71 protein-coding genes and 3 tRNA genes (2 of these 74 running past the window's edge) are annotated in these 55,609 nt (G+C 37.2%); 53 read left to right on the top strand and 21 right to left on the bottom strand.

The features are described from left to right. On the top strand, window positions 1-852 hold the 3' portion of the coding sequence (locus tag B8780_RS01920) for a 3-phosphoshikimate 1-carboxyvinyltransferase (protein ID WP_084272455.1). 384 nt of this gene lie to the left of the window's left edge; only the last 852 of its 1,236 coding nucleotides appear in the window; its start codon lies off the left edge, out of view; it ends in the stop codon at window positions 850-852. Between the two features lie 34 nt (window positions 853-886). Then, window positions 887-2,515, top strand: a complete 1,629-nt coding sequence (gene argS / locus B8780_RS01915; RefSeq protein WP_084272454.1) for an arginine--tRNA ligase — start codon at window positions 887-889, stop codon at window positions 2,513-2,515. A gap of 11 nt (window positions 2,516-2,526) precedes the next feature. Here the strand turns inward: argS and B8780_RS01910 are convergent, their stop codons facing one another. From B8780_RS01910 to B8780_RS01895, 4 genes are read right to left on the bottom strand one after another with little or no spacing between them, the layout of a single operon-like run. Then, window positions 2,527-4,047 carry a CARDB domain-containing protein gene (locus tag B8780_RS01910; RefSeq protein WP_084272453.1) on the bottom strand — a complete coding sequence of 507 codons (1,521 nt, stop codon included), beginning with the start codon at window positions 4,045-4,047 and terminating at the stop codon, window positions 2,527-2,529. A gap of 38 nt (window positions 4,048-4,085) precedes the next feature. Continuing rightward, on the bottom strand, window positions 4,086-5,498 hold the full coding sequence (locus B8780_RS01905; RefSeq protein WP_084272452.1) for an RtcB family protein: 1,413 nt from the start codon (window positions 5,496-5,498) through the stop codon (window positions 4,086-4,088). Window positions 5,499-5,516: 18 nt separating this feature from the next. Next, the gene (locus tag B8780_RS01900) at window positions 5,517-6,662 is read right to left on the bottom strand and encodes an AMP-binding protein (RefSeq protein WP_011177407.1); all 1,146 of its coding nucleotides are present in this window, start codon (window positions 6,660-6,662) and stop codon (window positions 5,517-5,519) included. A gap of 34 nt (window positions 6,663-6,696) precedes the next feature. Then, a complete protein-coding gene (locus B8780_RS01895) occupies window positions 6,697-8,049 on the bottom strand; it encodes an NAD(P)H-hydrate dehydratase (protein WP_084272451.1) in 1,353 nt (450 codons plus the stop codon). A gap of 72 nt (window positions 8,050-8,121) precedes the next feature. On the opposite strand from B8780_RS01895, the gene B8780_RS01890 reads away from it, so the two are divergent. Then, entirely contained in the window at window positions 8,122-8,331 is a 210-nt protein-coding gene (locus B8780_RS01890; RefSeq protein WP_048059454.1) for a CDGSH iron-sulfur domain-containing protein, read from the top strand. Between the two features lie 60 nt (window positions 8,332-8,391). Here the strand turns inward: B8780_RS01890 and B8780_RS01885 are convergent. The 3 genes from B8780_RS01885 to B8780_RS01875 form a co-directional block, all read right to left on the bottom strand. Beyond that, a tRNA-Pro gene (locus B8780_RS01885) sits at window positions 8,392-8,464 on the bottom strand. 58 nt (window positions 8,465-8,522) lie between these two features. After that, window positions 8,523-9,536, bottom strand: a complete 1,014-nt coding sequence (locus B8780_RS01880; RefSeq protein WP_011177409.1) for a hypothetical protein — start codon at window positions 9,534-9,536, stop codon at window positions 8,523-8,525. A gap of 6 nt (window positions 9,537-9,542) precedes the next feature. After that, complete coding sequence (locus B8780_RS01875) at window positions 9,543-10,991, bottom strand: cytochrome ubiquinol oxidase subunit I (RefSeq protein WP_084272684.1); 1,449 nt, start codon at window positions 10,989-10,991, stop codon at window positions 9,543-9,545. Between the two features lie 303 nt (window positions 10,992-11,294). Here B8780_RS01875 and B8780_RS01870 point away from each other — a divergent pair, with 303 nt between their 5' ends. After that, the gene (locus B8780_RS01870; RefSeq protein WP_084272450.1) at window positions 11,295-12,644 is read left to right on the top strand and encodes an MFS transporter; all 1,350 of its coding nucleotides are present in this window, start codon (window positions 11,295-11,297) and stop codon (window positions 12,642-12,644) included. A 5-nt stretch (window positions 12,645-12,649) separates the two neighbouring features. On the opposite strand, the gene glyA is transcribed toward B8780_RS01870, so the two are convergent. Further along, a complete protein-coding gene (glyA, locus tag B8780_RS01865; protein ID WP_011177412.1) occupies window positions 12,650-13,951 on the bottom strand; it encodes a serine hydroxymethyltransferase in 1,302 nt (433 codons plus the stop codon). Between the two features lie 52 nt (window positions 13,952-14,003). On the opposite strand from glyA, the gene B8780_RS01860 reads away from it, so the two are divergent. Further along, window positions 14,004-14,789 carry a D-aminoacyl-tRNA deacylase gene (locus B8780_RS01860; protein WP_011177413.1) on the top strand — a complete coding sequence of 262 codons (786 nt, stop codon included), beginning with the start codon at window positions 14,004-14,006 and terminating at the stop codon, window positions 14,787-14,789. A 33-nt stretch (window positions 14,790-14,822) separates the two neighbouring features. Beyond that, a complete protein-coding gene (speE, locus tag B8780_RS01855; protein ID WP_084272449.1) occupies window positions 14,823-15,650 on the top strand; it encodes a polyamine aminopropyltransferase in 828 nt (275 codons plus the stop codon). Here speE and B8780_RS01850 read toward each other — a convergent pair. The 3 genes from B8780_RS01850 to B8780_RS01840 are packed head-to-tail and all read right to left on the bottom strand — an operon-like array spanning window position 15,643 to window position 17,361. After that, complete coding sequence (locus B8780_RS01850) at window positions 15,643-16,020, bottom strand: DUF3198 domain-containing protein (protein WP_084272448.1); 378 nt, start codon at window positions 16,018-16,020, stop codon at window positions 15,643-15,645. The two genes, speE and B8780_RS01850, sit on opposite strands and share 8 nt — an antisense overlap. Window positions 16,021-16,055: 35 nt before the next feature. Then, window positions 16,056-16,346: a DUF5611 family protein gene (locus B8780_RS01845; protein WP_084272447.1), complete on the bottom strand. Its 291-nt coding sequence runs from the start codon at window positions 16,344-16,346 to the stop codon at window positions 16,056-16,058. Between the two features lie 4 nt (window positions 16,347-16,350). After that, the gene (locus B8780_RS01840) at window positions 16,351-17,361 is read right to left on the bottom strand and encodes a TIM barrel protein (RefSeq protein WP_084272446.1); all 1,011 of its coding nucleotides are present in this window, start codon (window positions 17,359-17,361) and stop codon (window positions 16,351-16,353) included. 172 nt (window positions 17,362-17,533) lie between these two features. On the opposite strand from B8780_RS01840, the gene dnaG reads away from it, so the two are divergent. The 5 genes from dnaG to B8780_RS01815 all read left to right on the top strand — a co-directional run bounded on the left by dnaG (window position 17,534) and on the right by B8780_RS01815 (window position 21,749). Then, a complete protein-coding gene (dnaG, locus tag B8780_RS01835) occupies window positions 17,534-18,823 on the top strand; it encodes a DNA primase DnaG (protein WP_084272445.1) in 1,290 nt (429 codons plus the stop codon). Then, on the top strand, window positions 18,808-20,286 hold the full coding sequence (locus B8780_RS01830) for an ATP-binding protein (RefSeq protein ID WP_084272444.1): 1,479 nt from the start codon (window positions 18,808-18,810) through the stop codon (window positions 20,284-20,286). Before dnaG ends, B8780_RS01830 begins: the two co-directional genes overlap by 16 nt. Window positions 20,287-20,354: 68 nt before the next feature. Then, on the top strand, window positions 20,355-20,564 hold the full coding sequence (locus B8780_RS01825) for a hypothetical protein (RefSeq protein WP_084272443.1): 210 nt from the start codon (window positions 20,355-20,357) through the stop codon (window positions 20,562-20,564). 8 nt (window positions 20,565-20,572) lie between these two features. Then, a complete protein-coding gene (locus tag B8780_RS01820; protein ID WP_084272442.1) occupies window positions 20,573-20,950 on the top strand; it encodes a hypothetical protein in 378 nt (125 codons plus the stop codon). Window positions 20,951-20,969: 19 nt separating this feature from the next. Next, window positions 20,970-21,749 (top strand): ATP/GTP-binding protein, encoded by a 780-nt coding sequence (locus B8780_RS01815; protein ID WP_084272441.1) that lies wholly within the window; start codon window positions 20,970-20,972, stop codon window positions 21,747-21,749. A gap of 2 nt (window positions 21,750-21,751) precedes the next feature. Here the strand turns inward: B8780_RS01815 and B8780_RS01810 are convergent. Next, window positions 21,752-21,836: transfer RNA gene (locus tag B8780_RS01810), tRNA-Leu, on the bottom strand. A 79-nt stretch (window positions 21,837-21,915) separates the two neighbouring features. Between B8780_RS01810 and B8780_RS01805 the strand changes: the two genes are divergently transcribed. Together B8780_RS01805 and B8780_RS01800 are read left to right on the top strand one after the other, a co-directional pair. Beyond that, on the top strand, window positions 21,916-22,491 hold the full coding sequence (locus B8780_RS01805; protein ID WP_084272440.1) for a cysteine hydrolase family protein: 576 nt from the start codon (window positions 21,916-21,918) through the stop codon (window positions 22,489-22,491). 90 nt (window positions 22,492-22,581) lie between these two features. After that, on the top strand, window positions 22,582-22,848 hold the full coding sequence (locus tag B8780_RS01800) for a hypothetical protein (protein ID WP_048059588.1): 267 nt from the start codon (window positions 22,582-22,584) through the stop codon (window positions 22,846-22,848). Window positions 22,849-22,850: 2 nt separating this feature from the next. On the opposite strand, the gene thpR is transcribed toward B8780_RS01800, so the two are convergent. Next, window positions 22,851-23,333 (bottom strand): RNA 2',3'-cyclic phosphodiesterase, encoded by a 483-nt coding sequence (gene thpR / locus B8780_RS01795; RefSeq protein ID WP_011177424.1) that lies wholly within the window; start codon window positions 23,331-23,333, stop codon window positions 22,851-22,853. Between the two features lie 74 nt (window positions 23,334-23,407). Between thpR and gcvH the strand changes: the two genes are divergently transcribed. Next, entirely contained in the window at window positions 23,408-23,782 is a 375-nt protein-coding gene (gene gcvH / locus B8780_RS01790) for a glycine cleavage system protein GcvH (RefSeq protein ID WP_011177425.1), read from the top strand. A 14-nt stretch (window positions 23,783-23,796) separates the two neighbouring features. Further along, complete coding sequence (locus tag B8780_RS01785; RefSeq protein ID WP_011177426.1) at window positions 23,797-24,381, top strand: SAM-dependent methyltransferase; 585 nt, start codon at window positions 23,797-23,799, stop codon at window positions 24,379-24,381. Here B8780_RS01785 and B8780_RS01780 read toward each other — a convergent pair whose 3' ends face one another. Then, complete coding sequence (locus tag B8780_RS01780; protein WP_011177427.1) at window positions 24,382-25,074, bottom strand: ribosome assembly factor SBDS; 693 nt, start codon at window positions 25,072-25,074, stop codon at window positions 24,382-24,384. A gap of 87 nt (window positions 25,075-25,161) precedes the next feature. Between B8780_RS01780 and B8780_RS01775 the strand changes: the two genes are divergently transcribed. After that, window positions 25,162-25,914: an exodeoxyribonuclease III gene (locus B8780_RS01775; RefSeq protein ID WP_084272439.1), complete on the top strand. Its 753-nt coding sequence runs from the start codon at window positions 25,162-25,164 to the stop codon at window positions 25,912-25,914. Here B8780_RS01775 and B8780_RS01770 read toward each other — a convergent pair. Next, window positions 25,887-26,408 (bottom strand): magnesium-dependent phosphatase-1, encoded by a 522-nt coding sequence (locus B8780_RS01770; protein ID WP_236719348.1) that lies wholly within the window; start codon window positions 26,406-26,408, stop codon window positions 25,887-25,889. The two genes, B8780_RS01775 and B8780_RS01770, sit on opposite strands and share 28 nt — an antisense overlap. A 39-nt stretch (window positions 26,409-26,447) precedes the next feature. Further along, entirely contained in the window at window positions 26,448-27,395 is a 948-nt protein-coding gene (locus tag B8780_RS01765) for an ABC transporter substrate-binding protein (RefSeq protein WP_084272437.1), read from the bottom strand. 74 nt (window positions 27,396-27,469) lie between these two features. Between B8780_RS01765 and B8780_RS01760 the strand changes: the two genes are divergently transcribed. The 4 genes from B8780_RS01760 to B8780_RS01745 are packed head-to-tail and all read left to right on the top strand — an operon-like array spanning window position 27,470 to window position 31,867. Beyond that, entirely contained in the window at window positions 27,470-28,345 is an 876-nt protein-coding gene (locus tag B8780_RS01760; protein WP_084272436.1) for a DMT family transporter, read from the top strand. 33 nt (window positions 28,346-28,378) lie between these two features. Further along, window positions 28,379-30,052, top strand: a complete 1,674-nt coding sequence (locus tag B8780_RS01755) for an AMP-binding protein (RefSeq protein ID WP_084272435.1) — start codon at window positions 28,379-28,381, stop codon at window positions 30,050-30,052. Between the two features lie 17 nt (window positions 30,053-30,069). Further along, a complete protein-coding gene (locus B8780_RS01750) occupies window positions 30,070-30,945 on the top strand; it encodes a CoA transferase (RefSeq protein WP_161939666.1) in 876 nt (291 codons plus the stop codon). A gap of 31 nt (window positions 30,946-30,976) precedes the next feature. Further along, window positions 30,977-31,867: a membrane dipeptidase gene (locus B8780_RS01745; protein ID WP_084272433.1), complete on the top strand. Its 891-nt coding sequence runs from the start codon at window positions 30,977-30,979 to the stop codon at window positions 31,865-31,867. Window positions 31,868-32,162: 295 nt separating this feature from the next. Here B8780_RS01745 and B8780_RS01740 read toward each other — a convergent pair whose 3' ends face one another. Then, entirely contained in the window at window positions 32,163-34,838 is a 2,676-nt protein-coding gene (locus tag B8780_RS01740) for an MMPL family transporter (protein ID WP_084272432.1), read from the bottom strand. A gap of 88 nt (window positions 34,839-34,926) precedes the next feature. Here B8780_RS01740 and B8780_RS01735 point away from each other — a divergent pair, with 88 nt between their 5' ends. Continuing rightward, entirely contained in the window at window positions 34,927-35,301 is a 375-nt protein-coding gene (locus B8780_RS01735) for a DUF2004 domain-containing protein (protein WP_011177436.1), read from the top strand. On the opposite strand, the gene B8780_RS01730 is transcribed toward B8780_RS01735, so the two are convergent. Continuing rightward, the gene (locus tag B8780_RS01730) at window positions 35,284-35,997 is read right to left on the bottom strand and encodes a glycerophosphodiester phosphodiesterase (protein WP_011177437.1); all 714 of its coding nucleotides are present in this window, start codon (window positions 35,995-35,997) and stop codon (window positions 35,284-35,286) included. The two genes, B8780_RS01735 and B8780_RS01730, sit on opposite strands and share 18 nt — an antisense overlap. 30 nt (window positions 35,998-36,027) lie before the next feature. Further along, complete coding sequence (locus tag B8780_RS01725; RefSeq protein ID WP_084272431.1) at window positions 36,028-36,483, bottom strand: peptidylprolyl isomerase; 456 nt, start codon at window positions 36,481-36,483, stop codon at window positions 36,028-36,030. An 86-nt stretch (window positions 36,484-36,569) separates the two neighbouring features. Between B8780_RS01725 and B8780_RS01720 the strand changes: the two genes are divergently transcribed. Beyond that, complete coding sequence (locus B8780_RS01720; protein WP_084272430.1) at window positions 36,570-37,196, top strand: hypothetical protein; 627 nt, start codon at window positions 36,570-36,572, stop codon at window positions 37,194-37,196. Window positions 37,197-37,297: 101 nt separating this feature from the next. Here the strand turns inward: B8780_RS01720 and B8780_RS01715 are convergent. Then, window positions 37,298-37,371: transfer RNA gene (locus B8780_RS01715), tRNA-Lys, on the bottom strand. 87 nt (window positions 37,372-37,458) lie between these two features. Between B8780_RS01715 and B8780_RS01710 the strand changes: the two genes are divergently transcribed. The 31 genes from B8780_RS01710 to B8780_RS08255 all read left to right on the top strand — a co-directional run bounded on the left by B8780_RS01710 (window position 37,459) and on the right by B8780_RS08255 (window position 55,191). Then, a complete protein-coding gene (locus B8780_RS01710) occupies window positions 37,459-38,517 on the top strand; it encodes a glucose 1-dehydrogenase (protein ID WP_084272429.1) in 1,059 nt (352 codons plus the stop codon). Window positions 38,518-38,663: 146 nt separating this feature from the next. After that, a complete protein-coding gene (gene rpl3p / locus B8780_RS01705; protein WP_084272428.1) occupies window positions 38,664-39,653 on the top strand; it encodes a 50S ribosomal protein L3 in 990 nt (329 codons plus the stop codon). Window positions 39,654-39,655: 2 nt separating this feature from the next. Continuing rightward, entirely contained in the window at window positions 39,656-40,420 is a 765-nt protein-coding gene (gene rpl4p, locus B8780_RS01700; protein ID WP_084272427.1) for a 50S ribosomal protein L4, read from the top strand. Further along, window positions 40,420-40,668 carry a 50S ribosomal protein L23 gene (locus B8780_RS01695; protein WP_084272426.1) on the top strand — a complete coding sequence of 83 codons (249 nt, stop codon included), beginning with the start codon at window positions 40,420-40,422 and terminating at the stop codon, window positions 40,666-40,668. The genes rpl4p and B8780_RS01695 overlap by 1 nt, the downstream gene beginning before the upstream one ends. A gap of 9 nt (window positions 40,669-40,677) precedes the next feature. Further along, window positions 40,678-41,379: a 50S ribosomal protein L2 gene (locus B8780_RS01690; protein ID WP_011177444.1), complete on the top strand. Its 702-nt coding sequence runs from the start codon at window positions 40,678-40,680 to the stop codon at window positions 41,377-41,379. Further along, window positions 41,369-41,824, top strand: coding sequence for a 30S ribosomal protein S19 (locus B8780_RS01685; RefSeq protein ID WP_011177445.1), 456 nt, complete (start codon window positions 41,369-41,371; stop codon window positions 41,822-41,824). Before B8780_RS01690 ends, B8780_RS01685 begins: the two co-directional genes overlap by 11 nt. Before the next feature lie 5 nt (window positions 41,825-41,829). Further along, window positions 41,830-42,279, top strand: coding sequence for a 50S ribosomal protein L22 (locus B8780_RS01680; RefSeq protein ID WP_011177446.1), 450 nt, complete (start codon window positions 41,830-41,832; stop codon window positions 42,277-42,279). Next, a complete protein-coding gene (locus B8780_RS01675; protein ID WP_084272425.1) occupies window positions 42,276-42,929 on the top strand; it encodes a 30S ribosomal protein S3 in 654 nt (217 codons plus the stop codon). Before B8780_RS01680 ends, B8780_RS01675 begins: the two co-directional genes overlap by 4 nt. Continuing rightward, the gene (gene rpmC, locus B8780_RS01670; RefSeq protein ID WP_011177448.1) at window positions 42,892-43,089 is read left to right on the top strand and encodes a 50S ribosomal protein L29; all 198 of its coding nucleotides are present in this window, start codon (window positions 42,892-42,894) and stop codon (window positions 43,087-43,089) included. Before B8780_RS01675 ends, rpmC begins: the two co-directional genes overlap by 38 nt. Then, window positions 43,086-43,385 (top strand): translation initiation factor, encoded by a 300-nt coding sequence (gene yciH / locus B8780_RS01665; protein ID WP_011177449.1) that lies wholly within the window; start codon window positions 43,086-43,088, stop codon window positions 43,383-43,385. The genes rpmC and yciH overlap by 4 nt, the downstream gene beginning before the upstream one ends. Further along, window positions 43,386-43,691 carry a ribonuclease P protein component 1 gene (locus B8780_RS01660; RefSeq protein WP_048059457.1) on the top strand — a complete coding sequence of 102 codons (306 nt, stop codon included), beginning with the start codon at window positions 43,386-43,388 and terminating at the stop codon, window positions 43,689-43,691. Next, on the top strand, window positions 43,672-43,992 hold the full coding sequence (locus B8780_RS08205) for a 30S ribosomal protein S17 (RefSeq protein WP_011177450.1): 321 nt from the start codon (window positions 43,672-43,674) through the stop codon (window positions 43,990-43,992). The genes B8780_RS01660 and B8780_RS08205 overlap by 20 nt, the downstream gene beginning before the upstream one ends. Continuing rightward, on the top strand, window positions 43,993-44,391 hold the full coding sequence (gene rpl14p / locus B8780_RS08200; RefSeq protein ID WP_011177451.1) for a 50S ribosomal protein L14: 399 nt from the start codon (window positions 43,993-43,995) through the stop codon (window positions 44,389-44,391). It begins immediately after the preceding gene. Window positions 44,392-44,400: 9 nt separating this feature from the next. After that, the gene (gene rplX / locus B8780_RS01650) at window positions 44,401-44,865 is read left to right on the top strand and encodes a 50S ribosomal protein L24 (RefSeq protein WP_084272424.1); all 465 of its coding nucleotides are present in this window, start codon (window positions 44,401-44,403) and stop codon (window positions 44,863-44,865) included. Further along, complete coding sequence (locus tag B8780_RS01645; protein WP_084272423.1) at window positions 44,822-45,526, top strand: 30S ribosomal protein S4e; 705 nt, start codon at window positions 44,822-44,824, stop codon at window positions 45,524-45,526. The genes rplX and B8780_RS01645 overlap by 44 nt, the downstream gene beginning before the upstream one ends. Next, a complete protein-coding gene (locus tag B8780_RS01640; RefSeq protein WP_084272422.1) occupies window positions 45,523-46,053 on the top strand; it encodes a 50S ribosomal protein L5 in 531 nt (176 codons plus the stop codon). The genes B8780_RS01645 and B8780_RS01640 overlap by 4 nt, the downstream gene beginning before the upstream one ends. Window position 46,054: 1 nt before the next feature. Next, window positions 46,055-46,213: a 30S ribosomal protein S14 gene (locus B8780_RS01635; RefSeq protein ID WP_011177455.1), complete on the top strand. Its 159-nt coding sequence runs from the start codon at window positions 46,055-46,057 to the stop codon at window positions 46,211-46,213. Between the two features lie 9 nt (window positions 46,214-46,222). Continuing rightward, entirely contained in the window at window positions 46,223-46,612 is a 390-nt protein-coding gene (locus tag B8780_RS01630; protein WP_011177456.1) for a 30S ribosomal protein S8, read from the top strand. Between the two features lie 9 nt (window positions 46,613-46,621). Further along, on the top strand, window positions 46,622-47,164 hold the full coding sequence (locus B8780_RS01625; protein ID WP_011177457.1) for a 50S ribosomal protein L6: 543 nt from the start codon (window positions 46,622-46,624) through the stop codon (window positions 47,162-47,164). Further along, a complete protein-coding gene (locus B8780_RS01620) occupies window positions 47,157-47,561 on the top strand; it encodes a 50S ribosomal protein L32e (RefSeq protein ID WP_011177458.1) in 405 nt (134 codons plus the stop codon). Before B8780_RS01625 ends, B8780_RS01620 begins: the two co-directional genes overlap by 8 nt. Then, a complete protein-coding gene (locus B8780_RS01615; protein WP_084272421.1) occupies window positions 47,558-48,034 on the top strand; it encodes a 50S ribosomal protein L19e in 477 nt (158 codons plus the stop codon). The genes B8780_RS01620 and B8780_RS01615 overlap by 4 nt, the downstream gene beginning before the upstream one ends. Further along, on the top strand, window positions 48,012-48,488 hold the full coding sequence (locus tag B8780_RS01610) for a 50S ribosomal protein L18 (RefSeq protein WP_084272420.1): 477 nt from the start codon (window positions 48,012-48,014) through the stop codon (window positions 48,486-48,488). The genes B8780_RS01615 and B8780_RS01610 overlap by 23 nt, the downstream gene beginning before the upstream one ends. Before the next feature lies 1 nt (window position 48,489). Then, on the top strand, window positions 48,490-49,155 hold the full coding sequence (locus B8780_RS01605; protein WP_011177461.1) for a 30S ribosomal protein S5: 666 nt from the start codon (window positions 48,490-48,492) through the stop codon (window positions 49,153-49,155). Continuing rightward, window positions 49,133-49,624, top strand: coding sequence for a 50S ribosomal protein L30 (locus tag B8780_RS01600; RefSeq protein WP_011177462.1), 492 nt, complete (start codon window positions 49,133-49,135; stop codon window positions 49,622-49,624). The genes B8780_RS01605 and B8780_RS01600 overlap by 23 nt, the downstream gene beginning before the upstream one ends. After that, entirely contained in the window at window positions 49,605-50,015 is a 411-nt protein-coding gene (locus B8780_RS01595; protein ID WP_011177463.1) for an uL15m family ribosomal protein, read from the top strand. The genes B8780_RS01600 and B8780_RS01595 overlap by 20 nt, the downstream gene beginning before the upstream one ends. Next, entirely contained in the window at window positions 50,005-51,768 is a 1,764-nt protein-coding gene (secY, locus tag B8780_RS01590; protein ID WP_011177464.1) for a preprotein translocase subunit SecY, read from the top strand. Before B8780_RS01595 ends, secY begins: the two co-directional genes overlap by 11 nt. Continuing rightward, window positions 51,769-52,314, top strand: a complete 546-nt coding sequence (locus B8780_RS01585; protein ID WP_011177465.1) for an adenylate kinase — start codon at window positions 51,769-51,771, stop codon at window positions 52,312-52,314. Continuing rightward, window positions 52,314-53,000 carry a DUF106 domain-containing protein gene (locus B8780_RS01580; protein WP_084272419.1) on the top strand — a complete coding sequence of 229 codons (687 nt, stop codon included), beginning with the start codon at window positions 52,314-52,316 and terminating at the stop codon, window positions 52,998-53,000. Before B8780_RS01585 ends, B8780_RS01580 begins: the two co-directional genes overlap by 1 nt. A 1-nt stretch (window position 53,001) precedes the next feature. Then, window positions 53,002-53,526 (top strand): (d)CMP kinase, encoded by a 525-nt coding sequence (cmk, locus tag B8780_RS01575; RefSeq protein ID WP_011177467.1) that lies wholly within the window; start codon window positions 53,002-53,004, stop codon window positions 53,524-53,526. A 14-nt stretch (window positions 53,527-53,540) separates the two neighbouring features. Continuing rightward, window positions 53,541-54,590 carry an RNA-guided pseudouridylation complex pseudouridine synthase subunit Cbf5 gene (locus B8780_RS01570; protein WP_084272418.1) on the top strand — a complete coding sequence of 350 codons (1,050 nt, stop codon included), beginning with the start codon at window positions 53,541-53,543 and terminating at the stop codon, window positions 54,588-54,590. Continuing rightward, a complete protein-coding gene (locus tag B8780_RS08255; RefSeq protein ID WP_236719365.1) occupies window positions 54,475-55,191 on the top strand; it encodes an NOP5/NOP56 family protein in 717 nt (238 codons plus the stop codon). Before B8780_RS01570 ends, B8780_RS08255 begins: the two co-directional genes overlap by 116 nt. Here the strand turns inward: B8780_RS08255 and purF are convergent. After that, window positions 55,183-55,609, bottom strand: partial view of an amidophosphoribosyltransferase gene (gene purF, locus B8780_RS01560; RefSeq protein ID WP_084272416.1) — the 3' portion only. Its footprint extends 956 nt past the window's final position; the window shows 427 of its 1,383 coding nt (coding positions 957-1,383); its start codon lies off the right edge, out of view; it ends in the stop codon at window positions 55,183-55,185. The two genes, B8780_RS08255 and purF, sit on opposite strands and share 9 nt — an antisense overlap.

Below are 55,609 nucleotides of genomic sequence, written 5' to 3'. Positions count from 1 at the left end.
GTATTTAATAATCTAGGCAACGGAATAATGATCGACGCATCAAATTCCATTCCTTCAGATTCAATTATAGATGGGGGCAGGAGCTCACAGTTTGTCTCATCGATGATGATGTACCATTCATTAACATCAGGCAGTTTAAAAGCATTAAACATCGTTTCAAATGATTACATAAAAATAACCATTAAAACACTGAATGATTTTGGCATCTCTGTTTATAACTCAAATGGATTTTTTGAATTTGGTAAAACATTGATGAAAGGCAATAAAATATGCATAGAGGGTGATTACTCATCTGCGGCATTCTGGATTGTCCTTGGATTGTTCAAGGGCGATATAGAAATAAAAAATTTAAAATCTGATTCATGCCAGCCTGATGCAGCAATTATAAATATAATAAACGGCATTTCAGAGAGGAAGATAGATATATACAATAATAAAATTGTTGTGCATAAAACAGGTTTTCTTGGTGATTTATACATTGATGTGGCTAAAAACCCGGATCTTGCACCACCACTTTCAATAATAGGAATATTCTCTGACATTGCGGTGCATATACTAAATTACAGAAGGCTTGAGATAAAGGAGTCGAACCGTGAGGAAAACATAATTTCCATGGCAAGGTCCTTCGGGGCATTAATAGAAAAAAACGATAATGAAATGGTAATAAGAAGGGGTAAAATATCATTACCTGAAAGGATCTCATTTTCAGATCACAGAATGATCATGTCATCAATAATAGCAGGTTTAATCTCATCTGGCGATATTTTATATGAAAACATAGAGAATATAAGCAAGAGCTACCCCGGGTTTTTAAATGACCTCTCAAATCTTGGATATTATATTCTGAAATAGAAAAAATATAATTATATTAAATGTATCAACCATCATGCTGCTTTTTGACGATTATAAAAGGCAATTAATAACAAAATTAAACAGTGTTTATAAAATTGAGGATAAGGACGCGGAGATAAACACAGAGCATGGCGATATATCAATAAGGCTTTTCAAAATAAAAGATGATCCTGATGTTATAAAAAATAATATTTATAATATATTAAAAAAAGAGGCATACATTGAAAGATTTGAAATAAATGGAAGATATCTTAATATATGGTTAAAGACAAGACTAATGTTTGATATACTTTTAGATGCATTTGACAGGCTTGGTACCTATCCGGATGTATTCCAGGATGCTGAAAAGGCACTGGTTGAGCATACCAGTGCAAATCCTACAGGGCCAATACACATAGGTAGGACGAGAAACTCAATAATAGGAGATTCAATAGCAAGGATCATCGAAAGAATCGGCATGCGCGTCATGACGCAGTATTATGTAAACGACTCTGGCAAGCAGGTATTATACCTTTATATTGGTTATGAAAAATTCCATAAAAATGAGGAACCAACAGTTGAAAACCTGCTTGACGGATATCAAAAGATATACAATAATATTGATGAATCAATAGAAAATGAGGTCTCTGAGCTTTCAAGGCTCTATGAAAAGGGTGATACAGAAACAATAAAGAAAATACAAAATATTGCAGGCATAGTACTTTCATCAATAATGGAATCACTGAAAAAAATTGATGTGAACATAATGAGCTATGTCTGGGAATCGTCATTTATCATAAATGGCAGCACATCAAGGGTCATGTCCATGCTTGAGAACAGCATAAAAAACGATGGCGATGCAAAATACATAGAGTACAACGGCAGAAAGATATATTTAACAAGGAGTGATGGCACATCGCTCTACTTTGTACGTGACATAGCGTACCATCTATACAAGGCCGGCGACTATGATTTTATAATTGATGTGCTTGGCGAGGACCATAAGGAGCATGCAAGGAATCTTGAATACGTGCTTAAAGATCTCCTTGATTTCAATGCAAACTTAAGGTTCGTTTTCTATGATTTTATATCACTGGAATCAGGAAAGATGTCAACAAGGAAGGGAAACATTGTAACCCTTGATGAACTTTACAATAAAACCGTTGATGAATCAATAAAGATTGTAAAGGAAAAGAGGCCTGAATACAGCGAGGAAAAGGCCAGGGAGATTGCCGTTGCGATAGCATCATCATCGATAAGATTTAACATATCAAAGGTTAACCAGAACAAGCCGATGACCTTTAGGTGGAGCGAGGCCCTTAACTTTGAGGGGGATTCAGCGCCATATATTATGTACGCATACGCAAGGGCAAAGAGCATCATCAGGAAGATAAGCGAAAATAATACAGGGGAATTGAATGATTTTAACGATTATGAGAGATCATTAATAAAAGATATGTTCCTGTATCCATACTATTTAAAGTCTGCATTTGAAAATCTAAGGCCTGACATCATTGCAAACTATCTTTTACTACTGGTAAAATCCTTCAACGATTTTTACATGAAATGTCCTGTTATAGGCTCTGATCAAATATACAAGAGATCAAAGATCATTAAAATATTTATAAAAATAATGGAGGATGCTGCACCTCTTGTTGGAATAAAACTCCTTGATGAAATATAAATTTATAAAATTTATCTTCTCTGTTTTGATGATCTTGTTACGCCTCTTGTCGGGCTTTTGTTAACGTTTTTATCGCTCCTTGCAGGCAGCTCAACCCTTGATCTCCTGTCTATTTCATATAAAACTATACCTATTACAAACAAGGCAAGAACAACAGCGCCTGTTGCTATGTATATATAATAAGGATCTGTTTTTACATGTATTCTGGTTGTAAGTGCGCCAAGGCTTTCAAGACTTGCAGGTTCATTCTTGTTTAATGCCTTAAACTGTATTAATGGTGAACCTGCCTGTGGTGGCTTTATCTTAAATGAGACGTTTGCATATGCACCAGGTGCTATTGATAATGAATAGAAATGATAATACGTTTTTCCATCAAGAACAGCCTCAAGAGTAAAAGATGATGCTGTTGAACTGCCCCTGTTTGTTACGTTTACGTATATTGTTCCTGTAACGCCCTCGGCAAGCTCCCTTGGTATGTATATGCTCTGAACAACAAGGTATGGTTCAGATACATATGGCGTATAACTTTCATTATAATAAGAGGATAAATTTAATGGGTTCGTTGTCTTTAAAGATATATTTAATGGAGATAATGTCATGAACTTTACTATAAGATATTGCGATGTTAAATTTCCGGACTTTATATTGTATAGACTTGAGGGCAGCACTGTGCCGTTGCTTTTATAAAGGAATGACCAGCGATACCTTAAATCATGGCCAAAGTATCTATCATATGATTTGTTTCCTGATAATATAATGTATTCATCGTAGGGTAACAGGTTTGTTTTTGTCCCGTTCTGGTAATATATATTAAAGATGGTTCTTGGTGCCGTTGTATCATTTACATAGAACGTTATTGATATGTTTTTATAGTTCCCTGTTTCAGACGTTCCATTTAAATAAACTGTATAGTTCTTAAATGCATTTTTGAATGTGTAATTTAAATACTGTGATATCTTTAATGTACTGTTTACATACCATTTATAAAACACTGGAACATTTATGTTATCATATTTTAGATGGCCTGATGCATTTATATTAACAGGCTCATTCTGTTTAACATAGTATTTACCATTGCTTAATGATATTTCATGTGAATTCTGGTAAACCTTATATGATAGGCTTGGCCTTATATTTGATGGTATTACATATACAATGAATGTTGTATTTGCGCCATTGGCAGATACATTTACAATGTTTTTGCCGGCCATGTTTGAAAAGTTGATGCTTATATTATATGATGTTTCATTTAATTTTACACCGTTAAGGTACCATGCAAAAACCACATCTTTATAATCTGGATAATACGCATTTGAAACGTTAAAATAAACATTTTTTTGAGGCACAACAAGCGTTGCGTTTTCAGGCGTTGAATTTATAATATAATTGTTAAATTCCATACCATGCCAGTACAGATCAACATTTGCTGGCACAAAAGCTGAACCACTGTCTGCCTGTGAAACGAACGCAAATGTGCTTAGAACCATTAAAAGCGTAACTGCTACTATAATGCCTCTACGTGTTTTATTCATTATGACGGTTAAGTAAATTTCTTAATATAAAACTTTCTTTATCCCTTCATAACGCCAAGTGGCACATGTCTTGATATTATATTTGACATACCAAGCTCTGAAACAATCTTTATGACCTCGTCTATGTCCTTGTAGCTTCCAGGTGCCTCCTCTGTTATAACCTTACTTGATGCGGCCCTCACATATATTCCATGATTACCAAGGTTTTTTAAAACATCATCAGGATTGAATGCATCATTGGCCTTTTTCCTGCTTAATGCCCTTCCGGCACCATGACATGAGCTTCCAAAGGACATTTCCATGTTGTTCTTATTGCCTGTTAATACATATGATGCGGTTCCCATATCACCTGGTATTAACACTGGATGTCCAGTATTTTTAAATTTTCCTGTTGAGTATCCTGCAGGGAATGCCCTTGTTGCACCCTTTCTATGAACTATTAGTTTCAATCTTTTATTATCTATATTATGCTCCTCTATCTTTGCCATGTTATGTGCAAGGCTGTAAACAAGATCAAGGCCAAGAGATTCAAAGTCCTTTTTAAAGACGCTCTCAAAGGCCCTTCTTATTTTATATAATATTATCTGCCTGTTCACAAAGCCAAAGTTGGCAGCAGAGTTCATTGCCATTATATAGGATTCGCCGATACCTGATTTTGTATATGCTGATATTAACTGTCTGTCCTTTACCTTTATATCGCTCTTCTCGTTAAGCTCCATTAAATAATCGGTTGCAACCTGGTGCCCGAGTCCTCTGGAACCTGTATGAACCATGATCATTATATTGTCCTTTTCTATTCCAAAATACCTTGCAGTCCTTTCATCAAAGATCCTGTCAACTTTTTGTATCTCCAGAAAATGGTTGCCGCCCCCAAGGCTGCCAACCTCATTTATTCCCCTTGAGATGGCCTTTTCAGAGACTTTATCCGGATTTGAATTCATGCTGCCGTTTTCCTCTGTTGACTCAATATCCCTTTCCGTTCCATAGCCCTTTGAAACAGCCCATTTTATGCCATCAGACAATATATCAGTCATATCATTTTTATTAACCCTAAATGAGGATTTTAAATCTATGCCTGCCGGCACATTTTTAAAGATCTCATCTATTAAATCTTTTATTCTTGATTTTGCATCGTTATAACTTATGTTTGTTTTTATCAATGACACACCACAATTTATATCATAGCCGACACCACCAGGGGATACTATGCCCTCATCGTAATCAAAGGCGGCAACGCCGCCTATTGGAAAACCATATCCAAGGTGTATATCAGGCATTGCGTACGCGGCCTTAACTATACCAGGCAGCGAGGCCACGTTCATGAGCTGCCTTAATGGTTCATCATTCATCTTTGATAGCAATTCATCATTTATGTAAATATAGGCAGGCACCTTCATATCGCCTGTCCTTTCTATTACATATTTATTTTTGTCTATCATTTTTGGTTGCATTGTATGATTATACAATCTTTACTCATAAACGTTAATTTTATCAGGCATTTCAAATTTAGAAAGACGATCCTCGATGCATTTGTAATCGTATTTATTCACAATCATCTCAATCTCATTGCCATTTATTATTATCTCCGGTTTTATATTGCATGGCTCAAGCTTTTTTAATATAAAATCTGGATATATCTCACGGCATGATCTTATAATGTAATTACCCCTTCTAATTTTTAAATCATCATAAAAATAATCATCAAGATCAATGGTGATATCCTTGTAATAAACTGAAAGATGGTTGTTTTCGATATTATAATCAAACATATCAAAAACATTTGAATTTTCCCTGAAAACTGCTAGTGAAGAATCCCTGAAATAATAGTATATATAATTTAATCCATATCTGTATCCATAGAATGGCATGCCATCCATGCATTCAAAGGAGAAATCATATGATCTGTCGCTTTTTCCATTTATTATTGTTGCACCGAATGATATTGGTATCATTATAGAGAACATGAAGCCGGCAGGTATGTACCCTGGAACATTGGATTTAATATACGGCCTGTTTTCCATCTTTGGCATTGAATAATTAATATTAAAAACATTTTCAATTATATACCTCTGATTGAATTTTATCTCATGGCCATTCCTGATAAATTTAATCATTGAATCATCTTCAAAGTTTTCTGATCCTTTTCCAGAGTATATAACATTCGAAAATTTTGTATCCTTGTGTTTTATCCTTCTTATTGAGCCAAGTATCATATCCCTGAATCCGGAAAACTGTGAATCTGAAACTATGAAATATCCAAAATCTGAAAGTTTCTCATAGTCATCATATGATGCAATTGTTATCCTTGAACTCTTTATTTTATCAATTAAAAGATAAGAATCATCAGGATCAATTATTGTAATGCTTAATCCGGCCTTTATCATTGCAAACAGTGATATTATAAATTCCGGCAGCTCCCTTACAATTATTATACCAGGATCGCCTGGATTAATTCCAAGATTATTCGATAAATAATAGGACATGCTGTCTATATAAGAAAGCATCCTGTAATATGCTATGTATCTATTATTGTAAATCAGGACGGGCTGGCTTCTGTTTACATTTGTGTTCCTTAGAAACATTGTGTAAGGACCGATCTCTGGTATTCTTGCCATTTTTTATGTATATATTTAAAATTTTTAAGCTTTTTTAATAAAATGTATTTTTATTAATGAATGATGGTATTTTATCTATCATATCTGTTATTGAATAAAAGTATCCCTTTTCTTTAAAGCACTGCTCGCCAACTCTTTTATTTATATAGGATGCCATGACCGCAGACCTAAAATTCGAAACACCCCTGGAGGCGAATGCAGAAACCATGCCTGATAAAAGATCGCCAGTACCCCCCATGGACATCCTTGCATTACCTCCAGGAACCCTCATGATCCTATTTTCATCTGTAACAATGTCCGTTGTGCCCTTCAACAATACCGTTATCTTATATTTTTCTGAGAAATTAACAGCACTCTCCTCTGATGGTTCCATTGAAGTAAATATTTTAAACTCCATTTTATGTGGCGTTATAATAACATTCCTGCACTTTACATCCTCCTTTTTTATTATTTTAAGCGCATCAGCATCCAGAACAACAGGCTTACCGCTTGAAATTATTCTAATTAAAAGATCGTAATCATCAAAATCCGTGCCGAGTCCCGGGCCTATCAAAAAGGCATTGCTTTTTAGCATCTCATCAACATTTTTTATATTTCTTACAATTAATCCCGGGTAATAGGATGATATTATATCGACGTTTTCCGTGAATATTTTAACAAGATCTATACCACAGCTGTATGCACCCAGGCCGCTTATAACCGCAGAGCCATAATATGCAGAACCACCTATTATTGATAAAACACCATTCATGCCTTTATGGGAATCAAATGCAGGCTTTTTTAAATAAACAAGGTCTCCTGGGCCGGCATACTCGCGTATATTTTTACCTATGCCTATGTCAGCTATAAAGATTTTTCCAGAGTTTGATTCATTCATATTTTCCTTTAAATCCGTGAACGTTACCGTTATATCAGGTTTTACAGATTCATATGGGAACCCTGATGGTACATCTATTGAAATTACCTTTTTCCCGGAGGAATTGATCCTTCTTATTATTGATAATTCAGGCTCCCTTGGATTTCCAGAGATTCCAATACCAAGAATTCCATCCACGATAATCTCGGTCTTTTTAATCAAATCATCTATTTCATCGTATTTGTATGAAATACCATTATATTCATTATATGCCCTTCTTGCTTCCGGTGTCTTTGGGTCCTTTATCATTAAAAGGTAGACATCGTTGTCAATCATTAAATATGATGCCGCGCATATTGCATCACCACCATTGTTTCCAGGACCTGCAATAACAAGCACCTTTCTGTTTTTGCCAAAATTGCTTTTAAAAACATTCGCAACAGCCATGCCGGCATTTTTCATAAGCGGATACGTGCTTCCATAAACATTTCTGTAATTTATATCATCCCTTTTTACATCCAGATAGTCCATGATCTTTTATAAAAAGAAAATACTTAATTATTTCAACGAAAAAGTTTAATAGATAATATTAAATGAATATGCATGGCAAGACTGGTTTTACATGAAAGAAACAGACCCTATGTTGTAAAGATTGGCAATGAGGAACTCTATCTATGCGGTTGCGGCCTTTCAGAGAACAAACCATACTGCGATGGGCATCATACAAAAACCGTCAATGAAGGTGATAAAATCTTTATATACAATCACGACGGCTCAAGGGTTGAGATAAGCTCCTTCTATAATAATCCATAACCGCTCAGCTCGCCTGTCATTAATCATACAATCATAATTTTTATTTTTCATCACTGCGGATGGGGCTGTCCGGATTTGGACCGGAGTCTCAGGCTCCCAAAGCCCGTAGGATACCAAGCTACCCCACAGCCCCTTGGCATGTAATTTTAAAATAATATATAATTCTTTCACTCTTTTAAAAATTAAAAAATTTAATTTTTTGCCTCTGCCATTATCTTTGCCATTCTGTGGTTCGAGACATAGCCATAGTATATCATCATCAGTATTAGCCAGAGTCCGCCGCCTATTGATATGTAAAAGTCCATTGTGAGAACCGCAGAGTTTGTTACAACGGCTGGCACATAAACCTTTCCACCGTAGACGTATGGATATACAATAAGCTCAAGGAATGTCACGGATATTATTGTAAATATAACGTATAATGGCTTGTATGATGCAATGTACGTTGTCTTCTTGAATGTATATAGTATTGGTATTATCAGTGTTAGCACTATTGGTATTATAATTAAGTCTGTATTCACTGAATGGTCTGCCGATATTAAGCTAAGGTATGTAAGGCAGTCTATTATTAATCCTATTACAACAAGAACCAATGGTAAAAATCTTCTTGGAGTATTTATATCAACGGTTCTGTAAAAGACCATTCCCATGCCAGATAATAGTATTAATGTTCCTATTATAAAGCCGTAAAGCTGTATCTTTGATAATAAAACCGCGTAATTCAGGGAGCTTAATGATGGCTTTGATATATTTACAACGGCGCCATAGCCGGATAACATAACTGTTATAACTGAAAGAGCCATCAAGCCCATTATAAATGTTGCTATTGCATAGAATGTGTATAATTTTCTATCATCAAATAGTCTGTTGTCCTTCCATATAAACTCTGCATATATTATCGTTGCATTTCTCACTATTAAAAAGAATATGAATACTGCAAACAACGGGAATAATGTATATGCCATTGGCGGTGCAAAGAATGGCACTATTGTTTCCATATCAACAAGCCAGAGAACAAAGAATGTTCCAACGACCTCCCATGCAGGTATAACGTACTTAAGAATATTATTCCTTATACCATCGTTTTTAAAGCCTGTTATCAATGGAATCGTTGACATAAGCTCTGTTGTGAACATCGTTATCATTGATGCTATAATAACAATAAGAAAAATTACCTCAACAGGAGCAGAAAAAATAGGATTCATTTTAAATCACCTCATGCCTGCCTTTGCTGGAACTCCGCGGTTCTTCCTCTCCTCCTCGATCTTTATATCTTCCTCTGCCATCTTCAGGTCATCATCTATGTTTGATAGCTTCATGACCTTGAAGGCATAGTAGAACGTTAATGGAAGCAATACAATGTAGAAGATTATTATCGCTATTCCAAGTGGAAACACCACAGGTGATGTTGATGCTGCCTGGCCTATGGTCATAACACCGTAAACTCCTGGTATGCCTGTGCCGCCAACAGGTGCCTTTATTATGAATGGTACCCTGCCGACCTCGGCCGTGTACCAGCCATCCTCCATTGTTAATACACCAAGGACTGCTACTGCCATTGTTAGTTTTAGTATTAATGGCCTTGATAGTGGATCCTTCTTCATGAAGTACATTATTACAACGATTAGCCAGAAGAATCCCATTAATACTCCGAAGCCGACCATTAGATCCAGTGTATCATGAACAAATGATGGCGGCCATACGCTTGAAGGATATGATGAAAGTCCGGGTATGTATCCATGTCCAAATGTAAACGGATATGCAAGCAATGACTGTGCCAGTGGCAGATTAACATAGTATGCAGGATGTCCGTTTATTATTATACCAAAGATGTGCTCAGGTGCACCGTATGTAACAGGAACCATGTCCTGCTCCAGGGCTGCATACTTTAATGGCTCTATTACCAGCAGTGTTGAAAGCTCGTTTGAGCCTGTTGCACCAAGATATATTATATCCAGGATTGCGAAGACTGCTGTTATGTTTATACCGCGCCTGTAAACCATCTTCTCTGACATGTTGCTTGTTTTAAGGTACTTGTATGCAAGGTAACCTAATATAACGACGATACCTGCATAGTAAACTGCACCAGACATGTGTAACTCCTCTGCAAATGTTGATGGTGTCCAGAAAGGTGCTAAAGGATTTACATCTATGATCTTGTTATGTAATAGATAGTACTTTACGTTGAATCCATTTGGTGTGTTCATCCATGCATTTATCTCGGTTACAGTAAAGGCTGAAAGGTACGTTCCTATTGTTACTGCCAGTGATAGGGCCCAGTGCTCCCATCTGTTCTTAAAGTCCTTCCAGAAGTAAACATACATTGGTAATGCTATTGCCTCTAAAAGGAACGAGAAGACCTCGACATAGAATGGGCCTATTGAGACCTGACCAACTATCTTCATAAAGTTAGGCCAGAACAGGAACAACTCCATTGCCATTACAGTACCTGATGCTGTACCGACTGCAAAGAATATAACCAGTCCCTTTGATAATTTATACGCCAGTGTATCATAGTACTTGTCCTTCTTTCTCAGGGCAAGGAACTCTGCTATTGTTATTGTTATGGCAAGAGCCATACTTAATGTAACAAAGAGTATATGTGATGATATCGTATATGCAAACATTGCACTATCCCATACAGGATACGAGATTGCCATATCTATCAATTTTTAAATTACTAATTCATATATAAAGTTATTTTTAAACAATTTTTACTATATTTCTTCAAATAATCATAAATGTGAATTAAATTTCATTTCAGTTGCAAAAAGATTGATTTGATCGACGATTATTTTATTCTGATTATAATAATATATTTAATTTTTTCAGATTTTACATAACCTGGTATTAAAATTCATTAATTTAAAAATAAACAAAACGAAATTATACAGATTTTGAAATCAAATTGTTTTATCAATACTATTATATAGCTTTATATAAGATATAATATTATTTATTTAATGGAGAACAATGTTGAGAATATAATTGCTAGAGCCAATAGAATACCTGTATGGTCACTGCCTTATTCCTTTCTTGCTATTATAGGCGTGGGCTACTTCTTTACATTCTATGATATATCAGACATTGGACTGGCAATGCCGGCAATAGATGCCCAGTTCCATCTCGGTTCCTCAACAAGTCTTTTCCTTGCGCTATCCGTTGGATTAATAGGCTATGGGATAGGCTCGTATTTAATAGGCAGCACGGCAGATGTTATAGGAAGGTATAAATCAATGATAATAACAATGGCCTTAACTGCCCTTGGGTCCTTTGGAGATGCAATATCATTAAATGTACCCGAGCTTACAATTTTTAGATTTATAACAGGTCTTGGTCTTGGGGCGGATCTAAACCTTGTATCAACATATATTAGCGAGTTTGCCCCGCCAGGTGTCCGTGGGAAAATCACTGTTTATACATTCCTCGTTGGTATACTTGGCCAGGCCGTAACGCCATTCATAGGTCTTGAACTTGTTCCAGTATATTACGATGGTTGGCGCTGGCTCTTTGGCATAGGAGCTATAATAGCATTTATAGCATTAATATTAAGATTTGAATTACCTGAATCACCAAGATGGCTTGCATTAAAGAAAAAGGACATAAAAAAGGCGGAAAAAATACTTGAAATGATGGAAAGAACCGCTGAAAGGAAGATAGGAAAGCTACCAGAACCTGATGTAACAAGAGTTGATACCGAGAGCGGTAAATTCCCGACATTATATTTATTCAAAAGACCATACTCAACAAGGCTTTCATTGCTTGTAATAGTTTGGTTTTTCTGGTACATAGGCAATTATGCATTTCTTGGCGATTCCGCATCGCTGCTTTCAAGCGCGGGTTTCAGCATATCCAGCTCGATACTATATCTGGCAATTGGCGCCATCGGCTATCCTGTCGGTGCCATTATAATGATAGCCACGGCGGATAAATTTGAAAGAAAATATGTGATATTTATAGACACAGTTGTCTGGTTCATTGGATTAACACTGTTTGCGCTTAAAATGGATATAACGCTGTTCATTGGTTCATTTCTTGCATCAATGGCCCTTGGAATGTACCTTCAGGTTGCATACACATTTACAGCAGAGAATTACCCGACAAGGGCAAGGAGCTCAGGTTTTGCACTAACAGATGGCCTTGGCCATATAGGCGGTGCCTTTGGGGCAATATTTCTTCCAGTGCTTGTTGCATCCTATTCATTCTCATTTGGCTTTGAGTTCATAGCGGTAACAGGTCTAATAGCAGGAATACTGGTGTTAATAGGTGGCACCAGGGCAACTGGAAAACCACTGGAAAATATATCTGCATAAAAAAATTATTCAAAAATTTTTATGTATGAATATGGTTTCATATTTCCATAGCAGTATTCTATATTATTAAACCTTGATTTTAATTCAAGTGCCCTTCTTCTTATTTCATTTACCGGTTTTTCATTTATTACGGCATCCCTTAGTATCTCGGCAAGCTCGGTTACATCATCCTCCATGAAGCCTATCCTTGTTATCTCCTGGACACCTATTCTAATACCGCTTGGATTCTGTGAATTTTTATTGTCATCCCATGGAAGAAGGTTTTTATTTAGTATTATTCCAGATTTCTCAAGATTCTCGGCAACCTTTCTTCCGCCGCCGTTCTTTGAGACATCAACAGCAAGGGTATGAGATCTTGTAAATCCATTTTTCTCTCCAAGGACGTTAAAACCGAATTCATAAAGCTTTTCTCCAAGATGCCTTGCATTTTTTACGATCTGTTTTGCGTAATCCCTTCCAAAATCCAGCTCCTCAGCAAGCGTTACACCAAGGGCGGCCATTGCATTTAAATGATGATTGCTTAACGTACCTGGAAAGACACCGCGCTGCACCTTCTTCCATGTATCATCGTCTGTATTTCCAATAATCATGCCGTGCTGTGGCCCCGGTAAAGTTTTATGTGTGCTTCCAGTGATTATCTCTGCACCCTCCCTTAATGGATCCTGAAATTCACCGCCTGCTATAAGGCCGGCAACATGTGCGCCATCGTAAACAACCCTTGCATTTACCTCATTAAAAGCATCCTGGAGCTCCTTTAGCGGTGTTGGGAAGAGAAATACTGACTGCCCAAACCAGCAGACCTTTGGCCTTTCATTTTTTATTGTTTTTATTGTGCCATCAATATCTATATTCATCTCATTAATATCAAATGGATACTGCACGGTTTTTAAACCTCTAAAGCCAACGGCACCAAATTTTGCCGCACTTATATGACCACCACCTGACAGTGGTGGAACAGATATCTTATCCCCAGGTTCGGTTAAGGCATATAAAACGGCCATGTTTGCGTTTGTACCTGACAGGGGCCTTGGATCAAAAGTCTTTGAATTAAAGAGCCTCTTTCCAAGCTCCGTCGTTTTATCCTCTATAACATCGACATATTCATTTCCCTGGTAATAGCGGTGGTGTGGCAGCCCCTCGGCATATCTAAAACCAAGGTCTGTTAAAAGCATCTCCATTGCAAGCGGGCTCATAATATTCTCGGATGCTATCAACGGTATGCTCTCCCTAAAAAGCTGTTCATGCTGCATGGCCATATCTCTAATAAACATGGCATCCTTTAGATACTCCTTTTTATTATCAAGCATTAAAAAACTATGTGAATATTGTATTTAAATTTTGGTTAATAATTAAAATATCATGATGATATTAAGAACAATGGATCTCATCATAGCTTCAAGAATGGATGAGGCAAGCATGCTAATGGCCGAAAAGATCATCGATCTTTATGATTTTAACAGGTTAAATGAAAATGAATATCAAAAAGATGGATTTAAATTAATGTTCATTGATGATCTTCATATATATCATAATATGGAAAAACTGGATTTTGATACATTGATATTTCTCTCAAGGCACTCATCGTCTGCAGGGGTAAAATCATTGACCGTCCACTCAATAGGCAATTACAGGAAGGCCGAGCTTGGAGGCTATGATAATAAAACTGTTTTATCCGCACCGTACGAGATGTCATCATCATTGAGATCAATAAAAGAATTATACAATGATGATGGCTACAATATTACGTTCGAGGCAACGCACCATGGGCCATACACTAAGAACAGATCCTATTTTATAGAAATAGGCACCTCAGGCGAGGACTGGCATAATGATAAAATACTGGAAATAATGGCAAGATCTGTAATTGAAAAAAATGTGAAAAGGTTTAGATCAGGCATTGGCATAGGCGGCGGCCATTACGCACCAAAGATCTCTGATTATTTTTTTAATAATGATATAAATATAGGGCATATAATACCTAAATACGTCTCTGAAACAATAAAGGACAATCAAATTATTGAAAGCATAGAAAATACTGAGAACTGCTCTTTTATATTAATAGACTGGAAGGGTTCTCCATCAAGGCTGAGGTCTCTTGCACTTGATGCTGCTGATAAATGCTCATTAGAGCTTATAAAGATATAAATAAAATTATATATCTTTTAAAAATGCCATTTCATGAGATTAATAGAAAACTGGTTTTCAGAGAGGTATTCAGATAATCTGCAGCTGTCCTTTAGGGTTCAGGATCAGCTTCTATCGGTTAAGACAGATTATCAGAGAATAGACCTTTTCAATACATACGATTTCGGAAAGCTTCTATCTATAGATGGCACCGTTCAGCTGACGGAAAAGGATGAGTACATTTACCACGAGATGATAACAATGGTTCCGTACTATTGCACCGCAAAATCTGACAGTGCCCTTATAATAGGCGGTGGTGATGGTGGTGCTGCCAAGAGGCTTATAGACCTTGGAATAAAGAGGATTGTAAACGTTGAAATAGACCAGAACGTTGTTGAAATATCAAGGAAGTACTTTCCGGAGCTGGCAGATTCATTTAATAATAAAAACGTTGAGCTTATAATAGGGGATGGAATAAAATATGTAAAGGATACAGACGAATCATTTGATTTAATTATAATAGATTCAACAGATCCGGTTGGTCCAGCAGAGGGTCTTTTCAATAAATCATTCTATGAAAATGCAAGGGCCAGGCTTAGCGATGATGGTATAATAGTAACCCAGTCAGGGTCACCATATTACCAGCCCGAGGCACTTAAAATGGCCACCAAAGGAATGCTTGATGTCTTTAGCAACGTAAGAACCTACATAGCATTTATACCAACGTATCCAAGCGGTCTCTGGTCATTTACCATGGCATCAAAATCTGAAATAATGCAAAGAAAGGAAAAAGTCATTCCTGGAAGATATTTCAATGAGGATGTTTTAAAAGGATCATTTTACCTTCCTGAATTCGTCAAGAATATAATAAAATCTATTTAAGGCTCTTTAATTTCCACTTTTTCTTTGCCTCCTCAAGTCTTTCCTCATATGAGCCGTCAAATCTCTTTGATATCCTCTCAAGCTCGGTTAGATGCTCCATGAACATCTTCTTGCTCTCGCTGCCTATGTACCTGTTAAAATCAATTGTGTCCTTTATGCCTGAATAGGATTCGTAGAGTCCATATATAAGGAATATCAATGAAACGGCAAATAAATAATAATAGTATCTACCTATAACAATATGAACCGAATTTTCAATTGATGTATCTCCAAATATTAAATAATCTGAACTTATTACAAAGAAGAATAATGATGCTATCGCTATGATTATATACAAAGGTATCTGCAATTTCCTTAATGGGCTTGGCATGTAACATTATATAAATGTTACATTTTAATTTATCGCTACTTTGATAATAGCTTCTTTCTCTCCTTTGCAGTGTATCCTGTTAGTTTTTCTATTAGTTCATTGTACGTTTTTATCGTTTCCATTGGATTATTGTAATCCCTGTCAGTCTCGGTCTCTGCATAGAGCTTCTTTCCATCAGTCCAGAGATCCATAGATTTCATGCCAGGATAGCTCGATTTTATGTGATCATTTAAAATCTCTGCATTTCCTGTAACATTTTTCACAGTTTCGTATATAAATTCCTTGCTAATCTTAATATTTTTTTTAACTGGATAATCCCTTACCATTAAATCACCTCTTTAGCGTCTTTTTCTGATATTTTTTCAGCAGGGATCGCATGTACATTAACTGCATATACTGTGCATCATGCTCAAGAAGCGGGGACATTGATATAATTGTCATATCATTATCAAGGACTGAAAGAACCTCCGCAAGGGTTTCGAATTTTAGATCACCATGCTTTATTGCGGTTATTTTTACCTCATTGCCGTTTTCATAATCGACGCCGGCAAATTCTGTATATAGATCACCATGCGCGTAAGGCAGAAACCTTTCAATGAGGTCGCTGAAATTTGATGGCTCTATTAATGATCCATTTGTTATTGAATGTATATGCGGGAAGTTTAGAATGGGCTCTATGCCCTTAACGGCCCTTGCAAGGTATAAAAGCTCCTCAACGGTGCCAAAGATATCGCTTTTACTGGTTGCCTCAACGCCTATGTATGGATATCCCTTATCGGCAGGATACATTTTTAATATATCCGAATATATCGATATGGCCCTTGACATGCTGCTCTCACGGCCCGAGTGATAGAAACCTGTATGTGTTATAACACGCCTGGCACCCATGGCCTTTCCTATTATTATGGCCCATTTTAAATGATTTATTGATTTCTCGGCCATTTCATCATCTGACAGCATGTCCATGTAGTAAGGTGCATGTATCGATACATCAACATCAAGCTCCTTTGCAAGCTCCATGCCCTCTGCAAGCTCGTTGTAGTTTCTTGCCATGTTCCAGAAAAGCTCCTGGACTATATCATCCTCCTCTATCTCGGTTTCAACACCAACACTCTGATAATTTCCATTCTCATCAGGTCTTAGCACATCAACTATTATTGAATCCTCCACATCCTTTGGATACATTCCTGCATACTCGGTAGCAGGCGTATCGTTTACATTTACCCTTAAAAGCTGAACCTCAAGTGAGTTCAAACCAAGATTTAAGACATCTATTATTGAATCTATGTATGTTCTGCCCTTGCTTGTTAATGGAATACCGGCAACACCAAATTTTATCATCTTTTTATAGAATAATTTGAATTATTTTAATCTATCGAAGCATCTTAAATTAAAATATATATAAAAATATAAAAATTAAACGAATAGATTATATATTGTTTTAGCATAACAATTTATTGATAGCTGATGTATTCAGTCTTCATTAATTCATCATGCATAGTGGTGATAAATTATGAATGTCGATCCAAACATAACAAAATATATGATAAAGGCAAAAATAGTAACTGATGGTGTGGTTGAAAAACCTGATGTTGTTGGGGCCATATTCGGCCAGACCGAGGGGCTCCTTGGCGATGAGCTCGATCTAAGGGACCTCCAAAAAAGCGGTAAGATAGGCAGAATAGAGGTTGAAATAGATACAAAGAAGGGCAGAACAGAGGGCTATGTTCTTATACCGTCAGGTCTGGATCAGGTTGAAAGCTCAATACTTGCCGCAGCACTCGAAACAATAGACAGAATAGGACCATGCAAGGCAAAGGTTGAGATAGAATCCATAGAGGACGTAAGGATAAACAAAAGGGATCGTGTAATAAAACGAGCAGAGGAACTGTACAGAAAGATGGGTGAAAACGGCAAGAGCCTGAGCGAGAGCATAGTACAGACGGTTCGTGAGGAGGTTGAGAAAAAGGAGATCATATCATACGGTGAGGAGCATCTGCCTGCAGGGCCTGCAATAGAAGATTCAGATTCAATAATTGTTGTTGAGGGCAGAAACGACGTATTAAACCTCTTAAGGTATGGAATAAAGAACACAATAGCCGTTCAGGGAACAAGCGTGCCAAAGACTGTTAAGGAGCTTTCAAAATCAAGGACTGTCACATTATTCGTTGACGGTGATCATGGCGGTGATTTAATAATAAAGGAAATGCTTCAGGTCGCTGATGTCGATTTCATAGCAAGGGCCCCGCCTGGAACCGAGGTTGAGGAATTAACATACAAGCAGATAATAAAGGCATTAAAATATAAAACACCTGTTGAGCAGTATCTGGAAACACATGGTATGATAGAAGAGCTAAAGGAGTGGAGCAGCAGGAACACAAAGGAACTTGAGGAAAGGCAGGGCAACGAATTAAAAAATGAAAGGCCTGAAAAAATAAACGAAAACGAGGAATCAGAAAAGAACGTTGAGTTAAAGGAGGGCTCTGTCCAGAAGCTTGAAACCGTTCCAGAATTCGATCCCTCCAGCCCGGAATCAATAAAGTTTAAGTTAAAGCAGCTTTACGAGTCCAGGGAGCTTGAGCTTTTCGATGGGCAATCATCAGTTGGAAAGTTCCCGGTTTCGGATGCAATAGAAAAGATAGAAAGCATGCACGGCGATTTATTAATAACAGGTGGCATAATATCACAGAGGCTTCTTGATATAGCATATAATATCGGCGTTAAAGCCATATACGGGTTTAAAATAGGAAACATCACAAAGAAGCCAGATGATATAAAGGTGGTTGCATGGGATCATATATAAACTTTGATGAATATACAGACACATCAATGATTAAGATTCCGGCAAATCCACTGGACCGTGTGATAGGCCAGGATGAGGCAGTTAAGCTTGCACTCATGGCCGCAAGGCAGAGAAGGAACCTGCTGCTTGTCGGTCCTCCTGGTGTTGGCAAATCCATGATAGCACAGGCCATGTCATTCTATCTTCCCAGACCTCAGGAGGAGATTAGGGTTGTTCATAATCCAGTTTATCCTGAGAGGCCGTTTGTCGAGGTAAAAACCAGGGATGAAATAGAACGTGAAAAAATTGAAATGAATTCCATTGAGGGGCAGTTAATAGATCCAAAGGATGCACCGCAGAATGTGGCCGAGCGTCTTGGATACAGATGCCCCCACTGTGGTTTCTACTCATCGCCATCAGAGAATGTATGCCCACAGTGCGGAAATACAAAGATGGTTAATACAGCACAGAGTCCGTTCAGCGACGTTTTTAACGTCATAGGCGCGGCCTTTGGCGTTGGCAGCAATGAAAGGGTTACCCAGACAAGGCGTATTGGGGAGCACGAAGAGGTAATAGTCTATGAACGCCAGGGTGATAAAATAAGGGTCATGGACGAAAAGACCATGGAGAGGAGAAGAAAAATCGAGAAGAAGAGTCCAAGCAAGGTGATAGTTCCAATAGATAGAAATCCCTTCGTGCTTGCAACAGGAGCCAGTGAAACAGAACTTCTCGGAGATGTCAGGCACGATCCATATGGCGGCCATCCACAGCTTGGGACCCTGCCATATGAAAGGGTTGTTGCCGGTGCGGTTCACATGGCGCATGAGGGCGTTTTATTCATAGATGAGATAACGCATTTAGGCAACCTGCAGCGTTTTATATTAACAGCAATGCAGGAAAAAAGCTTTCCAATAATTGGCAGGAACCCACAGAGCGCAGGTGCAAGCGTGCGCGTTGATGATGTGCCATCTGATTTTATACTTGTTGCAGCATGCAACATAGCAGATCTTCAATACATACTAAGCCCGTTAAGATCACGTATAATAGGCAATGGCTATGAGATCCTTATGGAAACTGTTATGGAAGACAATGAAAAGAACCGGCTAAAGTATTTACAGTTCATAGCACAGGAGATAAACATGGATGGCAGGATACCGCACATGACAATAGACGGTGCATATGTAATAATACAGGAGGGACGCCGCAAGGCAAAGGAAATAGATGGAAAGGACAATGCATTATCATTAAGGTTAAGGGAGCTTGGTGGTCTTGTAAGAGCGGCAGGCGACATAGCGGTGGAAAACAATCACAAATTAATAGAAAAGGGCGATGTAATAGAGGCATTAAAACTTTACATACCTGTTGAGGAAAAGATAAAGAAATACTATGGAAGCATGGAAAATGCATTAAGAACCGAGGCCACAGGGTCCCAGAAAGGTGTTTACAATTATTCAAATGGCGTGGATGATGGTATTTATAACTAATTTTGAATATTTTATTGATTATATTAAATTTAATTAAAAGTATTTATAATATTTTAAATTAAAGGTTTATGATTCTTTTGCTGCAGGAATACTTCAAGGATTATCCAGTAAAAAGGGAGATCATCGAAAAGCTCTTTGAAAACGGCATATCTGTAAAAAATGGAAAACTTTACCTAAACGATATAGAAATATCAATAAGCGCAGTTGCAAAGGCCTTAAAAATAAACAGAAAAACAGTATACGAAACAATGGAACTAATAGAAAAAATTTACCTGTAAAATACGCAATGGAAAATATAAAGTCCATGGCCGATATAAAAAATATCTCACTTCTCATGGGCGATGAGATACTAACAATACATATAAGCATCGGGTCATTTCAAAGGGTTTTAATGGAGATACTTGATATAATAAAGAAATATTCTGTTTATCTTAAGGAGATATACTCATACAACGGCGATACAGGCAAGGAATCATACATAAGAATAATCTTCTATGGCCAGATCAGTCCAGGTGTCTTTGAAGAGCTGGACCGTATTTCCGGAATAAAAAAGATAGATATAATATCAAATGAAAATATAGAATTAATATGCAGAAAGTGCGAGGTAAAGATATGCCCGAAGAAGATCTCATCAAAGCTTAGCAAGTCAAGAAAGGATATATAATTATATTTAATATCATACCATGATTGGCTCTCTTTTTATAGCAGGTCCTGCGGGAACTGGCAAATCAACTTTTGCCGGCGCATTTAATGACTGGCTGATCTCACAGGGTTTTGACTCAATAATTGTTAATCTGGATCCAGGATCAGATTTCATGCCATACAATCCGGAAATAGACATTAAGGAAAAGATATCATTAAATGATATAATGAGCAATTACTCACTTGGACCAAACGGTGCACAGATAGTTGCAGCAGACATGATACTTGAAAACATCAATTATATAAAGGAAAAACTTGAAAACTATCCTGATTACTATGTTATATTTGATACACCAGGTCAGATAGAGCTCTTTAGTTTCAGGCCAAGCAGCCCGTATCTTGTTAAGGCATTAACAAACAATAAGGCAATGATAGCATTTGTATCAGATGCCGTTGTATCATCAATGCCCTCAGGATATATATCAGAGAAGATGCTCTATGCATCACTGTACTCAAGATTTTATGTGCCAATGCTCTTCATTTTAAATAAAATAGATCTTATAGGCTCTGAAAAGGTTGATGAAATCATCAAATGGGAGGATGACCCGGACATACTTTTGGATGCCTTCAGGGAAGAAAAGGGAGATATGCTAAAGGATTACTTTGAAAACATAGTCCAGGCACTTTCAAACTCAGGAATAATGAACAAAATATATCCGGTTTCATCAAAGGATTCATTCGGCATGGAGGATGTATACTCCGAGATCTCAAATTTCTTTACCGGTGGCGAGGACACCGATACAATGTACAGGGATGATTAATATGCGGAGAGGGGGATTCGAACCCCCGAATCCCTGCGGAAATGGACCCTAAATCCATCGCCTTTGGCCTGGCTCGGCAATCTCCGCCCGACTCATAATCTTTTTTTCATATTTAAAATTTTTAAGTGCCTGCCAAAATTAATTATAAATCAATTGATAATGATTTATGAGATATCCAGGTGTTGAGAAATCAATAATAATATTTATAAATAATGACATGGAATTCTTTAATAATATATTCAGCAAGATGGAAATTATAATGGCACTTGATTATATAAATCACTTTGTTGAAAAATATAAAATACCTGTTATAAGCACAAGAAGACCGATTAATTATAGTACATCAAATCCTGAACTTATGGAATTTAAAATGGAGGTTGATAAAAGAAGATTAATGGGAAAGGTTCCAGAATCACCAATGGATAAAAAATTTGCGGATGATTTTATGCTGAAAAGATTAACCGGCGATGATTACAGTGTTTTCAAGGAGGATATATTTTATAAAACCAATCTTGATAAAATAATAAAAGAACAAAATAAAATTGATCTTTTATTATGCGGCTTTTTCACAGATACCGATGTCTTTATAAGCGCAGTATCAGCATACATAAAGGAATTCAATGTTTATATAATATCAGATGCCACATCAACATACTCGGAAAGACTTTACTTTCAGTCTCTTGAAATGTTAAGCTATTTTGGCACTGTTATAGATACAAGGGACATGGAAAAGTACTTTTAAGATCATTAATTTTCGAATTTTAAAATAAAATACAAAAACTATTATTATAAAATTAAATAAGTTTTTATGCTGTTTTATATAACAAATACCATGGAAATGATAGAAATTAAAAAGGGTGCAAAGTACACTGTAACATCTGGCAGCGGTGATGAGAAACCGATGATAACAGAGGGAGAATACGTTGGATATGCAATCCTTGGAGAGGAGGGTGCACTGTGCTTTCGCGTCTCTTCAGGAGATAAAAAATTTATAAGGTTGATACCTATAAACGCGATAAATTATATCGATTTTGATGAGGATAACCTTATAAAAAAGGATAAATCAGACGATACTGAAAAGACGAACTATATTGTTTAAATTTAATACATATTTTTACAGCATATCTCCCTGTATATCCTCTTATTTTCAAAGATGCTTTCATATAAGCAGACCTTTGTTATCTCATAGTCATAATCTAATTTAACATCTGGAAGTTTCACAGGCGTTTTTGATCTGTAAAGTGTAATATGCGGTATAAAATCCTTTGATGACAGTGACAAAAGCCTCGAAATCTGCCTTTGCAGCATCATCAATTCATCACTTTTTATTGATAAATATACGATTCTGGCATCCCTCTTTGATGGAAAGGCTCCAAGGCCTGTGATCTTAATTTTAAATCTTTTAAAATCAATTTTCAAAAGATCGCTGCATATTCTTTCTATCTTTGTCTCATTTATATTTCCATAGAAATAGTATGTTATATGCATTATATCAGGTGAAACAGGCTTGCCGTGAAATTCAATATTATTTAATATTTCGTCTCCGATATTCACAGGTGAGGCTATGAAGCATCTCTTCATCATTTTATAATAATATCTTTAATAAAAATTAATTTTTCTATACACTTTATTTTTATATATAAAAATAATATGGATGCATGTCCAGGGTTCCAGACAATCTTTATTATACAAAAAGCCATGAATGGTTTTTAATAGAAAATGGTGTTGCAACGGTTGGAATAACAGATTATGCCCAGCATCAGCTTACAGATATTGTCTATGTGGATTTTCCAAAAAATGGCGAGCACAAAAATAAGGGCGAAACACTTTTAACAATAGAATCTGTTAAATCTGCCGAGGATGTTTATTCTCCTGTAACAGGAGAGATCATTGAAATAAACAGGGATCTGGAATCAAAACCAGAGCTGATAAACGAGGATCCATATAAAAACTGGCTTGTTAAAATAAGGCTTTCAAATGATAACTTTGATGGGATGTCCGGTGAGGAGTACAAAAAGTACATAGGCGAATAAACTTTATAATTATTATGAACAGAAAGGATAAATATTACATAAGGGCCAAGCGTGAAAACTATCGAAGCAGGGCATCATACAAGATCATAGAGATTAATAATAAATACAATATAGTATCAAGGGGTGATAATGTACTTGAGTTTGGATCATCACCCGGTGGCTGGACCCAGGTTATAGAGAACATAACACAATCTGTTATAATAGCAGTTGATATAAACAGGATGGACCCTGTAAAAAACACGGTATTTATAAAAATGAACATCTTCGATGATGATATATTTAAGAGTATAGATCACGCAATGGCTGAAAATAATATTAAAAACTTTGATTCAATTCTTTCAGATGCAATGTCAAGGACCAGCGGCATAGAGGATCGCGATCATTACAATTCATACAAAATATGCGAGCGTGTTATGGACATCTCAATACCAAGGCTTAAGAACGGTGGAAATATAATACTAAAGCAGTTCCAGGGAGATATGACAAACGAGTTTATAAAGAAATGGTCCGGTTACTTTAACTATTATAAAATAACTAAACCAAAGGCATCCAGGCAGCACAGCAGGGAGATCTATATAATATTCTTAAACAGGATCTAATCATTTTAATATTTTTACCTCGGCATTTCCCCTGGATCTTTTGTTTATCATGTCTATGACCTCTCCCTGCATGCCCGCAGGTATCTCAATAATGCACATATAATCACCGGAATTTGACCATTCCTCCTTTATTATGCTACCAACCTTCGCTATGTCACCATATGCCTTCCCATAGTCCTCTCCGGACATCTTTATTGCAAGCCTTGTCTTTTCAAATCTTATTGGTATTAAGGGCCTTATTGCCTTTAAAACTGCCTGAACCTGCTCCTCGGTGCTTTTAAATGGATCAACATGAAACTTTGCCTCCTCCATGGCCTCCTCTATTCTTATTGCAGGTATCGGCGTGTTTGTCTGTGGATTTATTGCCTGCCTTACTATCTCATTTATTATCTGCCTTTTCTTTTCCTCTGTCATCTTTCTTCTCTGGTCTGTTGTTAACTGTACCTCGCCCTTTCTAACTATCTCTATTGCTATCTGTGACACATCCGTGGTCTTAAAAACCTCCTTTAATGATTCCTCACCGGCCCTCTCTCCCTTTCTTGCATCCTTAAATATCTCATCAAGGGCCATGTCCTTTTCAACGTCTATATTACCGGATCTTATCTTATCAACTGATGCCGGGTCAATAAGTATCTCAAAACGATGGCCATGTGATTCGTATCTTGCTATTATGGCATCATCGGTATTTACCATGACTCATAATAAAATATTTGGATAAAAATTATTCCATTTTATCCATTTTAATGAAAAAACTTTTTTATAAATGTATTATTATCTTACATGAAAATTCTATCATGGAACGTTAATGGCATAAGGGCAGCCGTTAAAAATGGTATATTAAATTTTATAAATGAAGAGAATCCGGAAATTGTACTTTTACAGGAAATCAAGAGCGGTAAAAATGACCTGCCTGAGGAATTACACCACATGGGCTATAAGATCTTTATAAATCCTGCTGAAAAAAAGGGTTACAGTGGTACAATGGCTCTCTCAAAGGTTGAGCCCCTGGATTATTCAAGCGGCATTGGCATTAAGGATTATGACTCAGAGGGCAGGGTTCAGATTTTAAAATATGATAATTTTTACATAATAAACACATATTTTCCAAACTCGCAGCATGGATTAACAAGGCTTGACTATAAAATTGACTTTGATAATAAATTCCTTGAATTCTGTGAAAAACTTAGAAAGGAAAAGCCTTTGATAATAACAGGGGATTTCAACGTTGCACATGAGGAAATAGATATAGCAAGACCAAAGGACAATGAGAACAATGCAGGATTTACAATACAGGAGAGAAACTGGATGACCGAATTTTTAAACCATGGATACATAGACACTTATAGATATTTTCACAAGGAGCCTGGCCATTACTCATGGTGGTCATACCGTTTTAATGCAAGGGCCAAAAACATTGGCTGGCGTATAGATTATTTTATAGTTACAGATGATTTTATAAAAAATGTTAAGGATTCAATAATACTTGAGAATGTAAAGGGATCAGATCATGCGCCTCTTGAGCTTTTACTCTGAATTATATTTTTGTATATTATTTCTTTGGCCTTTTTATAATTATCCACATCCTTCCACATGTGTATAAAAATTATATCGCCAACAAGCCTTTTTATCTCATCCATGTGTATGTTTCTATCATCTATGTAAACAATCCTGCTTCTATCTATTTTTATACCTCTGTCGCCCAGATATTTTAGGGCCTCCAGCAGCCTCCTGCCCTTCTCTGGTGTGTAATCTGTTGCATGGTAATCAAAGAAGCGGTCAATATTAAATTCCCTTAATGCCATTAGTGCATTCTCTTTTATGTTCCAGCTTAATGATATTATTATTGCGCCGTTGGTCTTACACCACTCCATGAAATCTATTATATCATCAAGAAGCTTTATCCTAACATCACCATTTGTTATTTCGTTATCGCTTATTCTTCTGTAGGGTGGCCTGACCCCCGAGATGTTTAAATTATCCCAGACAGTTCCATCAAGATCCATAGCAAGTAACCAGGGCTTTTCCATAAATTGCATATAAATATCTAAATATAAAGTTAATTAAAGCTAATCCGGACTGTATTTTAAATTAAATGGAAATTCCGGTATTTTTACCATAAAGGCCCTTGTCCTATTCATCTCGGTTAGAAGATTATATGCGCCATATATGATCCTGAAATCCGGCTCCTCCAGCAGATTATTCAATGATGAGTTCGTGTAAATTATATTATTATGCTTAAATGCATATGTCGCCTCAAAGGCCTTTGTTTTAAGATTTGTATAATTAACATATGGTGACATTATTATATACCTTATATTTGAACTGTCATTTAATATATACTCCATTGAAATTGGAAAATAACCATTATGAAAGGCAGCAACATTCTTTAAATCTATTATATTGAATATCTGGTTCATAAAAGTATTGTTTCCTGCCGTGTAAACAGGATCACTATCAAGATAATAGAATATACATGTTTTTTCTAGATCTGATATATTTGAAAATGAATCAATGGCAGAATTCATCCATTTTACAATGATGCTTGCATTTCTTTCATTCCCTGTGAGTATTCCAAGCTGTAATGTCATGTTCTCTATTTCATTTATATTGCATGGAACATACTCAAGATACTTTATTCCAAGGGAATCAACCTTTGATATCAGTGATGCGGGCATGGAACAGCCAATAATAACCTGTGCAGACAGGTTTAGTATCTCCTCTGTATTTATGCTATCGTATGAGCCGACAACAGTTATATTTTTCACAGGCTCTGGATAAAAGGTGCATGTGCTTATTCCAACAACGTCATTAAGGGCACCTATTCCATAAAGCGTTGCCGTAAAGGCCGGCGATAATGAAACTATCCTGTTTACACTTGATTTAAAATTGAAAGTTCCATTGTCAGCATAAACTGTTATCCCCTTTACATTTTTGTTATCATGAATATTATAGATCAAAAACGAGGCTATTATAACAATTGAAACTATAATCACAGCAACGATCCTCTTATTCATGTAAGTGTATTTACTTTATATTAAATATATTTTCTCTAAAGAAATATTATTAATTACAATGAAATACGGTTTAAATGGACAGGCGCATATTCTATTTATTACTTTTAATATTCGTTGTCTTCATCTGGGGTCTAACATTTCCATTTATGAAGATAACGCTTTATTATATCTCACCTGTCGTCCTTCTTGCGTTCCGTTTTATTATATCATCAATACTCCTGATACCATTAATAAAGAAAAGGAATTTTTTACTTGAAAAAAAACATTTAAAATACGGTTTATCCGCTGGATTTATGTTATTCCTGGCATATTATTTTCAAACTGTTGGATTAAAATACACAACACCATCACAATCAGGATTAATAACAGGACTCTACGTTGTTATGTTACCATTGATATCATATTTTTACCTGCATATAAAAGCAAACCGCGGTGATCTCATCGCTGTAATGCTTGGTACCGCAGGCCTGATAATAATGTCAAAGATTGATTTCTCGGGTTCGTACCTCTTTGGAGACGTACTTACATTAATATGCGCATTTTTCTATGCAATGCAGACAGCTTATGTATTTAAATATTCCAGGGATCTTGATTCAGGAGTTTTTACATTCTATCAATTAATTGTAGTCGGTGTTCTTTCAGCAATATTAATATCATATAATCCAGATATATCCGGTCTGGCAGTTCCAATAGTGATATTTACTTTGATATTTACAGCCGCATTGGCAGGCACATTTGCAATTTACATAAACACAAGGGCACTTATGTACGTTGAGCCAACGGCTGCCGGGATAATCTACGTTGGAGAGCCAATGTTTGCAGTTCTGTCATCAATAATAATACTTGGGGAGATACCAAATATATATACAATTATCGGTGGTATAATAATCATCTCAGGAATGCTTGTTGAATCCATAGATAAATACCTTGCTGCAAAAACGACATTTTAGTAATATTTATATATTCTTATCATTTATATCCTTATGGATTTTTATGAATTGTTCAATAATTTCAGGCATAATTTAAACAATGATGATTTTAATGGCATCTCTGAGATATTTAATAAATTACGCAGCATTGACCTTTCACAGGAGTTCAATTTTGTGCACGACGTTATTGAAAAAGATTCATTAAAGAATCCTGAAAAAACAGCATTAATACATTATGACATGGATACTGAAAGGTCCATGGAAATAAGTTACAGGGATCTTGTAAATAGATCAAACGCACTTTTAAGCTTTTTAAGATTAAACGGTTTAAAAAAAGGATCAATTGTTTACCTGATGATGCCCGTTGTTCCTGAACAGTGGTATGCATTAACAGCAACAATAAAAGGTGGTATGATCGCAATTCCATGTGCAACAAATCTAACAGAATATGAGATGAAGAACAGATTCAGTGATTTAAAACCTGATGCAATTATAGCAGATGAGAGGAGTGCGAACTTAATAGATAATATTATACCTGAAAACACTTTAAGAATTGTTTTAGGCGAGAAAAAAAACTGGGAATCCTATAATGAAATAAAATTCAATAAAGCAGAGTATGAAAAAACATATTATAAAGATCCAATATTAAATTATTTTACTTCAGGAACAACAGGCCTTCCAAAGAGGGTTATACACAGCGCTGTTGGATATCCAATTGGTCATATGTCAACAGCTGCATTTATAGGCATTAAATCAGATTACATTCATTTAAATCTAAGCGCAACCGGATGGGCAAAATTTGCATGGAGCTCATACTTTGCACCGCTGATAATGAATGCAACAATCCTTGGAATAAATTACTCTGGAAAATTAAATTCGGAGAAATACATAAGCTTGCTTGAGAAATACCATGTAAACTCATTCTGTGCACCACCAACCGCCTGGAAGCAGTTCATATTAATAAAGGATTTGAAGCTTCCGGAATTAAAGGTGGCCGTGAGTGCCGGCGAGCCATTGAATCCTGAGGTTATAAACAGATTTAAGGAAAAGACAATGATAACAATAAGGGACTTCTACGGCCAGACAGAAAGTACTGCAATGATAGGCAACATGCCCGGTGATGATATCATTCCTGGCTCAATGGGTAGGCCATCTGAAATGTACCATATGGTGCTACTTGATGAAGAAAATAAAGAAATAAATGAAAATGATAAAATAGGAAATATAGCCGTGAAGCTTGATTATAATAACACTGGACTTTTACTTGGATACTCTGATGAATCAAGGAACAGGGCGGCATTTGTTAATAATTATTATTTAACAGGGGATAAGGCCTATTTAAATAACGGTCACTGGTTCTTTGTAAGCAGAAACGATGATATTATAAAAACTTCCGACTACCGTGTAGGCCCATTTGAGGTCGAGAGTGCACTTATGGTACATGATGCGGTTGCTGAGGCTGCAGTCATAGGCATAAATAATCCTGAAAAATATGAAATCATAAAGGCTTTTATAATATTAAAACCAGGATATAATCCCTCAATGGATCTTGCAATTTCACTCAAAAATAAGGTATCAGAGCTTTTACCATACTATAAGGTACCATCGGTCATAGAGTTTGTAAATGAACTTCCAAAAACAATCAGCAATAAAACAAGAAGAAACGTTCTAAGGGATATTGAATCGAAAAAATCATCAAGGGGTGAGCATGAATACATAATAAAATAATAGATTTAACAAGGCTTTTGCCCGGCCCAATAGCAACAAGAATACTGTGCGATCTTGGCTTTGAGATAATAAAAGTTGAGGATACAGGGCACGGCGATTATCTAAGGGATTTGTATCCAGGAACCTTTGGCTTCTTAAATCTTGGAAAGAAATTAATATCAATGGATTTAAAAAAGGATGGCGGCAAAATTATAATGAAAAGGCTGATTGAGCATTCTAATGTTTTAATAGAAAGTTTCAGGCCAGGCGTCATGGACAGGCTTGGCCTTTCATACAATGAGGTCGTTAAAATAAATAAAAACATTGTTTACTGCTCAATAAACGGTGGTGATGATCCCGGACATGATATAAATTATACTGCCATGAATGGAATAGATAAAACACTGCCTGTGCAGATAGCAGATACCGGAGCAGGCATGATGGCAGCATTAAGAATTTTAAATTCATTGTATAAAAACGTCAATGAGCATATAATAATAGACATGCGTTACATACCATTTTACTTTAATTTAATAAATATATTCGATAAGAGCATGATCAATGGGGATTATCCATTTTACACTATATACAACACCATGGATGGTTCAATAGCCCTGGGTGCCTTTGAGGAAAAGTTCTGGAAAAATTTTCTTGAATTTATAAACATTGATGGCCCAATGCATGATAAATCATTAAAGGGAAAAATAGATGAAAAAACATCAAAAATGAGCAGCGATGATATAATAAAGGCCTCAAAAATTTACGGATTCCCTGCAACAAAGGTATCAAAACCGGAGGTTAAAAAATCTGAAAATTTAAGAATGGGCTCTGACACAGTCCAAGTTTTAAAATCCATTGGCTTCAATGATGATGATATAAAATCATTTCTGGCAGATGGCAGCATACGCCTATAAAAGTTTATTTATAAATTTTTAATTTATAATAATGGAGATCATAGATTTACATGAGGACCTTGCATTTTCATCATTTTATTATAATGTTTACAATGAAACAGGTCAGTCAAGCATAGAAAAATTGAAAAGCTTTGATAAATCAATAATATTCTCAGCCGTCTTTCCACATATAAAGATTCACGGCCAGAAAACAAAATTTATACCTTTAATGGATGTAATGCTTGAGCAGTTCAAGCTATATTATAGAATGAGCAGCGATTATAAAATAAATATTATTGAGGACAAAATATTAAACGGAATAAACTTTTTAATATCAATGGAGGGCACGGATATATTAAATGAGCCTGAGGATGTAATTATCCTAAAAAGACTTGGCCTGAGATCCATTGGACTTACATGGAACTATGATACAAAATTTGCAGCATCCTGTTATTCAAAGAAGGATTACGGACTTACAGGCCATGGGGAGGATTTAATATCAATATGCAATAAAAATAATATTATAATAGATCTGGCGCATGCCAGCAAAAAAACCATTCTTGAAGCATCCTCTGTTACAGAAAGGCCGGTTATAGATTCGCATACAAACGTAAGCTCATTAAAGAATCATAAAAGGAACATAGATGATGAATCAATAAAGGCAATAACTGAAACCGATGGCGTGATTGGCTTAACCGGAATAAAAGAAACATTAAAAAATGGGAGTATATATGATATAATAGAAAATATAAACTACGTTGGTGATAACTATGGCTGGAGGCATGTTTCCATTGGTACAGACTTTCTTGGCATGAACGATACACCAGATAATTTTAACAGCATTCTTGATATTGTAAAGTTAAGGGATTTCCTTGGCGAACATTTTTATGATGTTGTCTATAAAAATGCATTCCGTGTTTTAAGCTCAAATCTAAACATTTAAAAATCTTTTTTATAAATTAAATACAAAATTTATTTTAATATATCATATTAATGAAGCATTTGTATAAATAAAATTAGCATGGCTTTAAAAATATATCATAATAATTGTAATTTACATTCGTATTATCAGCAAAATCTAAACATTGGGATATGTTTCTTCATCATGAAAATTTAAGATAAAATTATTTATATAAAATAATTCTAACATATTAAAAATAAATAGCCATGGCAGAAAAAAATCATTTATAATATGGATAAAAATGATCCGGGATAAATGAACATTTTTAAATATAAAATTAAGTCCTTTTTGATGGCCACCAGTTGTATCTGTTCATTAACGACATAATGGCAGGCACGAAGAAGAACCATGCCACGAATGTATCTATTAAAACACCAAGGGATATACCAAGGCCTATCTCCTCTATCATTGCTATGCCGCTCAGGTATAATGATATAAAGGTTGTAAAAAGCAATAAACCAAGAACCATTATAACGCTGCCGTTATCTGATATTGCAGCCTTTATTGCATTATCCTGGTCAATCTTCTTATCAATGTTTTCTATAACCCTGGTTACCATGAATATATCATAATCAAGGCCAACCGCAAGTAATGTTATTGAAACAAAGATTGGCAGGAATATTATAACTGGCAGATTCATCAAATATTTAAATATATAATATGTAATTGAAAGCGAGCTTACTATTGACGAGATTACAATTATTATCAGTCTCAATGGTGTTAATGCCGAATAAAGAAGAATAAATAATATAATATATATAACAATTATCAGCATTGGTATTATATTATAAAAAGATGATTCAGTAAATGTGTAAGAATTTTCAAGGTATTCTCCCAGGCCGCCTATGTAATAGCTGCCATTTATGTATTTTCCAATGCTTTTATCATAATCTATGGATTTTTTGCTCCAGGGCAGATTTTTCATATAGATTTTTACAAGCACATAGCTTGAATTTTTACCTATGTAATCCATGTTTTCTTTGTAATAATAATCTGATATCTGTGTTTCATTTACAGGTTTTCCAAAGGTATAGCCAACGCCAAAGATGGCTGACACGTATCTTTTATTATAAAGCTTTCCCTCAACATTCTTTATATAATTATACTCGCTTAAATTATATCCATTATTTTCTATTATTGGCGATCTTAATTTTATTATAACACATGTTGGATAAAATACATCGTATTGAAAATGGTCATTAACATCATGCACTGCCTTGAAGGCGCTGCTATCCGGTATTAGTGAAAATATGCCCATGCCGGTTGGTGTTGTATAATAAAAATACCCTGAGGCCATTGTTACAACTATAAATACTGCTATAACTGCCTTTTTATGCTTTATGGCAAAATTGGAAACCCTTTTTGATACCCTGTAATTTTTTGCCTTTTTATTAAAAATCTTTCCATGGAAGTTTTTAATAAAAGAGACCAAAAAAGTGTTTATAACAAGCAGTGTTGACAATGCACCTATGGCGTTTGCAAGTCCATCATCACTAAATAATGGAATTCCTGAGAGCCAGAGAACAATATATGATATAAAAATGGTCAGGCCGGAGATCATTATTGCCCTTCCAGCATATTTTTTTGCGTATAATACAGGATCATCTGATATATTCTCCCTGTACCTGTAAATAAAATAGACTGTGTAATCTGATGATATTCCAAGTATAAGTACCAGAAGCAGCGTTGGTGTTATAAATGATATTGTTGATTTAAATATATATTTGTATAATATGCCATCAATACCTGATGCAGTTATTGCCGAAATTCCAAAAACCGTTACCGGTAATATGCCTGCTTTAACGGATCCAAAGAATATTATTGAAATAATAATGGCAAGAACTATGCCTATAAAAAGCGAGATCTCCGCGCCATGTATTGTTTCATTACCTATCTGATAATCTGCCACTATGTTCCCTGAAAGATAATAATTTTTTATGTACCTTGACGTATCTTTTGATATCTCATTTATTGTTTTGCTATTTGCATTTTTTACATTTATTATTATAAGCGAGGTGTTGTTTCCGGTGAATCTTTCCATGTAATAATTTGATGGAATGACAGGGTACATAATAAATGGATAATTGTACATTATTCCATATTTTGATGAAACAACATAGCTTACATTTTCATTATCAAGAAGGCATTTAATATATTCTTTATATGATCTATCATTAACCTTAAAAAGTGGATTTGAATAGTTCTCTGTGCTGTTCACTATAAAATTTTCGGTAATTATCCTTGCACTGTATTTATTATTACCATATTTAACAGCATCGTTAATAAAGGCTGTTACATTTTTTATACTAATATTATTCTGAAATTTTGACAACTCTAATGCGGTAATAATGTACGATATTAAATCTGTTATATTTTCATTTTTAATGTTTTTATTTGTTAAAAGATCTTTTATTGTATCTATTGCAAGGCTTATATTAATTTCCGTGAATTTAATCCTCTTTGTTATATTTTTTATATAAAAAATTGATGCATTTACATTGCCATTTAAAAGATCGTTTACAGCCCTGGAAACATTACTGGAAATTGATGTATAATTTTTGTTTATGCCAATTACAAGACTGCATATCTCATTGCCATAATTTAAAATCCTCTTTGAATATGAATATAAAATCTCACTCTCAACTGTATATATATCATCCACAGAACCGTTGAAGTGGTTCTTAATATAATTATTATATTCAATGCATGCCCTGGAATCATTTAATGAATACATTGAAAAATTATTGTTTATAACTATTATTGATGGATCCTGGCTTTTCCCAAACTCCTTTAAGTATAGCTCGTTTTCCCTGTATGCCATTGAATTCTTTTTTATTATCGAAGCAGCAACGTTATATGATATATCATGGAAAAAGAACATGGAAAACGGTGCCAGAATTACTATTATTATTATCCATGCAATTATTGTTTTATATCTTTTCATTGCATGCATTGATTTAATATTAATTCTATGTATTATAATATAACCAAAAAATCTTTTTACAGCAAAAATTTTTATATAAAAATTTATTTATAATTTTATGTCCAGGGGTCTGGAGATCTCATTTCAGCTCAATGATAACGATGAAAAGATTGTTTTTGCCCTTGCAAATATAACTGGCAATGATTTTTTAATTAAGGATAAATCATTAAAATGGTTAATATTTCATGTAACCCTTGGCGAGCATAAATTTTATAAGATACTTTACAGCGGCAAAAAAATCAATGATCTCCATCCAGGACTAAAGGAAGGGATAAGAAAGGAGTTTGATGATCTATCAAAACTTGAATATAATGAATTGATGAACAAATATAATGAAATGTCACAAAATAAGGATTTTATCGATGTAAAAAATATTAAGGAGGTAACAGAGGAGTACGATTTATGGCAGGATCCATTATGGAACTACATATGATAAAAAGTCTATGGCTTTGTCCGATATTATTCCAGAAACACCAAGATTTTTCAGCCTGTTAAATTCATCCATATCGTTTACAGTCCATGGTATAATCTTATATTTTGAATAATTTTTCATGAATTCATTATCAACAAGCTCGTAGAATGGCAGCAGGACATCAATTTTAATCTTATCATCATTTATAATTTTATCTGGCCTGTAAAACAGGTATCCAACCCTTGCATTTTTATCCATTTTCTTAAAGAGCTCTATTGCATCATGGTTAAATGATATTATAACAATTCTATTTATTGCATTCCTGGCATTTATTATTGAATGAACCCTTGAAACAGTATCCTTTATTCTCTTCTCACCAACATCATCCCTAAATTTTAGTTCCAGAAATATATTCATGCCCTTAAAATTCTCAAGAACCTCTATTAATGTTGGCACCCTTTCGTTTCCAGGGAGGCTCAATGATTTAATATCCCTGGCGCTCATGTTATATATCTTTCTATCCACATTTGCAAGCCTTTTTGCATCAAGGTCATGGAAGATAACTGGCACACTATCCTTTGTTAATTGAACGTCAAGCTCAACTGCATCAACACCAGCGGAAACGGCATCATTAAATGCTGAGATGGTATTTTCCGTAAATCTTGACGAACCCCTGTGGGCTATTATAAAAAAATCCTTTGAATCTATAAAATGCATGCAACTATATTTATATCATTTATTAAACTTTTATTTTATGTAGGCTCTTTTTATGTATGCCCTTTCTACTGGTCTATCATTTTCATCCGTTTTTAGATTGCCTATTTTATCAACGACGTCCATACCATTTATAACCCTTCCAAAGACAGGATGCTTTTTATCAAGATAGTTGTTGTTAACAAGATTTATAAAGAACTGACTGCCACCTGTATTTGGGCCGGCATTTGCCATGGATATGGTCCCGCGGTCGTTTCTGTTATGATTGGTGAATTCATCCTTTATTGTATAACCGGGACCTCCCATACCGGTGCCTGTTGGATCACCTCCTTGTATAACGAAGTCCTTTATCACTCTATGAAATATTGTTCCATTGTAAAAACCGGATTCAACAAGCTTTCTAAAGTTCCCGGCGGTTACTGGCATATCGTCCTCAAAAAGCTCTATCTCGATATTTCCAAAATTTGTTTCAAGAACTGCAGTGGCCATTTTCAATAATCATATCATTTATTATAAATGCTTGCCTGAATTATAAATGAAAAAGATTAAATTTAATATTAGTATAGAAGCTTAAATTGTCAGATTATCAATATATTGTAAAAAAAATTAAAGAATGGGCCCTTACGAATTATGGCATTCCAGATGGATCAATTAGCATCTTCTCACTTAAAAGGCTTGATAATGGAAACTGGAAGGCCGGCTGCTCTTTTATAATAAACAATGATTTAAAGCACTTTTACATTATGCTTGACGGCAGCGGTGATATAATATCATATTCAAATAAAAATTCAGATTACATGGGATCAGCGCCGACGCTGATTCTAATAGCTGAAATATTCTCAATACTCGTTATTATAGGCATCTCCATTAGCATATTATCATTTATATTTGCAGGGGCACTCTCTATAAATAACATTTCATATTATTCATGCCGGTCAATACCTGTAAATTCCGGTATTGCCATTCCAATGTTTACTATAATTATTTTTATATTGATCATCCTTGCCATCTTTATTGCTGTTGATTTCTATGTATTAATAAGAATATTAAAGATAAGGAAGTATATCAATTCTGGTGATGCAGCATCTGCATTATTAGAGGATACCGTTGGCCTTGGAATCATTGCCATTATATTTAATGGAATAATCACCGGTATTCTATTGCTGATTACCAGAGAGGAACTTCGCACGGCATCACAGTAAAATATAAAAAATTCTTATTTTTAAAAAATTGAAAGAAAAATATTTTATAAAAATTTTTAATTAAAAGGCATCTTTAAAATGTTAAATCATTATCAATTTAGCGGGTCCGAGGGGATTTGAACCCCCGACCGATGGATTAAGAGTCCATCGCTCTACCTAGCTGAGCTACGGACCCACAAGAAAGGTATGACAAAATAGTATTTTAACTTTAATGGTAACCCTATTTTGAAATAATTTATTTATAATTATATATTTCTATTTTATGAAGGCAATAATAGTTCATCCTCCAGGAGCCGGGGTATCAATAGAAGATGTAAACATTAACGGCAACGATCCAGGGATAAAAATCCTGGAGAATGGCATATGTGGAACGGACCGTGAGATAGTAAACGGTGAGCTTTCGGCGGCCACATCATTAAATGGCTTTCTGGTGCTTGGCCATGAGGCTTTAGGCATTCTTGAGGAGGATACAAAGAATTTAAGAAAGGGCGATCTTGTCATGCCGATAAACAGAAGGGGCTGTGGCAGGTGTCTTAACTGCATGCTTGGAAGGCCAGATTTCTGTGAAACGGGTGAGCAGCTTGAGGCAGGCATAAGCGGCATGCACGGTTTCATGCGTGAATACATAAACGACGATGAAAGGTATCTTGTTAAGGTTCCAGACGTGATAAGGGACATTGCAATAATGGCCCAGCCACTTGCAGATCTTGAAAAATCCATAGAGGAAATGATAAGCATACAGAAGAGACTGCACTGGCCATGCATTGATGGAACCTACAATTGCAGAAAGGTTCTTATAACAGGAACAGGCACAATAGGCATACTTTTTGCAATGCTTTTAAAGACCTACGGCTTCAGTGTTTATATATCAAATAAAAGAGAGCCGAATGACATTGAATCCAAAATATTCGATGAGCTTTCAGTAAAATACAAAAATTTATCAAATAAAATAGATGAAAGTTTTGATGCGATAATAGAGGCATCAGGCTCTGGCACAGATGTTATAGAAAGAACACTGCCATTACTTAAGAACAATGGTTTTTATGGAATCTTCGGCTTTGAAAAAACAGGCACATTGAATTTAACATCTGAATTTTTACAGGGCATCGTTTATAAATCAATAAATATAACAGGCCTTATAAATGGCCAGAAACCTCACATGGAGATGGCGATGAACCATCTAATACAGTGGAAAAAACAATTCCCAAAAACAACGTCAATGATGATAACAGAAAAGGTTTCAATAAACAATGAAAGGAGATTAAAGGAGGTCCTTTCAAAAAAGAGACCAGGTGAGATAAAGATAAAAATAATATGGTAATTTTTCTTTTTAAAATTAATAAAGTTAATAAATAAAATGTTAATATACCTCTACTTTAGACCATACACTATGGGCAATGCTTAATGGCATCCCGTTATGCAGGATCTTATTTCCTGCATAGAATGTGTAACGGTTGGGTGATAAAAATGGCAACTCCGCATCATTCCCGTAGGGGATCTATGGCGTACTACCCCAGGGTACGCGCTAAAAGAATTCAGGGGGACATTCGTTCATGGCCTGAGATAGAGGGCCAGACGAAGGTTCAGGCATTCGCTGGTTACAAGGTTGGTATGACCCATATACAGATGGTTGATTACCGCAAGAATAGTGTGACCGCGGGTCAGGTTATAATGGCTCCGGTTACTGTTGTTGAGGTGCCGCCTCTTACCGTGATGTCAATAAGGTATTACGCAAGGGGCGATAATGGTCTTGAGGTAATATCCGAGGAATGGGCAGAAAACATTGATAAGGATGTATTAAGGAGAATAAACAAGATAAACAGGCATAAGAAGGGCATCGAGGTTAAGGACGTTGATGACGTCCGTTTAATGGTTCACACAAATCCGCAGCTTGTTTCTGGTGTTCCATCAAAAACGCCCGAGATCTTTGAGATAAGGATAGGTGGTTCAACCATAGAAAACAGAATAAAATATGCAAAGGAAAGGCTTGGTTCAAACATAAGCTTCAGCGATTTCTCAAAGCCCGGCAATTTTGTGGATGTAATAGCCGTAACAAAGGGTAAGGGATTCCAGGGCGTTGTAAAAAGGTTTGGGGTTAAATTACTTCCAAGGAAGAACAGAAAGCACAGGCGTATGATAGGAACACTTGGTCCATGGCATCCGGACTGGGTCAGAAACACGGTACCACAGGCTGGTCAGGTTGGATTTCACCAGAGGACAATACATAATATAAGAATAATAAAGTTCGACACAAAGGATCATGTTGATGATATTAATGTAAAAGGCGGCTTCCTGAACTACGGTATTGTCAGAAACGATTACGTTCTTTTATTTGGCTCTGTTCCCGGACCTGCAAAGAGATTAATAAAGATGAGAGATCCTGCCAGGCAGACAAGGCCAGCAGTGGAGAGCATTGAGGTAACATACGCATCAAGGGAATCAAAGCAGGGTGATTGATCATGAAGGCAAATATATACGATTTAAATGGAGAAATTAAGGGTGAGATGGAACTTCCAAAAATCTTCGAGATAAGGCCTAGAGAGGACATTTTAAGGGAGGCCTTTAGGGCAATCACTTTATCATACAGACAGCCCTATGGGGCAAGTCCTGATGCCGGTATGAGACGCGTCGGCCAGAACCTGGGACCAAACCACGGAATATCAAGGATACCAAGACTGGCTGGTGGCTCCAGGGCGGTACTTCTGGGCAGCGTTGTTGGTGGTAAGAGCGCGCATGCACCGAGAAGCGATAAGGTGTTATATAAAAAGATAAACAAGAGGGAGCGCAAGCTTGCAAGGTTCACCGCCATTGCTTTAACTGCATCAAGGGAGCATATTATAAAAAGGGGACACAGGATAGATGAAGACTCAAATCTCACATTTCCTGTTATTGTCACAAACGATCTTGAAAAGATAAAAAAGACCAGGGATGCTGTTGAATTTTTCAAGAAGCTTGGTCTTTACGATGATATACTAAGATCAAAGGAGAACAAAAAGATAAGGCCAGGGCGTGGAAAGATGAGAAACAGAACATACAAGCAGCCAAAGAGCCTGCTGATTGTTGGCACATCATACGATAATTTAAAGGCATTTTCATCACTGCCCGGTGTTGATATAGCAACGCCAAGCAGCCTGAGCATAAGAAAGCTTGCCCCTGGAGGAACAGGTGGAAGATTAACAATATTCACTGAATCGGCAATATCTTCTCTTAAGGAGGTGCAGTAATGGATTATATAATAAGTCCAATAGTAACTGAAAAAACCACTTTAATGATGGAAAAGGAGAATAAAATAACGTTCCTGGTTAACAGAAAGGCAACAAAGGAAGCAATAAAAAATGAGGTAGAAGCAAGGTTTAACGTTAAGGTAACAAAAGTTAATATGATGATAGCCAAAAATGGTAAAAAGGCCATAGTAACACTGGCCAAGGACTTCTCCGCCGAGGAGGTTGGCGGAAGAATGGGCATATTCTAAGGTGATCTTATGGGAAAACATATAGTTGCACAGAGGCGTGGCCACGGGAGTCTTGTTTACAGAAGCCCCAGCCACAGGCACCTTGGCGATATAAAGTATCCAAGGGATGGAACATATAAAATAGAGGATATTATCCAGGCACCGGGTAGAAACACACCGGTTCTTTTAATTAGAAACGAAAAAAACGAGAAGAATTACATGATAGCATTCAACGGTGCATATGTTAATCAGGAGATACACGTTGGCGATATTGATTCACCGGCAATTGGGGATGTAACATATCTTGCAAATATACCTGATGGATCATACGTTTACAATATAGAGAGCATACCCGGTGATGGTGGAAAGTTTTGCAGGGCTGCAGGAACGGCAGCTCTTGTGATAAGCCATGGCGCATACGTTTCATTGAAACTGCCATCCGGTGTAAACAAGGAATTTCATCCAAGGTGCAGGGCCACCGTGGGCTTTATAGCCGGCTCTGGGGCCAGGGATATACCAATACTAAAGGCCGGAACACATATAAAGTACCTGCAGAGCAAGGCCAAGAGGCCATATACAGTAAGAGGTGTTGCCATGAATGCCGTGAACCATCCACACGGTGGTGGAAACCATCAGCATGTTGGAAGGCCGAGCACTGTTGGGCGTGGCACACCTCCTGGAAGAAAGGTAGGTAGATTGTCACCAAAGAGGAGGAAGAAGTATGGTCGCTAAAAGACAGGTGTCAGTAAAATCAATAAAAAGAAAGGCCCGAAAGGCCCAGAAGGCCATAACGGGTCGTGCGAAGGAGTTCTCTTACAGGGGCCACTCCCTTGAGGAGCTCCAGAACATGGAATTGAATGAGCTTTTGCCTTTGCTTCCAGCAAGGGCAAGGCGCTCTTACTCAAGGCAGATGAACCATGAACAGGAAAAATTATACGAAAAGCTGCTGGGTGATAAGGAAAACATAAAGACACATGTGCGTGATCTCATTGTTCTGCCGCAGTTCGTTGGAAAGACGATAGAATTATATAATGGTAACTCTTATATAAAATTTGAAATAAAGCCAGAGATGATAGGCCATTATCTTGGTGAGTTTGCCTTGACCAGAAAGGAGGTTAAACACTCGGGTCCAGGAGTTGGAGCTACCAGGTCATCAAAGTTCTTACCGCTGAAGTGATTGATATGAAAGGATACAGTATTAAGGAGTTTCCAGAGAGAAGTGCAAGGGCCAGGATACGCGAGATCGACATATCATTAAAGGATGCCGTTAATGTTGCCCATTTCCTTAAGGGAATGGATCTTGACAGTGCAAAGAACGTCCTTGACAATGTAATAGAAAAAAAGGTTCCGGTTCCATACTTTAGATACATGGATTCGGTATCACACAGGAAGGGCATTGGCCCTGGAAGATATCCAGTTAAGGCTGCAAGGGCATTCAAAAAGCTGCTTGAAGACGTTTCAGCCAACGCCGAGTTCAAAGGACTCTCGGATTCACTGGAAATCGTTCACATAGCAGTATCAAAGGGTAGGATGATAAAAAAGTACACACCAAAGGCATATGGCAGGGCCGGGGCCTTCTTCAAGGATCTTGTCAATCTTGAAGTCGTTGTAAGGGAAAGTGGTGAGGAATGAAGGAGAAGAGATTCGTAAATGATAATATAAAAAGGCTCCTCGTCTCAGAATATCTCAGAAAGGAAAATGACAATGCAGGCTTCGGTGGCATGGAGATGAAGAGAACACCATATGGAACAAACATAGCATTGTATGTAAACAGACCCGGACTCGTCATTGGGAGACACGGAACAAAGATAAAGGAAATGACTGAGACCCTGGAAAAGAGATTCGCCATAGAATCGCCCCAGATAGAGGTAAAGGAGGTAAACACACCTGATTTAAATCCACAGATAGCATCAAAAAAGATAGCACTATCACTTGAAAAGGGCTGGAATTACAGAAAGGCAGGAAATACATCATTAAGAAAGATGATTGATCTTAATGCTCCTGGAGTTCTAATAAGAATAGGTGGAAAGATCTCAGGTGAAAGGGCAAGGGCACAGAAATTCATGTTTGGAAAGATAAAATACTCGGGTGAACCTGCAAGATCAGGTGTGGAATACGGCTTCTCAGAGGCAAAGCTGAAGACTGGAATCATAGGTGTTTCCGTTAGAATACTTAAAAGCAATTACAGATTACCTGATGATATAGAGATAAAACCTGTAAAGATTGAGAAGGAGGTGGAAAACAATGGAGCTGAGAGCAAAGGCGCTGAGGGAAATGAGTGATGAAGAACTTAATGAAAAGCTTTCATCACTTAAGGAATCCCTTTTAAGGGAAAGGTCATCCGTTGCAATGGGTGGTGCTCCATCAAGTCCTGGTAAGATGAGGTCAATAAGAAGGCAGATTGCCAGGGTATTAACTGTTATGGAGGAAAAGAAAAGATGAAGGATAAGAACTTTACCGGCATACCAAAGGAATTACAGCCATGGGAAGGTTTCGACAGAAATAATGAGGTTGTTAAGATAAGCGTTGATAAAAGAAGATACGGTAAGGTCGTGACCTTAATAGAGGGTATCGACCCAAAGGTAGAGGATATAAACGAGATAGCAAAATCTTTAAAAAAGAAGGTTGCGTCGGGCGGCACTGTTAAGGACGGAAAGATAATAGAGCTTCAGGGAGATCACAGGGAAACCGCCAGGGCGCAGCTTGAATCCATGGGTTTCAAGGTCCAGATGGTTTAAATGTATGAAGAATACGCCGCCGAGTATATGATGCGAGATATCAGTGTGATTCGGTCCACAAACCCGCTGAACCTGAAGGTTCATGGTTACGTGGTCGATGAAACAAAGAACGTGTTTGTAATAATGACCAAAAATGGTAGGAAAGTAATACCAAAGAAGGGCAGTGTCTTCCGCATAAATCTCGACGGCACCTGCTTTGACATAAATGGCGATGTAATTTCTATAAGGCCGGAAGATCGCGTTAAGGAGCTTAGAAGAATAATAAAAAGATTAAAGGGTGAATATAATGGAAAACATAGGAATTGATGTTAAAAAACCTGAAAGAACATGCAATGATCCGAAGTGCCCGTTCCATGGTAATCTAAGGATCCATGGTCAGATAATAGTAGGGACTGTTGTATCAACAAAGATGAACGGTAGTATCGTTCTTAAAAGGGAATCAAGAAGACTAATAAAAAAGTATGAAAGGTATGAAACAAAGATATCAAAGTTTCATGCACATCTGCCTGGTTGCATAGATGTAAGACCAGGGGACAGGGTAAAAATAGCGGAATGCAGAAAGCTTGCAAAAACCATATCATTCGTTGTTGTTGAGAAGGTGAACTAGATGAAAGGCATCTCTGGAAGGGAAACAAGAGGATTACCACTTGGTGCATTAATACCATGTGTGGATAACACAGGTGCAAAGATGATAAGCCTAATCGATGTAAAGGCACTGCACACAGTTGCAAAGAGAATACCGGCCGCAGGCGTTGGCGACATGTTCATAGCCAGTGTAAAAAAGGGCACACCTGAGATGAGAAGCAAGGTCGTTTACGCAGTTGTTGTAAGGCAGAGAAGACCATACAGACGCGCCGATGGCACAATGATAGAATTCGAGGACAACGCTGCAGTGCTCGTCACCCCTGATGGCGAGGTTCGTGGCTCTGAGATAAAGGGCCCTGTTGCAAGAGAGGCCGCAGAGCGCTGGCCGAGGATTGCTGCAATATCCTCAACCATTGTGTGAGGTGTTATTATGATAAATAACAAGGTGAATGTTTCACTGTCAAAGGATTTAAGGAAAAAATACGGTATAAGAAGATTCCCCGTGGCAAAGGGGGATATAGTAAAAATTATCTCAGGATCAAGAAAAGGTGAGGGCGGCAAGGTAGTGGATGTTGATCATAAAACCATGAAAGTTTCAATAGAAGGCGTTACAATATCCAAGGCCGATGGAAAGCAGGTTCCATTCTTCATAGATCACAGCAATATATCAATAACAAAGCTTGATCTTTCAAGAAATGATCGCTATGAAAGATTAAGGGAAATAGCCGCAAGAAAGAATTTACCACCGCCAGAGGTTCCTGAGGAAACCTCAAATGATACAAAGGAAAGTGATGAGAATGTTACCGGGGCTGATAAAGAGGAAGCCAATGAAATTAAAGAGGAGGATTTAAATGATAACGAAGACAAAAATAATGATGGCTCCCAGGAAGCTTAAAATAGCAAGGAAGAGCAGGTTCTGGGCAGTTAACAGCCTACCAGGCTCACATAAAAAGGACAGCTCAATCCCATTATTAATAGCGTTAAGGGACTATCTTAAGCTTGGTGACAAGGAGCGTGAAATAACAAGGATAATGGCAAATTCACTTGTAATGGTGGATGGTAAGGTCGTTAAGGAGAGAAGGCGTGGTATAGGCTTTATGGATACATTAACAGTATCAGGCAACGATTATTTAGTATCATATGACAGGAAGGGCAAGCTCGTTATACTGCCAAAGCCTGGCGAAACGAAGGGCCTAAAGCTGCTCCGCGTGAAGGGCAAGACCTATGTAAAGGGCGGAAGGATACAAATATCGTTCCACGATGGCTCGACAATGGTAACCGATAGAAAGGATATTAAAAACGGCGATTCCGTTCTTGTAAAAATACCAAAAAAGGAGATAGTTGACGTTCTTAAATTTGCACCAGGAAACCGTGTTTTCATAACTGGCGGCTCACACGTTGGTGAGATAGCAACGATAAAATCAATAGAGATAAAAAGCTCTTCCGGTGAAAACATGGTTCATATGAACGAGGGCTTTTCAACAGTAAGCTCCTATGTGTTTGTAATGGCCAGTCCCAAGTACACATTCTCAATGCCGGAGGCGATAGCAGAATGATGGAAACAACTGAAAACTCAATGAGAGAAATATTTATAGACAAGGTGGTAGTAAACATTGGTGTTGGTGCCGCTGGAGAGAGACTAAACAGGGCAGCAAAGGTGCTTGAACTGCTTACACACCACAAACCAACGTTTACATCAGCAAAGAGAACCGTAAGGGACTTTAATATAAGAAAGGGGCTTAACATTGGCGTAAAGGTGACATTGAGAAAGGATGATGCCCTGTCATTTCTTAAGGAGGCATTCTATGCAAAGGATTACAAGATACCGGTTTACTCATTCGATAAGAATGGCAATGCCTATTTTGGCATATCTGATTACACGGACTTTAAGGGCATGAAATATGACCCTGATATTGGTATATTCGGTATGGATATAGCAATAGTCTTTAGAAGGCGTGGTGGATACCGCATAGAAAAGAGAAGGATAAAAAAAATGCACATACCGAAAAAGATGAGGATATCCAAGGAAGAAACAATAAAGTATTTGCAGGAAAACTTCAATGTTAAGATAATAGGTGATTAAAATGCAGATAAAATTGGAACCAAGAAAGAATTTTGGCCACAAGGAAGGCTGTGTCAGGTGTGGCAGAAAGAGGGGTCTTGTAAGGAGATATGGTATAAGGATGTGCAGGCAGTGCTTTAGAGAAACCGCAAATCAGATAGGTTTCAGAAAGTACAGCTGAGGTGATTGCATGAATCATGACCCGTTAAATGATGTTATAAACACAATAAAGAATGCTTCAAGAATAGGAAAAAGCGAGGTAATAATTGGCCCTGCGTCAGTCATGATAGGCAGGATACTAAAGGTTATGCAGGATTACAACTACATAAAAAGCTTTGAGGTCATAGAGGAGGAACGCGGCGGCAAATTCCGTGTTGAATTAAGCGACACGATAAACAACTGCGGTGTTATAAAACCAAGATTATCGGTAAAGAACTCAAACATAGAAAGGTATGAATCAAGGTATCTGCCTGCACAGGACTTTGGAATAATAATACTTACAACGACGAAGGGCATTATGAGCCATATAGAGGCAAGAAAGCTTGGCATAGGCGGTAAGCTTCTTGCATATGTTTACTGAGGTGTTATCATGATAAAGTGGACTGAACAGGCTGAGATAAAGCTGCCTGATGATGTTCAGGCAACAATGGAAAATAACGAATTAAAAATTAAGGGAAAGCTTGGTGAAGCCTCAAGGATATTTAGAGACAATTACGTAAAGGCATATATAGAAGGTTCAAGCGTAAAGATAGCAACAAGCAAGAATAATAAATATACAAAGGGCATAGTTGGCACATGGTATTCTGAAACAAAGCTTCTAATAGAGGGTGTAACAAAGGGCTTTGAGTATCATATGAAAATTGATTTTACACATTTCCCGATGAGGGTTTCAGTGCGCGGCGATAAATTAATAGTTGAAAACTTCCTTGGGGAGAAATCGCCAAGATCGGCAAAGATCGTGGATGGCTGCAAGGTCTCTGTAAAAGGAGACAGGATTACAATAAATGGTATAGACAAAAGAAAGATAGGCGAGACCGCGGCAAACATAGAGCGTGCAACATACATAAGGCATTTTGATGCCAGGGTATTCCAGGACGGAATCTTCCTGCTAAAGGGTGAGGTAAATGAGTGAAAAACCTTTACTTTCAAAGGATGAGAAGAGATTGCTAAAGATAAAAAACAGAATGTCAAGGAAGCGCGTTGAATTCAGAAGGCAGGAGTGGTTTAGATACAAAAAATTTAATGAATCATGGAGGAAGCCAAGGGGAAAGCACTCAAAGCTAAGGGAGCACCTTGGATACAGGCCACCGGTTGTTGACGCAGGTTACCGTTCACCGGCTGCAGTTCGTGGACTGCACCCATCAGGTTTTGCAGAGAAACTTGTTTACAATGTAAACGATTTAAAAAGCATAAATCCTGATAGGGAGGGTGCAAGGATAGCCTCAAGCGTTGGCATGAGGAAGAGAAAGGAAATAGAGGAAGAGGCAGATAACCTTGGCATACACGTTTTTAACAGGGTGGTAAAATGAAAGTTCAGAGCGTAAAGCAGATAGCAGCTGATGAGATGAAGGTCGGTGTGTCAAGGGTCTGGATAGATACAAACAGCATTGATCAGGTCCTTGATGCAACATCACGCGAGGATGTTAGAAAGCTTATTGATCTTCATATTATACAGAAAAAGCAGAAAAAGGGCAATTCAAATTATAGATTAAAGAAAAGGATAGAACAGCTGGCAAAGGGTAGAAGGCGCGGCGAGGGTTCTGTGCGTGGAACAAAGTATGCCCGCTTTCCAAGGAAGAGAAGATGGATATCAAGAATACGTGCCTTAAGAAAGGAACTAAGGGAATTAAAAACAAACAATAAAATCGATAAAAAAACTTACAGAAGGTACTACAGAATAATAAAGAGCGGAAGCTTTGTTTCAAGGGCGCAGCTAAGAAACCATATACAGGCTGCAGGCCTTTTAAAGGGTGATAAAAATGAAAACTCCACCAGTTCTTAAAAGAAGGCGTGAAGGCGTTACAGACTATAGGAAAAGGTACAGGCTTGTAATATCAAGGGAAACAAGGGCTGTTATAAGGCAGACAAGAAAGGGCCTAATAATACAGCTGGTTGATTACGTTCCTGAGGGAGACCATGTGCTTGTAACTGTAACCAATAAAACATTAAAAAAGGCCTTTAACATTGATGGTAATAATATACAGATGTATTACCTTGCAGGTTACATGGCCGCAAAGAAGGGCATCTCACTTGGCATCTCAGGAGCCGTAGTTGACACAGGCCGCGCAATATTCAGAAAGGGCGGAAGAATTGCGGCAGCAATAAAGGGCCTTATAGACGGCGGCCTTGAGATAAATGCCGATGAGGATATATTCTCTGATGAGTCCAGGCTCAACGGTGAGCATTTAAAGCAGAGGCTGGACATTAATGAAATAAAATCAAAGATAGGTGAATAATATGGATGAGGAATGGACTCCAAGGACTGAGCTGGGCAGGCTCGTTGCAAATGGTGAGATAAAAACCATCAGCGAGGCACTGCACTCAAAGCTACCATTAAAGGAATATCAGATTGTAGATTACCTGATACCGGATCTTAAGGATGAGGTAATAAACATTGAGAGAGCACAGAGGATGACAGACTCAGGAAGAAGAATGAATTATTCAATAACAGCCGTTGTCGGTAATGGTAACGGTTATGTTGGCGTTGGCCGCGGCAAGGCAAAGGAGGCTGCACCAGCAATAAAAAAGGCAATAGACAATGCAAAATTAAATATAATAGAAATAAAGAGGGGCTGCGGTTCATGGGAATGCGGCTGTGGTAAACCACACACGCTGCCGTTCCTTGTTAACGGCAAGTCAGGCTCGGTCTCGGTAACATTGAAGCCTGCACCCCAGGGTGTTGGCCTTGCAGTTGGTGATGTTGTTAAGGTAATACTAAGAATGGCCGGTATAGACGATGCCTGGGGATTTGCCGCAGGCCACACAAAGACAACTGTAAACTATGCTCTGGCAACATTCGATGCATTAAAGAAGACCGTTTCAATAAAGATTAATCCAAAGATAAATCTAAGCACACCAATATATGTAGGGGGTATAGGAAATGCTGGCAGTAATAAGGATTAGGGGCAGAACCGGTTTAAAACCGGCGGCGAAAAAAACCACGGAGCTTTTAAATCTTAACAGGATAAATCACCTCGTTATAGTCAGGGAAACGCCGGATTTCATGGGCATGTTAAACACGGCAAAGGATTATCTTACATGGGGGGAGCTTGATAAAGAAACACTGGAATTACTCCTTGAAAAAAGGGCATTGATGGTCGGCAGAAAGAAACTGGACAGCGAAAACATAAAGGAGCTTGGTTTTTCATCGATATCTGAAATGGCAGATTCGATCATGTCCGGAAAGATGCTAAAGGATTTTAAGAATCTGGTTCCTGTTATAAGATTAAACCCTCCCAGGGGTGGCTACGAATCAATATTAAAACCATATAAAGAGAAAGGTTCATCTGGCTATCGTGGAAAGGATATAAATAATCTTATTAGAAGAATGCTTGTACCGGGGGTTGATTTAAATGGTAAGAACGAGAACTAAGAAGTTAAGAGGCGGACACTACGGCAGGGGCATGAAGGCAGGCAGAGGCAAGGGTAAAAAAGGCGGAAACGGCATGGCAGGCCTTGGAAAACACAGGTGGGTCTGGCTATTAAAATATGACAGGGATCACTTTGGTGTACACGGATTTAAAAGCCATTCAAAGAAATATGAAAATCCAATAACCCTTGAAGAGCTTGCAAATATATATGACAAGCTAAAGGAGAATGGCTTTGTCCATGATGATGTAATAGATCTTGAAGGTGCAGGATACACAAAGCTTCTTGGAACTGGTGATTTCGATATAAAATCAAGGATAAAAATTGAAAGGGCAACCGAAAAGGCTATAAATAAGCTTTCAGTTCACGGTATAACGATAGAAAATGACGAATGAGATTGAAAGAAATAAGGGTATTGCAATTCCGGTAATATTCGTCTTTGCGCTTTATATACTTGCATTTTACTACTTTGATCACTACACTGGCTTCAAGCTCTTCCTTGTGGCATTGCTTTCATCACCAATATTTTTAATAGCATACCTTGTATTCAGCTATAAGGGCCCAAAACAATCAAAGCTATACGGACTTGAAAACCTAACAGCCAAGCTTCCGGCAATAAAAAAGGCCAAGGGCCATGTTCCATTTAAATATAAATTAATGTGGACAGGCCTTATAGTTATACTTTACTTTGCGCTGACAAACATATACATATATGGTTTAAATGTAAAGGATACAGTTGATGTTTTCGCGGCATTCAGGGCAATATTTGCAGGTGCCTCAGGATCATTAATGGATCTTGGTATAGGCCCTATTGTAACTGCAAGTATAGTTATGCAGCTTTTTGCAGGTGCAAAGATATTTAATCTTGATTTAACAAATCCTGATGATAAGGCAATATATCAGGGTGTTCAGAAGCTGCTTGTTATAATAATGATCTTTGTCGAGGCAATACCGCAGGCTTTTGGATTTTTGGTCCCGGATGCATCCCTGGTGGCAAACATAAATCATGTTGTTCCGGGTTATGGTGAGTTCCTTGCGCAGACAATCATAATATTGCAGTTATTCTTCGGTTCATATCTTGTCTTCCTGATGGATGAGGTTGTTTCAAAGTATGGTATAGGTTCAGGTATATCGCTGTTTATAGCGGCAGATGTATCGGAACAGCTTTTCATAGGAACATTTAACTGGCTGCCATCAACAATAACCTCGCCGCTATCATTGTCAAATCCGCCAGCAGGTGCAATTCCAAAGGCTTTGTATCTCTTCTGGATGGCACCTGGAAGCTATCTGACAAACACCGGCATGGAGCAGATACTTTTTGCGCAGCCAAATCCAATGATAGCATTGCTTGGAACCGTGCTTATATTCTTCATAGTGGCATACTTCCAGAGCAGCAAGATAGAGCTCCCAATAGCACATGAAAGGGTAAGGGGAGCCAGAGGCAGGTATCCATTACAGCTGTTATATGCATCAAACATACCTGTGATACTTGCAACCGCACTTCTTGCAAACATATCAATGTGGACATTATTATTCTGGAAGAGCCCTGTGCTGAGCAGAATACCAATACTTGGCCATGATAAACTGCTTGGAGTTTATCCCACAGCAGCACAGGCCAGTGCCCTTGGTATATCATCCACAACGCCGATTGGTGGCCTTGCATATTATCTGTACACACCGAACGGTCTCTCGGATTGGTTATTCCCAATACTGCAGCCAAGCGTATCACAGAACGTGCTGTTTGGGCACACTCCATTGGAGGAGGTAATACATGTAATAGCATTCCTTGCATTCATGATAATATTCAGTATAATATTCGCGAAGTTCTGGATAGAAACCACAAACATGGGCGCAGGTGCTGTTGCAAAGCAGATACAGTCAAGCGGAATGCAGATACCCGGATTCAGGCGTGATCCAAGGGTTATGGAGCGTGTTCTAAGCAAATACATACCTGCAATAACGGTATTTAGCGGTGCAGTTGTGGGTCTTCTTGCAGCCGCTGCCGATTTAATAGGAACTGTTGGAGATACAAGCGGTACGGGACTGCTGCTTGCAGTTGGTATAGTAATACAGTTCTATGAGGCCATGGGCAGGGAGCAGCTAATGGAGATGCACCCAATAATAAGGCAGTTCTTCGTAGGTGGATAAATGAGGGTGGTAATAGCAGGTGTTGCAGGAGTTGGAAAATCGACAGTGCTCGATATCGTTTCATCAAGGTCAGGCTACACTGTAAAGAACTTTGGAAGTGTCATGCTTGACCTTGCAATTTCATCTAATCTTGTTAAAGACCGTGATGAGATAAGAAAACTCCCTGTGGAAAGGCAGATTGAGCTTCAGCGTTCCGCATCACAAAAGCTTGGAACCATGGATAATATAATAATAGATACACACATGTCAATAAAATCACCCGGTGGTTACCTCCCTGGCTTGCCTGAGTGGGTCCTCCGTGAATTAAATGTTTCATCATACTTTTTAATAGAAGCTGATCCAAAGGAAATTAAAAAAAGAAGGGAAGAGGATCCCACAAGGCACAGGGACGATGATACAATAGATGATATATATGAGCATCAGATGGTAAACAGGCAGTTTGCCATATCATATTCTGTATTCTCGGGTGCCACTGTTAACTTTATAACAAATCCAACAGGGCATCCTGAGCTGGCTGCAGAGAATATTATAAGGAGGCTGGCATAATGGCAACAAGCACATCAGTCCAGGTTCAAAAGCAGATGCAGAAGATGATGATGCTTAACTTTGTCTTCATGTTTGCAGGTCTTGCCCTATTATTCGTAATCAGCGATCCTGGTATAAGGAATCCCCTGGGCAGCGATCTTAACGTTGTTTTCATGCCATTGCTTGGTTTTAACTATGCATTTCCAATAATAACCATTGTTTTAACAGGTATAGTCATAGGATTACTGGCATCAATACCAAGATACTTTTTCACTGACTGGGTCAAGATGGGAAAGGCGCAGATGGTATCAAAGGCATACAGCAAGGCAATGAGAGAGGCAATGCGTGAGGGTGACAATGTAAGGGTCAAAAAATTGCAGAAGATGCAGATGGAGCGCCAGGCTGACCAGATGGTCGTTCAAATGAACACAATGAAGCCACTGTTCGTCATGGAGATCTTCTTCTTTTTGATTATAATATGGATCTATGTATTCATATTATCGCTTAAATACCAGTACGTTTCAATGCCATGGGACTATAACCTAAATATAGTAACAACGCACGCATGGCTCTTCCCACTGTGGATCGTAATGTACATGATAGCAGACATAGTCGTTGGTTACTTTGTAACAATGATAATGAAGTACTTCGATTTCAGCTTCAAGCTTAAGAAGATTGAGAGAAACGTAATAGAGAAAGCTGATTGAGATGCGTATAACAATAAGCGGCAAAAGCGGCTCAGGAAAGACTACAGTTGGCCGTTTACTTGCCGATAAATTACATTATTCATTTATTTCCGGTGGTTACTTCTTCAGGAAAAAGGCAGAGGAATTTAATATGAACCTTCTGGAATTTAATAAATACAGTGAGTCGCATCCGGAGATTGACTATGAGCAGGATAAAATGCTTTTAAATTTTCTTAAAAATAATGATAATATAGTTTTAGAATCAAGGTTATCATCATACATTGCATATACAAACAATATTGAAGCATTTAAGATTTATTTATACGCCTCAGATGATATTCGTTACAAAAGGTTAATGGAAAGGGATAAAACAGACATTTTAACATTAAATGAAAGATACAGGTCAGAGATTTTAAGGTACATGGAGTTCTATGGTATAGATTACAATAATTATATTTATTATGATATTATAATAGACACAGATAAAAAATCACCAGATGAGATTGTTAATGATATTATTGAATTCAAAAAGATAAAATGCAGGTAAACAATACAAAATAAATGAGTAATTTAAATGGTTTCATTGTTGTAGACAAGCCGAAGGGGCCCACGAGCCATCAGATAGATTCATGGATTAGAGATATCACTGGTGAGCCCAGGGTAGGTCATATAGGCACACTGGATCCTGGAGTTTCCGGAGTGCTTGTCATGGCCCTGGGCAAGGCCACAAAGTTAATAGACATAGTTCACAGGGAATCAAAGGAATACGTCTCAGTTTTAAGAACATACGATAAATATGACTATGATTCCATAAAAAGTGTTTTTAAGGAATTCACCGGTAAAATATACCAGATACCCCCTGTAAGATCCGCGGTTTCCAGGGAACTCCGCATAAGGGAAATTTACAATCTTGAACTGCTTGAAATGGATGAGAAACTCGTCCTTTTTAAGGTTTGCTGCGAATCCGGAACATATATAAGAACACTGTGCACAGATATAGGTTATGTTCTTGGTTCCGGAGGCCAGATGGCGGAGCTCAGGAGAACAAGAACCGGCCCATTCGATGAATCCATGTGCCATACACTGCAGGAGGTAAGTGATGCATTTAAATTAAAAAGCATGGGAAACGAAAAATTATTTAAAAATATATTTATACCAATGGATTTCATATTTATTAAATACCCAAAGGTCATTGTAAAGGAAACGGCATTAAAAAACATAGCACATGGTTCTGATATATACCCTGCAGGCATACATGCAATTACCGGCAGTCCAAAAAAGGGGGACGTGGTTGCAGTTTACACCGAGAAAAATGAGCTTATTGCCACTGGTACAATGATGGTAAATGCCGATGAAATATATGATCTTAAGGTAATTGATATTGATAATGTCTTGATAGAAACCGGTGATAATGATGGAAAAGATTCTTTGGTACGGAAAGATAATAGATGGAAAGATATACCTGTTCAAAAACCTGAGAGAAAACTACATGGCAATCTTCAGGGATCTCAGGAATGGAAGGATACCGGAAACAGAGGAAATCCCAAGCGGGGAGGTACCGGATCTAAGGGATTTTCTTCTGGATTTCGAAAGAGAAAGGCTAAAAGATGAATTCTCAGGTGACCAGTATTTAATAAAGCTATATTCGATAAAAAAGGAAATAAATGAGATAATAAACCTGTACCTTGAAAAATTGATACCTTTCTTTCAAATGCTTGATGTTAAATACAGTAAGGATCCATGCACCTTCTTCAAATCAATATCAGGAAACGAGATAGAAAACTCACTTGGATCATTTGGCAGCTCATTATGTGATTTCAGGACATATCTTGATGATTACATAAAGAAGAAAATGCAGGATTACATGCCAAATACAATGTCATTGCTTGGTTACGATTTAACAATGGAGTACCTTGTCAGAAGCGGCGGCTTGAAGAATCTCATTAAATATCCTGCAAGCACACTTCAAATTTTGGGTGCAGAGAAATCGTTTTTCAGATTTTACGGCACGGGAAAAACCCCAAAGCATGGAATCATATTTAACTATCCAGGTCTTGCATCACTGCCTGCAAAATCTCGTGGAAAGCTTGCAAGAATAATATGCAACAAGCTTGCGATAACATTAAAGATGGACTATTATAAAACAGGGAATAATTTGAACTACAAGGATTTAATAGATAAAAAGATGGCAGAGCTAAAAAAATTAAGATAATGGAACATACTCTGGATAGATACCTGTTAAACAGCTAATGCATATGCTTTTTATTCCTATGGCCTGTTTAAGACCATCTATTGACAGGTACGCCAGGGAATCCGCACCTATCTCATTTTTTATACTTTCTATTGTTTTATTTGCAGCTATGAATTCATTCTTTGTCTTCATATCAACACCATAGAAGCATGGTGCGGTTATCGGCGGGGAGCTTATTCTAACATGAACCTCACTGGCCCCGGCATCCCTGACAATTTTAACTATGTATTTCATTGTATTTCCACGTACTATGCTGTCATCAACAAGGACTATCCTTTTATTTGATATTTCTGATTTTATTGCATTCAATTTTATCTTTATTGCTGCAAGCCTGCTTTTTTGATCGGGCATTATAAATGTCCTTTCTGAATATCTGTTC

The sequence above is a fragment of the Picrophilus oshimae DSM 9789 genome (genome assembly GCF_900176435.1).
Classification (GTDB): Archaea; Thermoplasmatota; Thermoplasmata; order Thermoplasmatales; family Thermoplasmataceae; genus Picrophilus; species Picrophilus oshimae.
The sequence above is the reverse complement of the archived record's forward strand: the minus strand, read 5'-3'. Positions and strand labels throughout refer to the sequence as shown.

Coding starts and splice junctions, on each gene's coding strand:
- B8780_RS01605 (WP_011177461.1), top strand. CDS start 48,490: ATGGATGAGGAATGGACTCCAAGGACTGAGCTGGGCAGGCTCGTTGCA.
- B8780_RS01880 (WP_011177409.1), bottom strand. CDS start 9,536: ATGAATCCTATTTTTTCTGCTCCTGTTGAGGTAATTTTTCTTATTGTT.
- B8780_RS01685 (WP_011177445.1), top strand. CDS start 41,369: ATGGTCGCTAAAAGACAGGTGTCAGTAAAATCAATAAAAAGAAAGGCC.
- B8780_RS01645 (WP_084272423.1), top strand. CDS start 44,822: ATGATAACGAAGACAAAAATAATGATGGCTCCCAGGAAGCTTAAAATA.
- B8780_RS01695 (WP_084272426.1), top strand. CDS start 40,420: ATGGATTATATAATAAGTCCAATAGTAACTGAAAAAACCACTTTAATG.
- B8780_RS01595 (WP_011177463.1), top strand. CDS start 49,605: ATGGTAAGAACGAGAACTAAGAAGTTAAGAGGCGGACACTACGGCAGG.
- B8780_RS01840 (WP_084272446.1), bottom strand. CDS start 17,361: ATGATAAAATTTGGTGTTGCCGGTATTCCATTAACAAGCAAGGGCAGA.
- B8780_RS01625 (WP_011177457.1), top strand. CDS start 46,622: ATGATAAAGTGGACTGAACAGGCTGAGATAAAGCTGCCTGATGATGTT.
- B8780_RS01740 (WP_084272432.1), bottom strand. CDS start 34,838: ATGCATGCAATGAAAAGATATAAAACAATAATTGCATGGATAATAATA.
- B8780_RS01630 (WP_011177456.1), top strand. CDS start 46,223: ATGAATCATGACCCGTTAAATGATGTTATAAACACAATAAAGAATGCT.
- B8780_RS01825 (WP_084272443.1), top strand. CDS start 20,355: ATGATTCTTTTGCTGCAGGAATACTTCAAGGATTATCCAGTAAAAAGG.
- speE (WP_084272449.1), top strand. CDS start 14,823: ATGAGATTAATAGAAAACTGGTTTTCAGAGAGGTATTCAGATAATCTG.
- B8780_RS08205 (WP_011177450.1), top strand. CDS start 43,672: ATGGAAAACATAGGAATTGATGTTAAAAAACCTGAAAGAACATGCAAT.
- cmk (WP_011177467.1), top strand. CDS start 53,002: ATGCGTATAACAATAAGCGGCAAAAGCGGCTCAGGAAAGACTACAGTT.
- rpl14p (WP_011177451.1), top strand. CDS start 43,993: ATGAAAGGCATCTCTGGAAGGGAAACAAGAGGATTACCACTTGGTGCA.
- B8780_RS01730 (WP_011177437.1), bottom strand. CDS start 35,997: ATGCATTTTATAGATTCAAAGGATTTTTTTATAATAGCCCACAGGGGT.
- secY (WP_011177464.1), top strand. CDS start 50,005: ATGACGAATGAGATTGAAAGAAATAAGGGTATTGCAATTCCGGTAATA.
- B8780_RS01680 (WP_011177446.1), top strand. CDS start 41,830: ATGAAAGGATACAGTATTAAGGAGTTTCCAGAGAGAAGTGCAAGGGCC.
- yciH (WP_011177449.1), top strand. CDS start 43,086: ATGAAGGATAAGAACTTTACCGGCATACCAAAGGAATTACAGCCATGG.
- B8780_RS01890 (WP_048059454.1), top strand. CDS start 8,122: ATGGCAAGACTGGTTTTACATGAAAGAAACAGACCCTATGTTGTAAAG.
- B8780_RS01900 (WP_011177407.1), bottom strand. CDS start 6,662: ATGGCAAGAATACCAGAGATCGGTCCTTACACAATGTTTCTAAGGAAC.
- gcvH (WP_011177425.1), top strand. CDS start 23,408: ATGTCCAGGGTTCCAGACAATCTTTATTATACAAAAAGCCATGAATGG.
- B8780_RS01895 (WP_084272451.1), bottom strand. CDS start 8,049: ATGGACTATCTGGATGTAAAAAGGGATGATATAAATTACAGAAATGTT.
- rplX (WP_084272424.1), top strand. CDS start 44,401: ATGATAAATAACAAGGTGAATGTTTCACTGTCAAAGGATTTAAGGAAA.
- B8780_RS01710 (WP_084272429.1), top strand. CDS start 37,459: ATGAAGGCAATAATAGTTCATCCTCCAGGAGCCGGGGTATCAATAGAA.
- argS (WP_084272454.1), top strand. CDS start 887: ATGCTGCTTTTTGACGATTATAAAAGGCAATTAATAACAAAATTAAAC.
- B8780_RS01820 (WP_084272442.1), top strand. CDS start 20,573: ATGGAAAATATAAAGTCCATGGCCGATATAAAAAATATCTCACTTCTC.
- B8780_RS01850 (WP_084272448.1), bottom strand. CDS start 16,020: ATGCCAAGCCCATTAAGGAAATTGCAGATACCTTTGTATATAATCATA.
- B8780_RS01875 (WP_084272684.1), bottom strand. CDS start 10,991: ATGGCAATCTCGTATCCTGTATGGGATAGTGCAATGTTTGCATATACG.
- B8780_RS01600 (WP_011177462.1), top strand. CDS start 49,133: ATGCTGGCAGTAATAAGGATTAGGGGCAGAACCGGTTTAAAACCGGCG.
- rpmC (WP_011177448.1), top strand. CDS start 42,892: ATGGAGCTGAGAGCAAAGGCGCTGAGGGAAATGAGTGATGAAGAACTT.
- B8780_RS01675 (WP_084272425.1), top strand. CDS start 42,276: ATGAAGGAGAAGAGATTCGTAAATGATAATATAAAAAGGCTCCTCGTC.
- B8780_RS01910 (WP_084272453.1), bottom strand. CDS start 4,047: ATGAATAAAACACGTAGAGGCATTATAGTAGCAGTTACGCTTTTAATG.
- B8780_RS01815 (WP_084272441.1), top strand. CDS start 20,970: ATGATTGGCTCTCTTTTTATAGCAGGTCCTGCGGGAACTGGCAAATCA.
- B8780_RS01860 (WP_011177413.1), top strand. CDS start 14,004: ATGATGATATTAAGAACAATGGATCTCATCATAGCTTCAAGAATGGAT.
- B8780_RS01800 (WP_048059588.1), top strand. CDS start 22,582: ATGGAAATGATAGAAATTAAAAAGGGTGCAAAGTACACTGTAACATCT.
- B8780_RS01780 (WP_011177427.1), bottom strand. CDS start 25,074: ATGGTAAATACCGATGATGCCATAATAGCAAGATACGAATCACATGGC.
- B8780_RS01635 (WP_011177455.1), top strand. CDS start 46,055: ATGCAGATAAAATTGGAACCAAGAAAGAATTTTGGCCACAAGGAAGGC.
- B8780_RS01785 (WP_011177426.1), top strand. CDS start 23,797: ATGAACAGAAAGGATAAATATTACATAAGGGCCAAGCGTGAAAACTAT.
- B8780_RS01805 (WP_084272440.1), top strand. CDS start 21,916: ATGAGATATCCAGGTGTTGAGAAATCAATAATAATATTTATAAATAAT.
- B8780_RS01725 (WP_084272431.1), bottom strand. CDS start 36,483: ATGGCCACTGCAGTTCTTGAAACAAATTTTGGAAATATCGAGATAGAG.
- rpl4p (WP_084272427.1), top strand. CDS start 39,656: ATGAAGGCAAATATATACGATTTAAATGGAGAAATTAAGGGTGAGATG.
- B8780_RS01760 (WP_084272436.1), top strand. CDS start 27,470: ATGGACAGGCGCATATTCTATTTATTACTTTTAATATTCGTTGTCTTC.
- B8780_RS01870 (WP_084272450.1), top strand. CDS start 11,295: ATGGAGAACAATGTTGAGAATATAATTGCTAGAGCCAATAGAATACCT.
- B8780_RS01640 (WP_084272422.1), top strand. CDS start 45,523: ATGATGGAAACAACTGAAAACTCAATGAGAGAAATATTTATAGACAAG.
- rpl3p (WP_084272428.1), top strand. CDS start 38,664: ATGGCAACTCCGCATCATTCCCGTAGGGGATCTATGGCGTACTACCCC.
- B8780_RS01690 (WP_011177444.1), top strand. CDS start 40,678: ATGGGAAAACATATAGTTGCACAGAGGCGTGGCCACGGGAGTCTTGTT.
- B8780_RS01765 (WP_084272437.1), bottom strand. CDS start 27,395: ATGAATAAGAGGATCGTTGCTGTGATTATAGTTTCAATTGTTATAATA.
- B8780_RS01570 (WP_084272418.1), top strand. CDS start 53,541: ATGAGTAATTTAAATGGTTTCATTGTTGTAGACAAGCCGAAGGGGCCC.
- thpR (WP_011177424.1), bottom strand. CDS start 23,333: ATGATGAAGAGATGCTTCATAGCCTCACCTGTGAATATCGGAGACGAA.
- B8780_RS01660 (WP_048059457.1), top strand. CDS start 43,386: ATGTATGAAGAATACGCCGCCGAGTATATGATGCGAGATATCAGTGTG.
- B8780_RS01585 (WP_011177465.1), top strand. CDS start 51,769: ATGAGGGTGGTAATAGCAGGTGTTGCAGGAGTTGGAAAATCGACAGTG.
- B8780_RS01845 (WP_084272447.1), bottom strand. CDS start 16,346: ATGGTAAGGGATTATCCAGTTAAAAAAAATATTAAGATTAGCAAGGAA.
- B8780_RS01755 (WP_084272435.1), top strand. CDS start 28,379: ATGGATTTTTATGAATTGTTCAATAATTTCAGGCATAATTTAAACAAT.
- B8780_RS01615 (WP_084272421.1), top strand. CDS start 47,558: ATGAAAGTTCAGAGCGTAAAGCAGATAGCAGCTGATGAGATGAAGGTC.
- B8780_RS01770 (WP_236719348.1), bottom strand. CDS start 26,408: ATGGAAAAGCCCTGGTTACTTGCTATGGATCTTGATGGAACTGTCTGG.
- dnaG (WP_084272445.1), top strand. CDS start 17,534: ATGAATGTCGATCCAAACATAACAAAATATATGATAAAGGCAAAAATA.
- B8780_RS01735 (WP_011177436.1), top strand. CDS start 34,927: ATGTCCAGGGGTCTGGAGATCTCATTTCAGCTCAATGATAACGATGAA.
- B8780_RS01610 (WP_084272420.1), top strand. CDS start 48,012: ATGAAAACTCCACCAGTTCTTAAAAGAAGGCGTGAAGGCGTTACAGAC.
- B8780_RS01775 (WP_084272439.1), top strand. CDS start 25,162: ATGAAAATTCTATCATGGAACGTTAATGGCATAAGGGCAGCCGTTAAA.
- B8780_RS01830 (WP_084272444.1), top strand. CDS start 18,808: ATGGGATCATATATAAACTTTGATGAATATACAGACACATCAATGATT.
- B8780_RS01905 (WP_084272452.1), bottom strand. CDS start 5,498: ATGCAACCAAAAATGATAGACAAAAATAAATATGTAATAGAAAGGACA.
- B8780_RS01745 (WP_084272433.1), top strand. CDS start 30,977: ATGGAGATCATAGATTTACATGAGGACCTTGCATTTTCATCATTTTAT.
- B8780_RS01580 (WP_084272419.1), top strand. CDS start 52,314: ATGGCAACAAGCACATCAGTCCAGGTTCAAAAGCAGATGCAGAAGATG.
- glyA (WP_011177412.1), bottom strand. CDS start 13,951: ATGCTTGATAATAAAAAGGAGTATCTAAAGGATGCCATGTTTATTAGA.
- B8780_RS01620 (WP_011177458.1), top strand. CDS start 47,157: ATGAGTGAAAAACCTTTACTTTCAAAGGATGAGAAGAGATTGCTAAAG.